Below are 57,671 nucleotides of genomic sequence, written 5' to 3' on the forward strand. Positions count from 1 at the left end.
CCGACACTTCATATTCGGGGCAATACAAATGCTTGCATGACTTGGGGCCTGTGTGGAGATCCAGCACTATGTCGGCCCTGTGTGCCATAGACTGCAGATTCACCGCCAGCCTATGGCCCGTGGTGATGCCCCAGGCATTGCTCAGCCTTTGCTGGCAACTCTCTACCAGGGCGCTGCGATAGGCCTGAATGATCCCGACATCGTCCAGTCGCGCATGTTCGGCATACCAATGCGGTAGCTCGATAGCAGAGTCCAGATACTCACGGTTCCAGTTGTTGCCCGTGATGGGATCGAAACGCCCGAGGGTAAACTCACCGCTCTTCTGGTTGATCCCCAAGGGATTGGCCAGCGGCACCAGAGTGATCTCACCCAAGAGGCGGTAGTTTTCCAACAGCTTCATCAGCTGGAAGATCACCGCATTGCCCTGCACCTCGGCGCCATGCACGTTGGCCTGGATATAGACGCTGGGACCTGTGTTTGCTTCTGGTTGCAACCGATATACGGGTATGTCGAGCGCCTGGCCCGCGGCCAGTTCCCCCACCTGCAGCGACGACTTGCTCATCCTCATGCTAGGCGCCCTCGAACAGGTTCTGATGCAGCGCCGCCACCACCTGGGCTGCCTCGGATTCGGCCACCAGCACACAGAGATTATGCGGGCTGGCGCCCTGACATATCATGCGCACGTTGTGGGGCTCGAGCACTTCAAATACCCGCCGGCATACGCCCGGCGTAGTGGCAATTCTGTTGCCTATGATGGCCACCAAGGCCAGCTTGTCCTCCACCCTGACCCGGCAATGCTGCGACAACTCCTGCAGCAGGGCTTCGCTGAGCAGGCCATGACCGCTGGAATCCGACCCCGTCTTGTCCAGGGTCAGCGCCACGTTGACCTCTGAGGTGGTGATGAGATCCACGCTGATCTTATGCCGCGCCAGGGTGGCGAAGGTTTCGGCCAGGAAGCCCTGGGCATGCAGCATCTGCAGGCTATGCAGGTTGAGCAGGGTCTGATCCCGGCGCAGGGCGACGGCGCGATAGACGGGGGCATCCTCCACCTGGTGCCGTATCCAGGTACCGCCTTTTTGTGGTTCTTTACTCGAGCCGACAAATACCTGAATTTGCTGGCGCACCGCCGGCAGAATAGTCGCCGGATGCAGCACCTTGGCGCCGAAGGTGGCCATCTCGGCCGCTTCGTTGAAGCTGATCTCAGCTATGGGTCTGGCGTTGGGCGCCAGGCGCGGATCTGTGGTGTAAATCCCGGCCACATCCGTCCAGATCTCCACCGCGCTGGCCTTCAGGGCTTCGGCCAACAGGGCGGCGGAATAATCGCTGCCGCCGCGGCCAAGGGTGGTCGTCCTGCCTTCATCGTCGGCCCCTATGAATCCCTGGGTGACGATAATCTGATCTTGCAAGAAGGGCAGCAGATGCTCATGGGTCAGGCAGGCGATGGCTTCTATCTGCGGCTCGGCCCGGCCGAAATGACTGTCGGTGCGCAGCACCCGGCGCACATCGAAGGCGCTGGCGATGGCCCCCTTCTCCCGCAGCACGGCGGCAAACAGCGCCGAAGAGCATTGCTCCCCCAGTGACAGGAGTTCATCCATGACAGCCTTGCTGCGATTGAGCACCAGCATTTCACTCAATACTGCCATGCGGCTCAACAGCTTATCCAGCACGGCTATGATTTCCTGCGGACGCCCCAGCTCATCGACTATCTGATATTGGATCTGGGCTATCTGCTTGAGCAACTGCAGCCGACGCTCGTCGTTGATGGTCGCCTGAGTCAATTCGACCAAGAGGTTGGTGACGCCACTTGAGGCACTCACGACTACTATGCGGGTAGCGGCATTGGCCAGCACTATATCTGCGCTGCGCCCCATGGCGTCATAATCGGCAACCGAGGTACCACCAAATTTAGCAACGACCAGGGACATTAGCGCACCTCCGCAGACAGCGAAGAGACGGGGAACACACGCGAAACGACTTGAGAAACTAACATGATCACACTCCGAACCTATGAGTTCGAAGAGCCTGGTGCAAAGATAACGCACCCCAAAGAAGGGAAACAGCAATCGTCACCAGAAGCTCTCCACCAAAAATCAGGTGACAATCGCCAGGATTCAACCTGAACGACCGATACCTCAGCGCACGACTCACTGAAATACCTCGGCGTTAATCTCCCTCATAAGCCGTCGCCGGAGTGTGTGCTCCTCAGACTTACTACCTAGTTAACGCTCCTCTTCTGTGCCTTCCCGGAGGAAGGGACGAAAAAAGTAGCAATAAACCCCTTGCCGAGTCAATGGCGTCAGCAAAATAATCCATTGAAAGTCGGCCGGCGGCGGTCCCGTCGACCCAAACGGCCTAGCAGTTCAGCTCCGGCAATTCTGTCACTAACTTGACGCGCTCGGTAAAACTGCCCAGCTTAAGTTCATCCCTGGCGGCGATGCAGGGCAACAGACTGAGTCGCCCCTGCTCCACATAGTAGATAGCATTTTGGTTGAAGCGCCGCCCCAGTTCGACGGCAAGCTCCCTATCGATGAACACGGCCCAGCTCTTTTCCATGTGGGTCAAGTCGGCGGCCGCGCCCACCAAGGCCCTGTAAGGCCGGTGCAGTTTTTCGATTTCGGATTGCAATTGCCTGTCGAGCAGGCGGTTCTGGCAGGGAGTCAACAGGGTTCCCAGGGGGTTGTGGGCACTTATGATGGCGAAGGAAAACTGGCAGGATAGGGATTGAGTCAATAAAAACCGCGTTTCGCTGTAATGGTGCCACAGGCTATCTATTGAGTTATTCATAGTCTCACTTTCGTAAATGAACCCGATCCAGTGTAGCAGAGAGAATCCGAATGCCAAAGGGTGTGAGCCGGTTCACAGTTTGATACGGATTTTTTCTGTTTAAAATCATATGTTAATCTAAGAGTTGTGCTTAAGCCGGCCAGGAGGCGGAAATTTGTTAACATTTCATTTGTTAACAAATGCCTAAAACGAGTACAATGCCGGCGGTTAGCAATCACTTTTTCCCCTGTTATTGAAACACAATTTGTTACATTTAACGGGAGCCATGGAAGTGGCTAGCAATACATACGTCTATAATGTGATCTACATTTGATTTAACAAGTAAACTTCAAAACAAAACAAGGGCTAAGGAACTAACTTAGTTACTGTTTATCGAAGTCGGTAGAGGTCGCGTTTTCCCTTTCTGCGAAAGGAATGCATACTCGACTAATCATGCAGTGTGTTGCCGTCCAGACTAGTCTTTTGAGAAACACTCATGTGGCTCAGTGAATTGCCAGCGTTTTATAGATATGAGGGCGCACAGCAGGCGGCTCTTATGGTTAGAATTGAATTGATTAATATTTAGGTAAATAGCATGCAAAACCCGCACATTCTGATCGTTGAAGATGAAGCCGTTACCCGTAACACGCTGAGAAGTATTTTCGAGGCAGAAGGGTATCTGGTCACTGAAGCTAATGATGGCGCAGAGATGCATAAAGCCATGCAGGAAAATAAGATCAACCTGGTGGTAATGGACATCAACCTGCCAGGCAAAAATGGTTTGCTCTTGGCACGTGAGCTGCGAGAAATCAACAACATAGGCCTGATCTTCCTGACAGGCCGTGATAACGAAGTCGACAAGATCCTTGGACTCGAAATTGGTGCGGACGATTATATTACCAAACCGTTCAATCCACGTGAGTTGACTATTCGTGCCCGTAACCTTCTGACTCGCGTCAACAGCGCAGGCGCCGAAGTCGAAGAGAAAACCTCGGTGGAATACTACAAGTTCAACGGTTGGAGCCTGGAAATCAACAGCCGCTCTCTGGTGAGCCCACAGGGTGAAGCCTATAAGCTGCCACGCAGCGAGTTCAGAGCCATGCTGCACTTCGTCGAGAACCCAGGCAAGATCTTGACCCGTGCCGATCTGCTGATGAAGATGACAGGCCGCGAACTCAAGCCACACGACCGCACAGTCGATGTCACTATCCGTCGTATTCGCAAGCACTTCGAAAGCTTGCCCGATACCCCGGAAATCATCGCCACCATCCACGGTGAAGGCTATCGCTTCTGCGGCAACCTGGAAGATTAATCTTCATTTAGTCGCATAATAAAAATCCGAGTCCATGACTCGGATTTTTTTATGCCTATTTTTTATGCTTGATGACGTAGGGGGTTAACGCCCCGCCATCCCGAGACCGGCGGCCTCGACGGGCCGGCTCCGGCAGAAGCCGCCTTACTTCAGCTTCCTGTCTAAGAAGTCGCTCAGGGTCCGGTACAGATGGTTACGCACCGCCTCGCCGCGCATCGAATGCTTGGAGCCGGGATAATTCACCATCTCGAATAACTTGCCCTCATCCTGCAGGGCCTTGTAGACCCGGGTGCTGTTTTCGAACAGGACGTTATCGTCCGCCATGCCGTGGTACATGAGCAGGCCGGCGCGATAATCCTTCACATAGGGCAACACGCTGCTGGCCTCATAGCCTTTGGCATTGTGCGCCGGGTTGGCCAGGTAACGCTCGGTATAATGGCTGTCATACAAACGCCAGTCGGTCACGGGCGCGCCGGAAATCGCCGCCTTGAAATAATCGGGGGCCTTGAACAGGCTCATCAGCGCCATGTAGCCGCCGTAACTATGACCATAGATGGCGATATTGTCGGCGTCGACAAACGCCAGGCTGCGCAGATGGTCCACCCCGGCCTTCTGATCTTCGACTTCCGCCGCTCCCAACTGCTTATAGATCACCTGCTCGAAGCGGGTGCCTCTATGGGCCGAGCCGCGATTATCCAACTGGAACACCAGGTAGCCCTGCTGCAGCAAATACTGGCTGAAATAGTCATGCTCACTCCAGCTGTTGGTCACCAGCTGGGCATGGGGCCCGCCGTATACCCGTACCACCACAGGGTATTTTTTCTTTGCATCGAAGGGCACCGGCTTGAACAGGCGGTAATTCAGGCTTTGGCCGTCTTCGGCCTTCAGCTCGCCGAACTCCGGCAGCTGCCACAGGCCGAAGTATGGATACAAGGGATGCCGCTCATCGAGCCTATTCTGCTCGACCCAGGCCAGTTGCCGGCCCAAGGCATCGTGCAGACTTATCTGCGGCGGCTGCGACAGGCTGCTGAAATAATCCAGATACACTGGCTTATTCTCGGCGAACACGGCATCGTGCATGCCCGAACCTTGACTGACATTCTCTATCTCGCCGCCCGCCAACGGCACCCGGTAGAGCTGCTTCTCGATCACCGTATCCTTGCGGCCGGAAAAATAGACCCAGCCAGAAGCTTCATCGACATACTCAAGCGCATCGACGGCCCAGTCGCCGCGCGTCAGCCGCTGCTTGAGCTTACCCTCGAGATCGAACAGGTACAGATGCTTGAAGCCGTCGCGCTCCGAGGCCCAGATGAAGGCCGGCTGTTTTTTCAGGAAGTGCAGATCCTGGTTCAAATTCACCCAGGCGTCGCTGCGCTCCTGCACCAGAGTCCTGGGGTTGCCCAACCCGCTCAGGGCCACCAAGCGCAGATCCAGCGCCTGCTGATCCCGGCTCTGCCATTGGAATGACAGGTGCCGACTGTCCGGCAACCAATCCACCCGCGGCAAATAGATGTCCTTGTCCGCACCCAGGTCGACCCAGTCGATGCGCTTATCCGCCAGGGTCACGACCCCGAGGGCGATCTCGACATTGTTCTTGCCGGCGTAGGGATAGCGCTGCTCGGTCAGTTTGATGCCATCGGCATAGATCTCGTTACGGGTGACAGACTCGACCCCAGACTCGTCGATGCGGGTGAAGGCGATCGCCGATTCATCCGGCGCCCACCAGTAGCCCGTCATCCTGTCCATCTCCTCCTGGGCGACGAACTCGGCCATGGCGTTCTTGATCAGGCCGCCACCGTCAGTGGTCAATGCCGTTAACTTGTTGTCGGCCAAATTCAGCACATAGAGATTTTGCTCACGCACGAAGGACACATAATGCCCCTTGGGTGACAGGCGGGCATCTGTGGCGAAGCCCTCGCCCGTGGCCAGCGGCTCGACCTTGCCAGTGACGAGGGAGACATAATACAGCTTGCCCGCGGCGGGGATCAGCAGCGCCCGGCTATCGTCGGCCCAGAAGTATTCCATTATGCCTTCGCCATAGATGCGCTGGCGCTCGCGACGGGCCTTCTCTTCATCCGACAGCTCGCCGCCCGCCAGCTTATCGGCATCGACCAGTATGCTGCGCTCGCCGCTGGCGACATCCATCTGCCACAGATCATAGCGGTACTGGTTATCGGCGCGGCTCGCCAGGTAGGTGACATGTTTGCCGTCGGGGGAGAGCTTCAGCTCCCTCGGGCTGCTGCCGGCCAGCGCCGGCGAGGCGTACAGACGTTCTATGGTCAGTGGAGTCTTGTTGCCCTCCAGGGCATTGGCCTGTTTCATACATACCTGACTGGTTAGGAGGAGTGGGATGGCTGTGAGGGCCGAGGTGATCCAATTTTTCGTCATTATTATTCCTGGAAGTACCACGCCGGAGGAAACCACCGGCGGTTGAGAGGCTGCCTCATTGTGCCTCAAGTGCGCAGAAAACCAAAGTCCACCGCCGGACGTCGAACCCGGGTCCCGGCAAGCACCGGACGGAGGCGCAGCCGTTGCAGAGAAAATCCGCTCCGTGCGCTGAAATTGTCACCGAACTCAGGTATCATTCGGCGCAAATAATACCAATACTGTATTCGGCCCTATCGGCTCGACCTCATACCCGCATTAGTAAAGGAAACAGCATGCAGACTCTGGCCCAAAACCTGACCTCACAGGCAGTAGATGCCTCACTGAGCCAACTTATCTTAACCCTGGCAGACACCTCCAAGGCCATCAGCCAGGCCGTGCGCCATGGCGCCCTGGCCGGCGTGCTGGGGGCGACAGAGCAGGAAAACGTTCAGGGCGAGACCCAGAAGAAACTCGACATCATCACCAACGAGATGCTCAAGGATGCCCTCAAGGCCGACGGCACAGTGCGCGGCCTGGCCTCGGAAGAGGAAGATCATGTGGTCGAAGTCAGCGCCAACGGCCAATACCTGGTGTGCTTCGACCCGCTCGATGGCTCCTCCAACATAGACATCAACTCCCTGGTGGGCACCATATTCTCTGTGCTGCCGGCGCCAACCGGAGAGCTGAGCGAAGCCAGCTTCCTGCAGCAGGGCCGCGCCCAACTGGCGGCGGGTTATGTGCTCTATGGCCCCTCGACCATGCTGGCATTGACCACGGGCCGCGGGGTACAGATGTTTACCCTCAATCCCGAGACCAACGAATATCTGCTGACCCAAGATGCGGTGAGCATCAGCCCGGACACCGCCGAGTTTGCCATCAACATGTCCAACCAGAGATTCTGGGAAGCACCTATGCAGACCTATATCGCCGACCTGTTGCTCGGCAAGATAGGCCCGCGTGAGAAGTCGTTCAACATGCGCTGGATTGCCGCCATGGTGGGCGACGTGCACAGGGTGCTGTCCCGTGGCGGTCTCTTTACCTACCCGGCCGACAACAAAGATCCCAACAAGCCCTTTAAGCTGCGCCTGATGTACGAGGCCAACCCCATGGCATTTTTGGTCGAGCAGGCCGGCGGCAAGGCCAGTACTGGCTATGAAACTATCCTCGATATTCAGCCGGAGCAGATCCACCAGAGGGTGGCGGTGATTTTGGGCAGTGCCAACGAGGTCGATGCTTGCCTGAGCTATCACGGCCTGGATTACAGCCAGGAGCCGGATCCCGAGCTTGGCTGATCACAAGCAGGCCTGAACCCGGCGCCGTCTCCAGGCGCCGGCTCACGGGGATCGCCTATACTGAGAGCCAAGAGCAGCATTTGCTGCCTATGCATCAGAGGAGATTTCCATGAGCCTGAACGCCGTGCCTGCGGGCAAGTCCCTGCCGGATGATATCTATGTCATCATAGAAATCCCCCAGAATCATGATCCCATAAAGTACGAGGTGGACAAGGACAGCGGCGCCCTGTTCGTCGACCGCATCATGACGGCCCCCATGTTCTACCCCTGCAACTATGGCTATGTGAACCAGACCCTGAGCCTGGACGGCGATCCCGTCGATGTGCTGGTGCCGACCCCCTACCCGCTGCAGCCCGGCAGCGTGATCCGTTGCCGCCCTGTGGGGGTGCTGAAGATGACGGACGAGTCCGGCGAAGATGCCAAGATAGTGGCAGTGCCACACGAGAAAATATCCAAAGAATATGGCCATATACAGGACGTTGACGACCTGCCACCACTACTGAAGGCACAGATAAAACAGTTCTTCGAGCACTACAAAGATCTCGACAGCGGCAAGTGGGTCAGGGTCGATGGCTGGGAAGACGCCGCCGCCGCCCGAGAAGAGATACTCAGCAGCGCTGCGCGTTACACCAAGTCCTAAGCGATAGAGGATGGGGGGAGCTCCTTCTCATGCCCGGCACAGCCTGCCCCAGTGACACGCCGTAGATCCATCCGTGGAGGCTCTGCTAAAACATCCCTGTTTTAGAAGGTCACTGGTGCAACAGTGCCAGTTCAGGTGTTACTTATCCTTCGCCGCTTTCGAAAGAGGATGTCTGTATTGGGAGACCGCACTTAGAATAAGGTCGCGACTGCGCGTGGCCTATACTGTTGTATTACGCATCTTTTACACCACACACTTGATTTAGCAATTCTCCCAAATCAACCAATTTGTTCTTGATGATCAAACTAGATTCAAGTGCATCGATTGCCCACTTTTGACCAAATGATTGATCTTTAAATTTGAAATTTTTAACCCTTACCCCTGATTTCAATTCTGTAAAATCCAAAGTGCGGGTAAATTGTAATAAATTCCGGTGCTTAATCACATTAATAAATGCGCTAACATACTTATATTCATGACTATTTAAAATATCACGCAATGCTGTTTTCACTGGAGAATCAATGAGTAAATCACATACATCGTGTACGTAGCAATGATGAACAGGGCGTTTTCCGGACAGTAGTAATAGATTTATTAACTGTGCAAAAATATCAAACATTGCTCTAGCGCTATACAAAGATGCCTGCATATGTGCCTGTATTATAATGACTTTATATTCAAAATCATTGTTTTCATCTGAATTCGATAAAACAAAATTAATTGCATCTTCGTGATCTTTTGGTTCTATGTCCATCAAAGCAGAATATGCTTCTGACTTGTGATATTCATAGATTGTTATTGTTCTAGAAATTGACCATAAATAATCTGAATGAAGATCACTTGGTTCATCTAACGAATCAAGATGAGTTTTTAATTTCGATATATCCCACATCGCAGCCCCTTAATCATAACGCTTCAAGCAGAGGCGCCGGCTTCGCTGGCGTCCTGCTCGCTTGACTTGTTAGCTGTTTGCTTAGATCTGAATGAAAAACTCGATGGTTCTAACTTAAATAGGGCATCAGACACTTTAAGATCAAACATATCGTGCTGTTTGTGTCCGAGGCTTGAGCGCATTAGCTGAGTAAGGTTTTTGTACGCCAGAATTTCTTGCTCCCTTTCTAGGCTACCACCCATATTCCAAAAATGTATCAGAGCCTCAACTACTTCTACATTCCCGCAAGTAATAATCCGGCTCTTAGCATCATTCAACGCAACTAGATCTACGTTTTCGTCAGTAATGCTGCCAATCCGCCTTGAAACAGCAACCCTTGATGCGGCAGCTAAGAAGTCTGAATACGATTGGATTTGAAACTTCAAAAGCTCGCTTTTCTTACTTCTCGTTGTTGCTAAAAAGTGTGCCAAGAAAGCCGCAATAATTGAGCTTATAAATGATATGAGTATTGTCACGATCTATCCTATACAGCTAACAATTTAATAGTGCGACCTCACAAGCTAGGCCCAGCTTGCAAGCTTGGGCAGAGCACTTCGCACTATTAATCCTCTTTACCCGCAAGTTAACACAGCATCCAGCCATCGTCTGTAGGATATTCGCTATTTTTACAGCGAGTTAGGATTGCCCGCAAGCGTTAAAGAAGAACTCTGGGCACCCACAAAGTAAATAATGCCTTTCACCATACCTGCGCTATCCATACAAAGAGAGGATGAATCGGGTGCAGGCGCGGCTGTGACCTTCCAAAGCAGGGATGCTTTGGCTGTTCTCACAAGAAAATGCACACAAGGATGCTTGCTGCGTGTCACAGCAGTGCCTGCACTTAGCGCTCCGCAGGTGATAGCTCATGCCTTCACCCAAGTGCAGGCAAGAAAAATCCGGCCTGAGCCGGATTTTTTATTGCCTGTTTACCCGAGAGAAGGAACTAGTCCTCATCCGTCTCAGTGATCTGATGGGCCTTTTCAGTCTGATCTACTATGGTCAACACGGCCGTGTCGCCCACCACGTTGCATGAGGTGAGGATAGTGTCTATCAGGCGGTCCAGCGCCGCGACTATGGCGAAGGCCTCTATCGGCAGGCCCATCTGATGAATGAGCACCCCTATCATCACCATGCCGCCGCCGGGTACGCCGCCGGCGCCGACGGACAGGAGGAAGACGCTGAACAGGACCACGGGGATCTGCTCAGTGGTGATGGGCATGCCATAGGCATTGGCGATGAAGAAGGTGGCTATGGTGATGTAGATGGACACACCGCCCATGTTCATGGTCGCGCCGAGGGGCACGCCGAAGCCGGCTACCGCATGGTTGACCCCGAGTTTCTGGGTCAGGGTACGCAGGGTCACGGGAATGGTGGCGTTGGAGCTGGCGGTCGAGAGCGCAAACAGCACCTGCTCACGCGTCTGATGGCGGAACTGTTTGGCCGTTATCGGGGTGAACAAGCTGACGGCAAAGGGATAAACCACAAAGATCCACAGCGCCAGCATGCCAATGATGAGCCCAAGGTACTGCAACATGCTGAGGAATACCTTGGCCTCAAGCGTCGCCCCCAACTTGAACATCAGGGCGAATACCCCTAAAGGTGCCAGATTCATGACCATGCCGATCAGCTTCATCATGATGTTATCCGCCGTCTGGAAGGCCTGCACCGCTCCCTTGGCCGTGTCTCCCAGGGCCTTGATGGCGCCACCGAGCATGAGGGCCATGAAGATCACCTGCAGCATGTTACCCGACATGAAAGCGGCGATGGGATTGCGCGGTACTATGTCCACCAGCAGGGCCAACAGGCTGGGCAGCTCGGTAGCGGTAATGGTTGCGCTGCCGGAGACGCTCATCTCGACGCCCTTGCCCGGGTCGACCAGCATCACCAGGGCGAAGGCCGCAGTAACGGCCACCAGGGTGTTGATGATGTAGAAGCCGAAGGTCTTGCCGCCGAGGCGACCGAAGCTCTGCATGTCCTTGAGCTCGCAGACGCCACTGACGATGCTGACAAACACCAGTGGCACCACCAACATCATGATCATGTTGACGAACATGGTGCCGGCGGCACTGGCCAGTTCCACCAGGGTGCCGGAGAAGAAACCGACATCGGCGAGAAAATATTGAACGATTGAGCCCAGGAGCAGACCCGTGAATAGACCCATGAAGATCTTGGTAGACAGTGATTTGATCATGCAGTTAACTTCCCCGATTTCTTATTATATTACGGCACCTTTATCGTCGCGGCGCCTGTATATCTTACTCACATTGTTAAATGCTGGCCGAGGATAGTGAAACATGCCGGCGACGAATTCAATGAAAAAAACCAAGTTTTTAGTACTTGTTGCTGACAAAACAGGAATAACGGCCGACTCACAGCACATTCACCCTGGGTCACTTTGGCTGTCCAGAGCCGGCGCCGGCGCGCACTGGGAAGTGCTTGGGAGCTGCTTGGGAAAGGCAATTGAGAAGGAAATACGGAAGGCTGGCAATAGGGAAAACTTGAAGGCGCTTGCCACAGATGGCAAGCCGTACAGGCCTTGCCATCTGTGGCTCGGGTAACACCAGAATCGAACGCCTAGGCCAACCAGAGTTCGACGTCGCGGATGATGAAGTTGCCGCTGTAGACGGGATGGGGTTCACCCAGCGGCTCGAGCTCGAAATAGGCCTTATGCTCGTCCGGCAGTCCCTCGTAGCCGCCTATCACCTGGTACAGCCAGCTCTCGCTGTCCCATGGCAATTGCTGCTCGGCCAGATAGGCCAACGCCGATTGGCTCTTGCCCGACTCTATCACGGCGCAGAAATACTCATCCACCGCCAGCTTGAGCGGATTATCCGGAATGTCGAAGTCTTCGCTGACGCTCAGGGACACAGACACATCATGCTCGCGCCGCTTGGGCGGCATCTGGCTATGGCTTATGGTCTTGATCCTGGCAACCATCTCCATCAGCTCGCGCTCCTGCTGGCTGTTATGCACGTCCACCGCGGCCGGTGCCAGCAGGGCCTCGGCGCGGTTGAACAGGCTAGGCACCTGCTTGTGGGACACATGATCCCCGGGCCTGTAGTCCGGGTGCAGGTCAGTGTACAGCAGCCAGCCCTTGAGCAGCCGGGTACGGCCGCGAATTTGGCGGAAACGTCCCAACAGCTCCAACAACCTGCCCTGTACCAGGCTCAGCTCCTCGGCGTTGCGGCTCAGGCTCTCCTGCAGGGTCGTCACCAGCAACTTGCGCAGCTCGCGCACATCGCCGGCGATTTCACCCAGCTCGCTGAACTGGAACAGCTCCAGGCCGCTGCGCAACTCACTCACCTGACTCTGGGCCAACTCGTTCTCGCGGATCTTGGCGTTGATGGTGCCCACATAACCGAACTCGTTGTTGATCCGCCCCCAGAGCACCCGGGTCGAATAGGCCAGGCTCTCGGTGAAGCTGTAGACATGTTCGCTGAGATCGGCCAAATAGGCCTCGGCGGCGCCATGGTCGACGTTGCTCCTGGCCTCCTTGTAGTGACTCGCCAGTGTCTTGATGGTGGCGAGCGCCGAGCCGACGTTGGCATCTATCTGACGATTGCGTTCATCGCTGAGCGCCTCCTCCAGCATGGCACGCACAGTGCGGGTCAGGCGCAGGTCCTGATCCGCCTCGGGCCGCCACAAGATCCCCGCCTTCTTCAGCTTGTCCACCGCGCTCGGCTCACAGGCCCCCTCGTTGACCGAACCCGCCTGGTAGGCGTCCATGATGAGCTCGGCGTGGCGCCCCAGCTGCCTGAGCAGCCTGACCCCGGCCTGATGCAAATTACTGCTCATGAAACCCTCCGCGCTTGACCACTCAGATGCCGATGCAAGTTACTGCTCATGGCGCCCTCCTCTGTTAAGCTTCCTCATTGCGGCCATCCTATAGCAAGTCACGCTGGGTGGCGGTTTCGGCCTGGGCTTCCAGGCTGAGTCCTTCGGTCTCATCGATGAAGCGGATCACTTCGTAGAGATAGTCCAGCTTGCCTGTGGCTATGTAGATCTGCTTCTCCAGATTGGGGCGTGTCAGGTAACCCAGCTCCAGCAGACGCTTGAACACCAGCTTTATCTGGGCATCGACATTGCTGCTGGTCGAGCCGAATAAGCGATACTGGCTGAGTTTCGCCAGCTGCTCACGAAACGCCGGGGTGTCTTCGATGCGGGTCTGCAGCTCGGTCAGGCGCACCGCGGCGCCTTCGGTCAGGGGGGCATCCTGGCCACTGGCCTCCTGCACCAACACCAGCCACTCCACCAGGGGGATCAGCGCCTGGCAGATGTCCTTGAACTGACTGGAGATCACCTTGCGCTCGGCCTCCCCCAACTGCAGATAACCACAGAAGAACACATCGCCCTCGGCGGCCGAAGCCACTGTGCGGTTGATCTGATTCAGGTAAGTCTCGACCCGCTCGCGGCTGGCGGCATTCTTCAGTGCCCGCCAGCCGTCTTCGTTGGTGGTGCGGCAGATGAACTCGCCCTTCAATAACTGCTCAATCAGCACGCCCGCACCCACCAGGGCGCTCTCGCCCGGGTTGTTATTCATGACTTCGGACATCAGACTGCCTCCCTCGCCAGACGCTGACTCAACTTGTCGGCTATGGGGTTGCTCTTGGGCTTAACCAGCTGCAGCTTCTTGGTTTGTTTGTTGATTATGTAACGGTTGGCAAACAAGTTCAGCACCTCAGACTCAGGATTCGGGAAGGCTCCGAGCACGGAAATATTGTTGTTCTCACAGGCATCGAAGATCTTCTTCACATTGGTGTGATGCAGTGTGCCCAGCTCGTCTATCGGCCAGTGGATGGTGACATCGGCACGGCCCCGCAGCAGACGGGTGAAGGCCAGCAGGAACTTACACAAGATAAGATAAGCCATGCCGTGACTGGAGGATTCGTTCAACTGCCTGTCGGTGCGTATGATGAGATCGCTGTTGCCTTCCTTGAGGCGCAGCTCTATCTCCAGCAGTTTGGCGATGCCACCGGTCAGGGCGGCGCGGCCGATTATGTCCAGGGCACGGCGCATACTGTTGGTGTAATGCTCATCCGGCAGGCCGTCGAAGCCGTCGCTCTTCCAGCGCTTGAAGGCCTTGACGAAGACCTCAAGCTCGGGCCAGAACTCCAGCTCGCTGATCCGCGAGCGGATGCGCACCGCAGACTCGGACACCCCATCGAGGAACAGCTCCTCGCCCACCTCGCGGGTGATGCGGGCGCTCTGGCTGGCGATGCGGCGGTCGATATCCGCCAACACCTCGTAGAAGGCGGTGAGATCGACGCCGAAGATGCGGCCCTGCTCCCGCAGCGCCGTGATGGACTGGGGCACCATGACGTTGAGCAGCTGCTCCAACTGAGGCACCAGCTTGCGGTAATCCAGCAGGCGTATGCCCTTGTCGTTGATGAAGCTGGACTCCTCGCGGGCCCGCTCCCAGGTCTCCGCCAGGCCTGAGCCGGACTTGCTGGCGATCACTGAGTCGAAGTGCTCGACGTATTGTTTCACGGATCCCAGCAGGTAGTCGCGCTTGAGCAGCAGGTCTTCGCCCTGACGCAGGCGTTCGCCCAAGCTGCCCTGGGCCTCCTCGTTGTTGGCCGGCAACTTGAGATCGGCGAGCTTGCGCATCAGGGCGCGCAGCTTGGTGAGGTTCTCCGAGGCTTCCACCTGGGCGGCATCGGAGGCCTTGCGTTCAGTGTCCAATGCCTGACGGCGGGTCTTGACCTCGGCCGCCTTGGCCTTGAGCTGCTGCTCCAGCTCGCTGACGGCGCGTTTGACATCGCCAAGCTGGGTCTGCAGCTTGGGCTTGCGGGCGAGCCAGGTGTGTTGATACCAGTCGTCGAAGCGCAACACCTCGCTGCGGCGCTGCTCGGCCCTGGCTAGCAGTTCTTCCAGCGCGCGTATGTCGCGCTTGAGGGCGACTATCTTGTCTTCGTCGACGCCGCGGGACTTGAGCTCGTTCTTGTACCAGGTCTCGCAGGCCTTCTGCTCCGTCTTGGCGTTGGCCTTGCGGGCCTCTATGTTGGCCCTGGTCTGGGCCAGCTGGTTATCCAGCACCCCGACCACTTCCTGCCAGTAGGCGTTCTTCTCCATCCGCGCCTCGAGCGCCTGCTCCTTCTGCTCCTCGAGCCAGAGGTTATGGGTATGTCTCAGCTGTTTCAGCTCGCCGTCGAGCTGGGTCAGGCGCTGCTGCGACTGGGCCTTGCGCTCGGCAAGCGCCTTGTTGATCTTCTCCTGCTCGGCGCGCTTCTCGTCGAACAGGCGACGCAGATCGTCACGGCTATTCTTGTAGGCGGTGCGGGCGAAGGTGAGTTCGCGGCTCAGGCTGTCGAGCTCGGCGTTGGCGGCCACCAGGGCATCCTCGGCCTCGGCCTGCTGCTCCTTAGCCGCCGCCAGGGCTTCTTCGGCCTTGGCATGGCGTGCCCGCAGATCCTGCTCCGAAGCGGCATACTCTGGCACCTCGAGCGCCTTGAGATCCAGCCCTATGCCGTAGAGACTCCCGGCGCCTGACTCGGATTGCTGCAGGGGCTGCAGATGCGGATGCAGGTCGGTTCTATGCAGCAGCTCGGGGGCTATCACCTTGCCGAAACTCTGTTCCCAGCCCTGGGCTTCCTTGCGCAAAAATTCCAGCAGGGTATGGGACTGGGGGAACAGCATGTGCTGCAGCTCATCCAGCGCAGTCTGGCGCTCGTTGACCCTGAGGCCGGCGATACGCAGGGCTTCGGTTGCCTGATCCCGCTTGGCGCGCAGCTTACGCTCGTCGCTGCTCAATCTGTCGACCTTGAGGTTACAACTCTCCTGTTCCTCGTCGGCGCGGCTGATGCGCTCGTCGAAAATGGCCAGACTCAGCTTCTCTTCTTCTGTGTAGGTCACACCGTCGAGCCGCAACTTGAGTTCGGCGGCACTCAGCTTGAGGCCGTATTCCTGCTCGCTGAAGCCGGCCTTGCCGGCCTCCAGCCGCTCGCGCCATTGCCCGGCCAGCGCCTCCAGCTCGTTGCTTGCCAGCTCACGCTGCTTGTCGCGGGCCTCGCGCTGCCTGTCCTGCTCCAGATGCAAGCCGTCGAGTTCACGGCCGAGCTGCTCGCCTATCTTGCTGCGCCTGGCGTTGTAGGCCGCCTCTATGTCCTGGTGTTTCTCCGTCTGCAGCTTGTGGCGTTCACTGAGGTTTTCAAGATCGCTGCGCCAGCTCGGCAGGCTGTCGAGATCGGCCTTCGCCTGTTCTATGTCCGCATCCAGGAAGGCGCCATGCTGGTTCTCTATGGCATCGAGTTCATACTCGAACTTGGCGACATCTCCCTTGGCGGCGGACAAGTCCAGATTGAGTTCGTCGCGCTGCTCCTTCCATTCCTCGTCCAGCATCTTCAGCTGCAGATTCAGCTCCCTGGACAGGAGCTGATTGCTGTCCTGGCGCTGGGCCTCCAGGGTCTCGTCGTGGCGATAACCCTTGGACAAGCTGGCGAGCCGCAGTTCGCTGCTCAGCAGCTGGTTGAACTCTTGCTCCAGCTTGTCGTACTCGGGGCGGATCACCTCGAAACCCTGGATCAGCTGACTCTCGCGGATCCAGGCCTCGACCCGTTGGGGATTGAGGCGTGAACTCGGCGGATTAACCCCGTCTTCCTCCAGGATGGCGGCGATCATCGATTTCACCGTCTCCATCTTGCCTTCCTTGGAGTGCACCGCCTTGGCGAGCTTCTCCATGTGGCGCAGTGAGTATTCGGGATCGCAGAGGGAGAACTGGTTGGCATAGGCCCGCAGCTCGCTGCGGTTGCTGCCTGTGCTCAGCAAGGAGCGATCGTTCTGGATGATCGCCCTGAACTCACGGGTGTTGAGCAGATTGGTCACCGCCACCCCGTTACGTTTCATCTCCCGCCCGAGTTCGGCCATGGTGTGACACAGCACGGTATCGCCGTTGCGCTGCTTGACATAGTCGTCCAGCTCGAAGCCCTTGGCGATGAATCTATAGTTGACCCCCTTGCCGTCACCGGCCGAGGCCAGCACGGCCTGATACAGCAGGCCGTCGGTCTTGCGGTATTCATAGATGATGTAGCTGGAATCGTGGGGCAGATACCAGCGCTCGAAGCTGTCGCGGGTCGAAGGCACCACGCGGCTGGGGTATTCGCCATAGAATACCGGCACCAGCCGCTGCAGGGTCGTCTTGCCCGAGGCGTTGGTACCACATATGTTGGTGTGGCCGTCGAGGGCGAGTTCCACCACCCCGGGGAGATGGGTGTCGATGAGCACAATTCGAATCAAGCTTGGCATTTCTTTCCTTATTTAAACAAGGTCTAGAGTCGACCAAAAATCGGGCCTTGCTGACTAGGCTCCAAAGGCATTCTGTTCAGCGTCTTGTTATCCGGCGAATGGAGCAAACTGGCTGCGCCACTCGGGGCCGAGGCTCTCTGGGCTTTGCATGATTCACAGGCAAAGGATCAGCAGGCAAAAATGAGTTCTACGGGGGCAAAACTGGCCGCCAAACGCGGCGCCCCCAAAATCGAGCCCCTAAAATAAGCCAAAGCAAGGGTATTGGCAATCGAGTGCCGTCCCCCGGGGTTGCCGGGCCCTTGGATGGGTCTTGTCCCCATCCGCAACGGGACGGCAATGATACGCCAAATTGGCGCCTCGTGGCTAAAACCAGAGGTGAATAGTTAAGCGATTGGCATAGAAGAAAGACGCGAAACCAAGCTGTTGAATAGGCAAAAGTTGTAAATGCCATGAATTGAAATCCGGCACTATCACTCCAATGACACGCAGCAAGTCCATCCATGGATGCTCTACGGCGAAAAAATGCTTCCATGCACACCAGCCAGTTCGCCTTCCATGGCTCTCGTTCGACGCTTATCGCTACGCGATGCTCACCCTTTCGCCGAAGGTCATTGGCGCAACAGTGCTAGCTCAGAATCGGTTATTGACCTAATAAAGTGACCCAGGTTTGTCCAAATATGAGGATATGCTCGCGACTGAGCGCGGCATATCCTTATTTGTTGGGCCACATGCTGGTCATGCACCATGTGACTTTAGGCCATTGAAAAAGGCGCTCCGAACAGCCCATCGCACAGCGTCGTCGGTTCTGACACTCTTCCAGTGATCAGGATGACGCATCACATCACGTACTTCGTATCGGTCTTCCAGTGGGTAACGCACTTCCAAAAAGCCAATTCGATATAAAAATCGCGCGAGCGCAATGTCTAACTCGCCGTACGAGACGCCCTTTTGAAGCTTGACTTGGCCATTCCCAATCAGACCTCGTAGATGCTTGTACAGATCCGAAGCGATCCACTCAAGAGATTTTCCAGTGAAGGATTGCAGGCAAATATCCAGGCCAATACAAAGCCCACCAAACTCTGTTTTCAAGAACTCAAGCTGGTCAGTTGAGTAACTCAATTCTGCATCTTGGATCACTAATTCGGAAACGGGAAGCCGATCTGCACCATCAAGCGAAAACTTAATAAAGGCCCTCAAACTACGCGGCGTATACATTGATCTGCGGACAATGTAGCTAAAAGAATCACTCTTGGATTTGTTTTTTAACGTCACCTCCGGCGTGAAGAACACCTGCCACATTTCATCAAACGGCACGCGAATCGTCTTTGGATCAATATCCAAAGCCATTCCAATCGCAAGCCGAAGTCTCTGTCCTGTCCATTTTTTTAAATCACTGACATCCCAATTAAGGTGCACGACACCACTTACCTTATCTGAGTAATGCCAGCCAGGATTAATGTTGAGCCACAAATCTTGCCGCATGAATAGATGAACTTCAGCGTTCTTATTGTGGTGGGTAATCCTGTCAGCTGCCTCGATAGCATCACGAATCAACCGAATATTGGTCGCACCGCCTTCCTCTTGTAGATTATCGAAGTCATCGACATACAGCGCGAATCGGGTGGCTTGTGCAACACGGACTATCCTTTCATCACTATCCTTCTTCTGCCCTTCGTTCTCGGCAGCGACGTCCTTGGCCCAAGGTACGAGTGTCTTCAGAACATCGGCTATACGTTCACCAAAATCTCGTTCCGTAATTCCTTCAGTTTTAGCCCAGGCACGTACGGCGATCTCATCGTCGTTGGTGAGTAAACGTCCACTCATTTCACGAGCTAGCCTTCGACAGATCATGTCCGCGTAAATCTGCATCCAATCGGCAACTGCTCCGTATCCACGCTCAGACGCTTTTGCCAAGCGTTCCGCGTGTAGCGAGGCAAGTTCGTCCGCTGAAGCTTCCACTACTATCGTTTTAGAATCTGGCTTACGACGCTCAATGCTTGTCAACCGCACCGCCGATTTGCCGGCGCCTTTGCGAGCCACTGCAACTGTTACTGTTGTGGCTATAGCATTCGAAAACCAATCTGGTTTTACGAGAAGATTGTCGAACCAACTATCCTGGACTGTATCACGCTCCGCATCTGGAAATCCGATAAAGGAGGAGTCGTTTTGCCAACGCTTGCGTATGGCTTGTACTTGTGTAGGCGTCAACGACACCATTTTCTCAGATTTCATTTGCTTCCTCATCAGTCGCAAAGTGGTATGGATTTGTGGCCTAACCTTTCTGCAGTGCGCATGCCCGGCAATTATTGAACATGCTCAAGGCTACAACCTATTATCTGCATAGACTTATGTTTATCTATCTGACTTTACTGTTGATTTTGAAATGTAACAAGAATAATGCGCAATTTTTTTCCAAATTTTCTTGAGCATTTTGCAGAAAACTAATAGTGAGACAGAGGGCATAACCGACTCTCTGCCACTAATGCGGGGACAGGCGCAACTCTCCCAGCTCTAAAGCTGCACCAATTGCTTGGGGATGCACCCATCCCCTTTGGAGTTGCCGCGGGACGAGCAGACAAATTGCGTGAGTGAGGCATGGATGCCGAGCTAGCCTCAGGTGAGCCAGGGATGGCGAATATGAGGCGCTAGCGAATTTGTCTGTGAGAACAAGGAGATTTCAACTCCGTTGGGGCGCCGGGGGAGATCCAAGAGGGGAACAGGCGTTTTTCCCCTCTTGGTCGGGTGTGGGTTGAAGACCCACGACTTTCGCCAAACGCAGTTTGGCCGCTTTATGCTAACGCAAACCACAATTTATAGAGCTCCCTCTTGGTCGCCTCTCTATGACAAAATTGGGGGTTGAAGACCCACGACTTTTGCTACCGGCAATTCAAAGAAAAACAGCACATTCACTCCTTGAAAAATCCTCTTTACTGACAACAGCATATTACTTACTGTGTCCATCAGGTTTGAAGGTGCGCGCTTTTTTAAGGACATTTTCCATGGATGAGTTGGCATTCACCATTGCCACAAAGGTGGCCGAGCATTACGGCAAGATGCTGACTAAGTTCAGGCCGGCCAGGCCGGGCAGTGAATATCTGGAGCAAAACCTGATCACCCTGTTTGGCCACCAGTATTTGCTGGCAAGACCCGAGGGCGCATTTTTCTCCGAAGTGCCTTTCATGGGCAAAAATTCTGAGCGCGGCTGGCCGAACAGGCTCGATGCCTTCGCCTTCTGTGGCGACACGGGCTATCTCATCGAGGCCAAGGGCATAGGCGAGAATCCAGCCAATATAGCCAAAGTCGTTGCCGATTTGGAGCGCCTGAACTCCCCTCAATTACAAGACAGTCTCGATATCATGTTCGAGGAGCGAGGCCATGCCCGGCCGAGCCAAATCAAAAAGCTGGTGTTGGCCGATTGCTGGAAAAAAGAGATCGCCGACAGCTGGCAAGATCCCAGTGGCAAACTGATTGAAGACGCCGCCAAAGTGGAGATAGCACTCAGTGCCAAATCGATTCATATCGGCACCTTTAACAAGTACCATTATTATCTGCTCATAGCGCAAGTCATAGAGTCAGCACAGACGTGCCACGCTGAATAACTCTCAAGTATATACATGGCCAGAGACGATATTTTGAGTATTGAGATCATGATTGACGAGGTTTTTGATGAAGCTGCTGCATGTGTCTGACTTGCACTTTCACCGGGCACAATTTGATTGGATAATGGCTGCGTGCGAACAGGCAGATCTGCTTTGCATCACCGGCGATTTTCTCGATGACAGACTCGAGCAGTCTGTGACTATCCAGGAGCAGATCGCCTGGATTGGGCAATGGGCGGAAAAATTGCCTGTGCCGCTGCTCGTATGCTCGGGCAACCATGACCTGGTTGGCGAGCCTGGCTCGGTTAGCTGGTTACAGGCACTTCCCGGGGTATATGCCGACAATGCTATAGCCACCTTTGCCGGCATCAGCTTAGGTTGCGTACCCTACGGCACATCAAACTTCGAAGTCTATGCCCGGTGCGATGTGTTATTGCACCATGAACCCCCGGCGGGATTGAACGTCGCTATCCAAGCCGGCCAGGACTTTGGTTCGCCAGACTTAAAGCTGGCGTTGAAGCATGGCGCGTTAGCGGCCCGCTGGATCTTATGCGGTCATGTGCATAGGCCGGTGAAGAAATTGTCCAAATATAGACAGCATTTCATTTCAAACCCGGGCGCTAACCGTCGACACCCTATGCCAGACCATCACTGGATCACGATTTGAAACACAAAATGCATGGACAGATCCCTGCTTCAGGCAAGATGCTCTAGCCTTTAACGCCAAGCGCCGACATACTCTTACTCTTTATCCGGCACTCTTGACCCGGCACTCTTTATTCAAAAAAGTTTTAGCCACTTTCCCAGCCATTATCAGCCGTTTACGCTGGATTCAAACATGGAGCTTGTCCAGGAGGAACTATGAAAAAAATCTACTTTATGGCCCTAATGACTGTTTACGCTGCCATCTCCATTGCTCAGGAGTCCAGTGCCCAAGAGCCCAGTGCTCAGGTGCTACCATTGGAAGAGCAGATGAAGTCGTTGGATACCTGGGTGTTCGATGCGTTCAATCACTGTGCGGCGCAGGAGAGTCTGGATAAACATGCCAGCTATTTTGCGGCTGATGTCGAGTTTTACCATGATAATGGCGGCGTCACCTGGGACCGTGACGCCATGATAGCCAACACTCAAAAGTATGCCTGTGGCCATTATACCCGCGAACTCATCCCAGGCACTTTCAAGGCTCACCCGATAAAAGACTTTGGTGCCATTACCGAGGGGGTACACAGATTTTGTCAGAGCGATACCAAGTCATGTGATGGCAAGGCCGAGTTTGTGATGGTCTGGCGCCACGCCCATGATAAGTGGGAAATCACCCGGGTATTGAGCTACGGCCACGGTGCCAACACCCCGGAGCCGCAGGACAAGTAAGCAGATCATGCCTGTCACTGCTCTGGCTGCATGCGGCCAGTTTGCAGGAATCGGTCATCAGCATAGTGGCAGCCAACTTAGTCGCATCCTGGGGTCAAAGGCGCGTCAATCCCAGGGTGTCGCCAGACATATTTCGCGAATTTCCCCCTTGCCCCTCATGGCTATTTCCCGTTCTGCAAGATCTTTGATAAAATCGCGGCAATTTTAGAGGAGAGCCCCGAATGCCAATGTATGTTGTAGGTCACAAGATCCCCGATTCAGATTCCATCTGTGGTGCCATCGCCCTGGCCTACCTGAAAAACCAAATCGGCGAAGAAGCCATTGCCGCCCGTCTGGGCGAACTGTCGCCGGAAACCGCCTTCATCCTGGACAAATTCGGCTTCGAGGCCCCTGAGTACAAGACCTGCTACGCGGGTGAGCAGGTTTATATTGTCGATCACTCTGAGCTGACCCAGGCGCCGGATGACATAGCCGAAGCGACTATCGTCGGCATAGTAGATCACCACAAGCTGGGGGATCTGACCACCTCGACGCCGCTGGAGTGCTGGATCCGTCCCGTAGGTTGCAGCAACACAGTCATCAAGATGATGTATGACTTCTACCAGGTGGCCATCCCGGCCAATATCGCCGGCATCATGCTGTGCGCCATCCTGAGCGATACAGTGATCTTCAAGTCGCCCACCTGCACCACAGCCGATATCCGCTGCGTCGAGGCCCTGGCCGAGATCGCCGGTGTCGAAGACTTCAAGGCCTTGGGCATGGAGATGTTCAAGGTGAAATCCGCCGTCGAAGGCACCCCGGCGCGGGATCTGGTGATGCGCGACTTCAAAGACTTCAACATGAACGGCAAGCTGGTGGGCATAGGCCAACTGGAAGTCATAGACCTGTCGGTGTTCGATGACATCAAGGCCGAGCTCGAAGCCGACATAGCCGCCCTCAAGGTTGAAGGTCAGCGCCACAGCGTGCTGCTGCTGCTGACCGACATAATGAAGGAAGGCTCCGAGATGCTGGTGGTGTCCGACGACAACGAACTGACCAGCCGTGCCTACGGCAAGGCCACAGTCGACGGCCGCGTCTGGCTCGACGGTGTGCTGAGCCGCAAGAAGCAGGTAGTGCCCCAGCTGCAGGAAGCTTTCGCTTAAGTTGCCCCCGCCACAGCTATAAGCAAAGAGGCCGAACCTATGTTCGGCCTTTTTTGTTATTGGCAGCGAGGAGGGCGAGCCTGAGATGACGAATAGGAGGCTGTAGCCAATTTCCCCATTATGTCCTATTTAACTCAAGTGAGCAGCTTTACCCGACTCGGTTTTTCTTGTACTTTCCCATAACCGTCCAGATAAGTGCGGTCATGACAGCCAAATGGAATATTTTAAAAAGGAATTTAAATGTCGGCTACAGAGACAGATCTTGCTATTACCCCTCAAGAAAGAGCCTACCAAATATCTGGAAACCTAGAAGCATTTTGGAAGAGCCGATTAGATAAAAAAGACCCGGTTGCCCGCATAGGCTATGCATTATGGGTCACTGATGTAGAAAAATTAAGACAAGAAATCAGCAAGGGAGATCCAAAGTTCTGGAACTACAAGGGGTTTTCATACTGGGAATTTATGGCAAGATCGACAGTGGTCAATTTAGCCACTGGTCTGAATAAAGGCGGATTTAGAGGAAACTTTAAGGAAACCAGAGAGAAAATCAAACAGGTCGGCATACGGGTAGCGCGTTGGCACATACGTTTTGTACAAGATGATTATAAAAACAAAACCGGCAATATAGCCGGAAAGTTAAGTTTAAAACAAATGGCAGATTACCATCATCTGGCGTTCAGTGAGTTTAATATACCCTCAAACTTTTATGGCGGGACCTGGCTTGAAGCCATTCCGGATGCCGCAGAATTTGCCTTGTATGGCGATTTATATTGTCATGATTGTGATTCCGATGAGGGCTACCTGGGGACGAGCCAATGAAGCCATTTTTACTGTTATTCCCTTTGATTTCACTCTCTGGCTGCGATCAGCAAGAAGTTGCATGGCAGCACTGGTGTTTTCCTGCCGAGTATCTTTCACCCGCCAGCTCTATTGCATCGAATGCCGGGGACACAGCCTTCGATAGCCAGTTATCTGCGGCCCCCATACTCTTCTTCCCTGCGGAGTATGTGGCTAAGCATGTTACGGGCTTTCAAACCACAATATCCATGCCTGACGCAGGTCAGTTGGTGCAAAACTTGCCCGTCAACTTCCAGCCCGTGAATATCAGCGCCGAACTGCCATCCGACTCAACATTGGAAAGCCTCTTGCCAGACACAGATCTGCTGGTATTGAAAGCGCACGACCTTTACCAATGGTCCGTTTACAACAAAAAAGAAGAAAAACTGCAGCTATGGGGCAGTTGCGATCTGAGCTCGAAGGAAGATTACGAGTGTTTCAGGACCATTCAGCATGATGGAGTTAATTTGCGCTACAGCCTCCACAGAAACAACATAAAAAATTATCATGAGATTGACGAGCTGATAATTAAAAACCTTGAATACTGGCGTTGTGAATCATGACGTAGGAGTTAAGGCCTGGTCTCATGCTCTCGCTAATAGGCGCTCACTAATGTGGCAGGCTGGCAAGTGTTCAGGCCCTCAGGGTCGCGATCAAACGCTTGGGATGCTGGAGCAGTTCCAGAGCGTCGACAATATTGCCGGAGACCAGATCTGCGCTTGCGAGGGTGGCGGCAGCTACCCCTTCCTTCTGCAGCAGCGCGACCCCTACGGCGGCACGGCCCAGCATAAGGCGATCGTTGGCACCGTTGCCGACGGCGAAGACGCTGTCGGCGCCGAGACGCTCGATCACGGCTAACTTGGCCTCGGCCTGGCGCTCGAGTGGAATGATCTCCAGGGTCACCGGCAGCCCGGCCAGCTGGCTCTGGGCCAGGCCGAAGGTGTCTGCGGTGATGACGTGAATTTGAATCTCGGGCGCCAGCTTTTCAAATAATTCCGCCACGCCGGGAAGCAACTTGCCATCCGCCGCCAGGGTGCCATTGTAGTCCGAGACCAAGTGCTGCAGCGTCAGCGATGTAAAGCCGGGAATAGTGATTTCTATCATGTAAATACCGGATGATTGGCTATGGTTTCAGGCGAGTGCTATTGCCCGCACATTGCCCGTCCTGGTTTCGAGTTGCGGACTCTACTTGAAATTCATGGCAAAATTATTGTATCAGCATGACATTTCCATGAATCGCCACCAGAGAGGCAACCGACTGAAGCTCACGCCTGCAACCGGGTCCCTGCTCGTCCAGCCGCTCTTGGCGAGGCCGAAGAAAATCCGCCTGAGATCTGCGCTAACACTTTAAATCGCGCCAATATTCAATCAGGTAGCGCGAGATGGAGTCATGGCGGGTCAGCTTGAGTCCAGGGCCTTCATCGCCCCACTCGCCAAACTCCGCCAGCTCAGCCCTTGAGAACCAGCGCGCCTCGTCCAGTTCCTCTTTATCTATCATTATGTTTTCCGTGCTGGCGTCGGCGATGAACCCCAGCATGATGGAGGCCGGAAATGGCCATGGCTGGGAGGCGATGTAGCGTACATGGGTCACGCTTATGCCCGCCTCCTCCAGTACCTCGCGGCCTACCGCCTGCTCCAGTGTTTCTCCCGGATCGACGAAGCCCGCCAGGGTCGAAAACACCCCCTCGGGCCACATGGCCTGACGGCCGAGCAGGCAGCGCTCCACGCCATCGGCGAAGCGCCGTTGCACCAGCATGATCACCGCGGGATCCGTGCGCGGAAAGGTCAGATGGCCACAGTCGCCGTTGGGGCAGGCGCGCGCATGTCCCGCCTCTATGGCGATATTCTCCGTGCCGCAGCGGCCACAGAATCTATGGCTTCTATGCCAGAAACACAGTCCCCGCGCCAGCGCCAACATGGAAGCCAGGGGGTTATCCAGTACCAAGGCGGCTTTGCGCAGATCGATAAACTCGCCAGCGGCCAGCGCGCCGGACAAGGCAGAGCTGTCGAGGTGGGTCACATCCAGGGCGAAATAGGCGCACTCCTCCTTGGCCTCATCCAGGCCCAGGAAGATCCCCTGGCTCAGGTCCAGATGCGCCACATCGTCATGACTGAGAAGCAAGGGCAGCTGACTGGTCTTGCAGAAGAAGTTGCCATCTGAATGAGTCAGTAACCAGCGACTGGCGTGGTTTATCCTGGCCGCCAGCCACTTGGGATCTTTACGATCAGCGGATGCGCGGTTGAGCATCATGGCACTGTATTTAAGCATGGCTATCATCCTCCTTCAGCCTTTGTATGTTGTCGGCCCATTGGCGGGCCCAGGGCGCCATGGGTTTGATCAATAACGCCAGCGCCTTGCCATGGGGCGTCAGGCCATAGCCCTGGGGGGTCTTCTGTACCAAGTCCAGCTGGAAGAGCTCCTTTAGCCTGGTATTGAGCAAGGTCGGCGAAATATCTTCGCAGCGCGCCTGCAACTGGCGGAAGGTGGCATTGTCCAGGCTCAATTGCCAAATGATGCCCAGACACCAGGTACGGCCCAGAAGATCGAACAGGGCCATGATAGGTTTACCGGTTTTCGAGCCTCGTACCTGGGTTCCAGGGATAGGGAGTGACATATTTTTCTCTTCATCGGCGCCATTTTTTGCAGCATACAATAACCAAATATCAATTGCTACAGAAAATGTAGCAAACAATTTAACCATTGATTTATAAGTTAAACTCTCTATATGACATTAAAAATCAGCCACCCTGGAGTGAGTGGCTGTTGCTCAGGGGTCGCGCTTGCGTTGGAGCAGTAACGGGGAGGAGGTCAGAAAATGCAGTCAAGGCGGCATAGCGCCAAACCGGGTGTCACTCGGGTAAATCCATAAAACCAAACAGGCGTTTATTCCAATCTTCTACCAGGCCCGATTGCAAACGTTGCCGTACTTTACTTTGCCAGCTCTCTGAAAGCACCTCGCACTCGGAGAGCCGGCTCAGGAAGGCTTTATTCAAGGGATCGTTAAAGAATCGCCATGCCACTTCCCTGACGGTTAGCTCGGGCCACTGCCGAGCCAGCAATGACATCCTCGCCTCTGGGTGCACATGACCTGGCGTTAGCACCCGAAACAAATACCCTCCATGACCATTGATTTGCACCGTCAAGGCCATGTCGGATCGCATGAAACTGTGATTCAATTTAAAGCAAGGTGAACGCGGCTGACTGACTTGGATCACGGCTTCATCCAATTGAAAGATATCCCCTATGCATACGGTGTTTTCGGCAAAGCCTGAAGCGGAAAGGTTTTCACCGAATGCCCCGGGACTGAAGCCTGAACTTTCAGGGTAGCGTTGCTGCCAGTAGTGATAATGCTCTAACGGATAGAGATGCAAAGCCCGCTCCGAGCCACCATGGTGCTTCTTATCCGCTTGCTGATCGCCGCTCAACCCTTCCGGACCCAGCCAAATCTTCCCCTCTATGGGGCGCTTATCTATTGCGCTCGGCAAGCCGGTCTCAAGGGGGGCCACCCGCCCGGATAAGACAGTTACATTAGGTGCTTGCATCGATTTGAAGTCCAAGTTTTCATAGTAAATCCAAGCCGCAGCGCAACTAAGCAGGGCAGCCTTCAAGCTTGTAAATGGCGTATCCGTTGCGTGCCACTTCATCGGCAAATTGGGGCGCATCTGCTACCGTATGACAAAAAGTACAGCCTCTGGGTTTGATGGTCGCCCCCTGCTCGCCTATGCTGTCGAGCCACTCGATCGCCCGTTGATGTGCCTTAACCTCGTTTCTTTCCGACAGCAACACATCGAAATGCAATATCTTCCCTGTTTTGCTATAGGCAAAAGTGTCAAACACATGAAGTTTCATAAAAATTCCCTTTAACTGTCGAATCGCCAAGCATGCATCGCAGCGGATAGGCTGCAGCGAGTTTTGGCAGACCGAATGCCTGAGTGTCGTATGACTGAACCTGTCCGTTTAAGTATCAAGTTCGATAACTCAAAGTTTCGCATCGAAACTTTATTCATTTTATTCAGGATGCTACACTTGTCAACCTTGTTTCGAATGAAAACTTAACTGAGTAAACGGGTAGTTATGAAGAACAATGATGATATTTGCGACTTGCTGGAAAGGTTAAGCACCTTATTCCGTAACGAGGTCCGGCAGGCAGGCCTGGTTCATGGTTTGCACCCGGTTCACCTGGAAGTGTTATTTTATTTGAATAAATGCAACAAATTCAGCGATACACCTGCGGCAGTAAAAGATTTTCTGGGGGCGACCAAAGGCACCACGTCAAAATCAATCTCCTTGCTGGAAACCAAAGGATATGTTGTCAAAAAACAAGACACTAAAGACAAGAGAGTCTATCACTTGAGTCTTACCGAAGCGGGTCGACAGATAGCTGCAGACAACATGCCGCCGATGAGCTTGCGGGCCGCTCTCACACGTTGTTCCGGCAATGAAACCTCCCTTAAACAACAGTTAGAGTCCTTGTTGGTGGATATACAGACGGCGACCAGCAACCTGAGCTTTGGCCTATGCAAAACATGCAGGTTTCATTTAGCGAAAAATAACACGGCGTTTTTCTGCGAATTAACAGGGGAAGACCTACCCAGCCAATATGGTGAATTAATTTGTCGCGAACACACGCTCAGGAGCCTCTGCGAATAGCAGCTAACAGCACAGAAAACGCTCCACCAGCCGCACTAATAAGCATGAGACAATCACACTTATTAGTGCCGACTTCACGAAAAATCACATTCAAGCGGCAATATTTCGCATATTGGACTCATCAATACCAAGACTGTTCAATAATTTAGAAATACCTTGAATATCGACATTGATCGCGTTCCTGTTGCGGGCTCGGCAATCCTCAATGATGACTTTGTATTTAGGAAAGTCGATAGCCTCCAATACTCTTTCCCAAACATCCAGCTCATCATCACCGAAAGCCTGCACGGCTTTTGGCAACACACCCAAATAGAGGGATTTTTGCTGTTCGGATAGCTTTGAAAATATTTCGGCCATAGTGTAAGAAAATACACTCGAATGACTCCACTCATCGGCAGCATGTGCTTCCACTGTTTTGTAGCATAGCGGCTGAAGCATATCGTCCTTGGACAAAGAGCCCAGGTAATCTGTGATCAATGTTTCCGAGGCACATGCCACCGCCAGACGCACCAATTTCTTATCGTCATTAGTCTGGCAATCTCCCAGCATCTTATCTAAACGATGAATTAATTCAAACTTGGGCAGCTTGACTCTTTTCAGGCCACGTTCGCGATAAACAATATTGACACTCTTCACAGCCATCAGGGTATGAAATGCCTCATCGACCAGCGCTTGGCTAATGGCATGTTGAATAACGTCATTTTGAGTACCTGGCAGTTCGGCATCTATGATCAGGTCACAAACTGGAGTAATTAGTTTAGATTCAATCTGAATCGTTTTTTCATTATATATAATCCAGCCATAGGACAAGACTTTACGGCGTAATTCGACATCGGCAGCCAACCAATCCGGATGTGTATGGAAGGGTAATAAATTATCTTTGAAGTCTTCTTTATTCATGTCGAAAGCAATATCCAGACTGGGGTCCCCATCATGGATCATTGCCCTATTATTCCACAATCCTGTTAAACCATTGATTATATTTACTATTTGATTATCTTCAGCGTTATGCGTCGAGTGATTCATGATTATCATCCATTGATTAATTAAGAATTTTTTACCGTAAACCATCTTGCTGACAAAAGGTTAAACAACGCTTTTTATATCTAGCCAAGATATTAGGCCAGCCATGGTATCGGTTCGAAACTTTAATGCAATGCATTTTATTTTACAAGATTATTAAATTTTTACGACTCCAAAACCCTATCTCAGCACTCCAGCTCGAGTTATAAAAAAAGCTTGAAATGCATGAGGCTATACTTTAAGGTTTCGAACCGAAACGAGCAATCCAAGGGTAATAGAATGGAAAACCAAGCTATTTGCAAGGAAGTAAAGCAAGACGTTGCCGGAGTAAAAACCTTTGTTTTCGAAACAGAAACCATATTCACATTTTTACCTGGTCAGTTTATTACTCTGACCTTGCCAACTCAGCAAGGTCCGTTATTACGCAGTTATACACTGTCTTCATCACCGAAAAATGACAACTTTTTTTCCATCACGGTAAGGGCCGTACCGAATGGCAAGGGTTCCAACTGGTTACACCAATATTTAGAACCAGGAATGAGCCTGACTTACACTGGTGCTTATGGTCGTTTCATTCCTGCAGAGTATGAAACGCAAAAATTGTTATTATTAGCGGCAGGCAGTGGGATAACACCGCATTTGTCCACCTTGAGAACATGGCGAGACAAGGCTGTAAGTGTCGATGCCCACTTAATATTCAGCGTCAGAAGCCCGGACCAAATAATTGAATATTATGAGCTATTATCCTTAGCCAATAGTATCAAAGGATTAACTCTCACTATACTGCCGGAAATATTGGATAACCAAAGCTGGCACGGCATTAGTGGCCGGTTGGACGCACTCTGGCTTACGGCACTCTGCCGCGACATAGCCGAAAGGCAAATATTTACCTGCGGGCCAACACCTTATATGCAGGCAATAAAGAAATATTTAACCGACCAAGATATAGGCTTGAGCCGCTACCATGAGGAAGCTTTTGTTTCTCCAGACTTTGAGGTGAGCGTCCCTGCAACAGTCAATACCGAGACCAACAGCTTCTCGGTGCATTTTGCCAAATCTGATATCAAGGTTAGCACTCAAGGACAGGAAAGCTTATTGGATCTTGCTGAAAAAGCAGGAATAAAGGTTAAAAATGCTTGTCGGGCAGGAATTTGTGGCGCGTGCCGAACCTTCAAAAAGTCGGGCAATGTCAACATGAAAGATTTGGGCGGCATACTCCCAAATGAAGTAAACCAAGGCATGGTTTTAATGTGCTGTAGCAAACCCACCAGCGATCTCGTGCTGGATATTTAATCAACACTTTATTTTTAAGGATAAAAAATGAAACCCTCTATACTTCTCGCCGCACTGCTCGCAACTGGAAGCCTGACAGCCAACGCCATGGCAAAGTCCGAAGAAACATTGGCGCCTGCGGTCAACCTTGCCCCAGAACTAGTTGAGTCGACGAGCTATAAGCCTATTTCTCAAAGCGCCAAGCTTAAAAATGTGATGGTCGCTCTGGATATGATGGAGTCAGAGGTCATTTTAATCAATATTGAGACAGATGCCATAATCCAACAGCGATTGGATGATCTGGTCGGCTGGCCAGGTGGCAGGCCCCAGCACGTATTAGTCTCACCCGATGCGAAGTGGATCTATGTCACCACCGACGCCTCGGCAGACGTGGGAGCCAGCATAGTAGTGCTAAGGGTATACAATTATGCATGGAAGTGGGGATTTGCAGAACTGGAGATCACCAAAGTATTGCAGGCCGAACCTGCAGGTACCCAGTCAAGGTTCGATACTCCCACCCAAGTATCCCCCACACAACCTATCGCCAGCTGGACTCAACCAGCCATGACTCAGATACATGGGCCTACAATTTTACCTTATTCTGACTATGTCTATTTCACACAATGGACCGACAATAAAATTAGGGTCATAGATACCGAATTACAAGAATTTGCCAATGTCGATCCCATAGTCATAAATGGGGTCACGGAAAATACCCATGGGGTATTTTTCAACAAGTCAGGCACCCTGGGGATTTCTACCGGTTACTATTATGACAATGGTGATGTTGACTTGTTTTCGGTAGACAAGAAAACCGGTGCCTTGACACTACAGAAGAAAATTCGTTTGGGCGATGAGCAAGCCTATGCCGCTTTCACCCACTTCAATACCTGGATAGATGAACGTTATGCAGTGACGGCATCTATGCAATTTGGTCCTACATCTCATACACCTGCGGGCGTGAACATACTGCCCCCGAGCGTTTGGATGATAGATACCTGGGAAGGCAAGGCCTGGCCAATTCTAGGCACAGCCAGTAACGATAATGAGGCCGGGGTACTGCGTTCCGCTTCCGATGTGACTGTCGCGGCAGGAAAACTCTATGTCGCTGAAGAAGACTCTATCGATGGCAGTTATGGCGATGACGGTTTCATCGCTATCTATGATTTAACCGACAAGAGTAACCCTCAGTTTATTAAACGTTTAAAACCTGGACAGGGTTTACCCACGGACTTTGCCGTCGCCCATGGTTTGGGCGTGAGTGCTGACCAACGCTTCATTTACATTTCAAGCTATGCGTCTAAGTACATCTTAAAACTGGATACCTTGACCGACACCATAGTGAAAACCTATGGCCCAGAGGACGGTTTGACCATGCCCCATGGTGGTTTCGTGTCGGGCGCAATTCGTTAACCCATAGTTGATCGAGCGGGGTGCCAGCCGGCGTCCCGCTCATCCTGTACCCATTGGAAATAAAATATGAAAAAAGTAAATGTAATAAGGCATTTGGCCTTCGAAGATTTAGGCAATATCCAACCCGTCCTCGCTAAATTCAACGCCCAGATCAATTACATAGAAGCGGGTAAGGACGCCATCACCCCGGCATTGAATCAGTGCGATCTCTTGGTCGTCCTTGGCGGTCCAATCGGGGTGTACGATGACAAGGAATATCCCTTCATTCAAGATGAAATTGAGCTGATCCAACAAAGAGTCGCGGCAAAAAAACCGATACTGGGTATTTGTCTTGGGGCACAATTAATGGCTCGCGCCCTGGGTGCAAGAGTCTACCCAGGACATACCAAAGAGATAGGCTGGGGTAGCTTGACCCTGAATTCAAATGTGGCGAATCCATTGGCCGCATTGGGCGAACAAGCGATACTGCATTGGCATGGCGATACCTTCGACTTACCGCCAGGCGCCACCTTATTGGCCAGCAATGAAAATTATCCCAACCAAGCATTCGCCATTGAAGATTTTGGCTTGGCGGTGCAATTCCACCCCGAGGTGACAGTCGCAGGTTTGGAGCAATGGTTGATTGGCCATACGGCCGAAATCGCAAGCACGGGCACGGCAAACGTGAATTCCTTGCGCCTGGATAATGCTGAAATAGGCACAGGATTACAGCCCATAGCCCAACAGATCTGGGCCGACTGGCTGCGTTGCCAGGGCTGGACTCAGCAGGATGAAACCGGCTGCACGTCATTAAGCTTTAAAGGCAATCCCATAAAGGTTCTGGGGCAATTCCCCGAGGTGGGTCAAACTGCGCCGGACTTCAGCCTGATCGACAGCAAATTGGCCCCGCTGACCCTGGCCAATTTGCAGGGTAAAAAAGTCGTATTGAATATATTTCCCAGCATAGATACCCCTGTGTGTGCGCTGCAATTGAAAACCTTCAACCAACACCTAGCGAACCGGGACGATGTCACCCTGGTATTTGCCTCGTTGGATCTGCCTTTTGCCTATAGCAGATTCTGTGCGGTAGAAGGGATAGAGAACGCGATAACCGCATCCGACTATCAATCCCAGTCATTGGCGGCAAATTATGGCGTGAAAATGCAGGGAGGACCGCTATCGGGTCTTTACGCCAGAGCGGTATTGGTGCTGGACGAAAACCAGACCATAGTGCATGCCGAACTGGTCGATGAAGTCACGAATGAGCCGGATTACCAGGCCGCGCTGCAAGCATTGTCCTAGACATGAGTCGCAGAAGGCCTGCCGGGATGGCAGGCCTTCTGCACACCCCCGCCCACTTAAGTGCAAACTGCCCTGACTGACAGCAATCCTCAACCTCCATAGAAACATCAGGCCTACACTTTCAGCGCGCCACATTGCGAGCGGCCTATATGGCGAGCGGCATAGTTTTAGAGCAGCATAGTTTTAAAGCCGCGCCGGCGTCTGGCATGCGCTATCTGGAATAAGCAACCTGGAATAAGCTACCTGGATTAAGCAACCTGAATAAGTTATTTGGATTAAGTCAGACGAAGGAAGAGCGAGGCATTGAGACAGGTGATTGACGCTGTATGTCTTATATCTTGGAGCCGGAGCATAAGTCTTGAAGCGAGAGCATAAAGGTGGCGACGAGCCACCTTTATCATTGTGCATTTACGCTTTCAAATCGGCCAGCGCTGCACCAAAGTTGATGTGGAAAACACCACCATCAAGCAATACCGCAGGTACAGATTTAATACCAGCCGCTTCCGCTTCGGCCAAACGTCCTGGCTGCTCACCCAAGTGAACGATTTCAGCGTTAAGGGCTTTGGCAACAGCTTGTTCAGCTTCAACACAGACAGTACAACCGGCATGGTAAAAAATAGGTTTGCTCATGATTTTATTCCTTTAAGTGTAAACCGCATTTAAGTTTCGTATCGAAACAAACCCAGTTTACCCGCTCAAATCCGGCTGTCAAATAGTTTCGATTAAAAACCTTTTTTAAATGTAAACCCGGAATGAATTAACCGGCCTGGCTATGCCGGACCAGAGGCTGAGCCGCATGACTTGCACACAGGCAAGCCATAGATGCCGCGCCAGGGGCAATGTTGCTGCCAACGACCCGGTCGGGCGCAGTTCAGACAAACAAGTCATTGACCGCGGCGAAGCTTAACTCCTTAGCCTCTGCCTGCACCTCGCGGCCGCTCCCCAGGAAATGAGACGACGCGTGCAACAGTGCCGCATAGGCACCCAGGAAAGGGGCCGGGCCCTGGCTGAATCTCGATATCCCGGCCTCAAACAGCCCGGCTATCCGGCTGCCGCCATCCAGCAGCATGAAGTTCAGCGGCATATCGAGACCCTCGGCCAAACGCGCTGCAACCTGCTGCGAGTCTATGCCGGGAATGAAACCGCAATCGGCGCCGGCGGCCCGATAGGCAGACAGGCGAGCCCGGGTCATGGCTATGGCCTCTCGCCTGCGGCCAAGTCACGCAAGTAGACATCCGTCCTGGCATTGATGAACACCTCACGGCTCGACGCCGAGGCGCGAATGGCGCCGATTTTATCGACCAGCAACGCCGGTGGCCTGCACCCGTCTTCCAGATTGATTCCGACAACCCCGAGGGCAAGCAGATCCGCGACCAAGGCGGCGACGGCCCGAGGCTCATGGCTGTAGCCATCTTCTATATCGACACTCACGGGCACCTTGCTGACCCGCATTATGCCTTCGACGGCATGCAGCAGCGCCGCTCGCGGCAAGGCGCCACCATCGGCATAGCCCAATGACCAGGCCAGAGCCGCACTGCTGGTTGCTATGGCCGGGGCGCCCGCCATTTGCAACAGGGCGGCACTCGCCGCATCCCAGGCATTGGGTAACAGCAGCGGCACTCTATGTGAGTGTAATAGGGTGAAGGTCTGTAAAAGTGATGCCGACCTGGCTGAGGCTGTCATAGTGTATTTCTCTGTTAGGAATGATGCTTTACTCTAGCCAGACCTGGACCGAAATCATCGCGGGAAACGGCACTCAATCGCAAACAGAACGGCGGGAGGCATTCAAGCCTAAACGCTGGCGAGTCAGGGCCCGGCTTTCGCCGGGCCCTGTGCATCAAGACTAGAGTTGCTTCATCAACCTGGCGAGCATCAGATCTGCGGTTTGCAGCGCCCCTTCGACCCAACCCTGGCCATCCGAATAGGCCTCGCCACAGATGAATAACCTGGCATTGTCCAGCGGCTGCACTATCTTGTGCTTCACCAGATTGCTTTGCACTCCTATGTTCCAGCTATTCCAACCGCCGCCATAGGGATCGTCACCCCAGTCACGAAATGCCGCCTGGGTCGGTTGGCTGTTGACTTCCTCACTCGGCGATACGTCGTGCATCAGGTTCAGCTGACGGGTCACCTCGGTCACCATGGCGGCGGGGGCCTGGTGGGCGCGCCACTGAGGGTCGATATCCTGCTGGCTGCACTTGACCGCGCTGAAGGCCTGGGCATCGCTCAGCGGCAGGGTCTCCAGCTGTTGCCGCCACGCCAGGCCACGTTTCTGCCGGTAGCCATCCCAGAAACCGACATTCACCCCGTCGTCGTAGCTGGCCATCAGAATGGCGGGGCCGCTCAGAGCCGGCTTGCCCTCTGAGGTTGGCCAGTAGTAGGTTTGCCGTACCGGCAAGTCTGTGACACTGCGTCCGGCTTCGATACCCGACTGCTCGACCCACCAGGGTTGTTGATAAGCGGTAAAGAGCTTGAACAAGGGTCTGGGGGTCACACTGGAGGTGAGCTGTTTCACCTCGGGCAGCTGTAACAGCGGACAGGTATTTTCCAGCAAGTCCAGCGACCGCCGCGGCATCGCCAGCACCAGGTGAGTGGCGCTGCATTGACGCTCGGTCCCGCCGCAGCTGAAGTTCAGCTCGAACCGGCCATCCTCCTGGTTGAAGCCCATCAGTTTATGGCCCATATGCAGCTCACCATTCAGGGCACTGAACTCCTTGGCCAGCGCCAACGGCACCTGCTGAAAACCCAGCTTGAAGCCGTGATAACTCACGTCATCACCGAAATCGGTCAGAAACCAGGGGATGGCATCGGCGGCATTCCAGTTCGACATGGTCGAGTCATAGCCGCCGGCATCGAGGCAATAGTGGTAGTCTTCATTGGTCAGCACCTGTTGCAGCACATTCCAGAAGCCTTGCTCATACAACATCTTGCCCTGGAATTCGGCCCGCTGCGCCATCTCCCGCCGCTCCCTTTCGCTCAGATGCGGCGCCGTGATGCCCGGCACTATCTCCTCGATGGCATCTATCATCACGGTTCCCGGGGTCTGGGCGAAGGCGGCAAAACTGTAGTTGTAGGGCAAGGCATAGGGATTGTTTTGATAATCCTGCAGCCGCAGGCGCACCTCGCGCAGATAGGCCAGGTTGACCGGGGTATCCACGGGGAAAGGATAGAGTTCTATGGGTTGAGTCAAGGAGGCGAACTCGTTGATCTGTTTCAGTAAGGCATTGATCAGCGGCTGGCGCTGCGCATCCAGGATGCGCATCCCGCCGAGCTCGGCCACCATGTTGTCCACCCCAGGGGCCCTGACCGACAGGAGCCGGCCACCGATGCGCTCACTGCCTTCGAACAGGGCGATGGAACTGCCCGGAAATTGCTTTTTAAGTTGCCAGGCGCTGTAAACGCCCGACATGCCGCCACCCACTATCGCTATATCGAAATGATTGTTCTGCATGGTTTTCATCCTTGATTATCTCTATGGGTTGTTACGCCAGATAGCTGCCGGCATCCGGCGATATCTCATCCAGTAAGGTTTTATGGAAGTAATTCGATGAAGGCAGCCTGCACCCGCCATTGGCGAGCGCATTGCCACCGACGGCCTGGGGATCGCGCTGGGTACGGATATCCAGTACATAGGGCTTGTTCTGGCCGAGGACATAATCCACGGCCAAGGTCAGGGCCGGCTCCAATTCCTCTACTCTTGCGACCACACGCCCCTGAATCCCCGCCCCCATGGCCGTGGCGATCTGGCAGAAATCCAACCGGGGGTGCTGCAACGACAGATAGTCCACTTCGTAATTGCGGTAGTCGGCACCGTCATCCGTGTCCAAGGCCAACGGCTTACGCTTCGGCTGCCAGCCATAGGAGTCGATCACCTCCTCCAGGCCATTCTGCAGGGTGTGGTATTCCCTGTTGTTGGTGATGATATAGAGGACTGCCAATTGGCTCTTGGCGGCGGTCCACCAGACCTGTGGGTAGAAGAGCGAAGAACCGTCACCCACGGCATTGATCACCAACTTGGGGGTCACCCCCTGCACGGCCCTGGGTTGCAGCTTGATCCCCAGTGACGCAGGCATGGACCACCCCAGGGAGCCGCCGGAGACGCAGTAATAACTTATCGGCCGGCTCATTTCCTGAGTCAGCGGCATCAGATACTGAAAGCTGGCGCTGTCGGAGACGGCCTCGTGCACATAGACAAACTCCTTGGCCAAGTTACGGGCGACTATGGTCTGCGCCAGGTAATGGGGGATCAAGGCCGGATTGATACAGTCCTGCAACCTGGCCTGGGACAGATAAGCCTGCCAGTCCCGGCGGCGCTGCAGACTGAGCCGGCTCAAATGTTGATTGCGCTCATCCCGCTCCAGCAGCTGTTGTTTCGTCAGTGTCTGCTGAGCCACAGTCTGATTGATTTTTTCCAGGCTGGCCTTAACGCCGCCGAGTACCGCATGGCTGCCGTAATAATTCTTGCCTATGTCCCAGGTGTTGTTGGCCAGATAGAGAATGTCGACACTGTCGGGGATCAGCGGGCCATCGGCATAGTTGAACACTGTCACCTGCGCCTGGTTGCTGTATCCCACGAGGAAGGCCACGTCGTGCTCACCGAACAGGGCCTGCAGCATGGCCTGATTGCCGGGCAGTTCCCCCTGCCAGTGGTAGTCGTCATTGGGAAAGTTGGCCAGGCTGCTGAAGGTCTGCAACACCACGGGGGCGCCCACGGCTTCGGCCAGGCGTTGCAACTCCGCCGTCGCATCGGCATAACCTACCCCATCGCCGGCGACGATCAGTGGTTTTCTTGCCTGGGCGAAACGGGCGGCCAGGCGGGCGATTTCATCGGCATCGCCGGCGAAATTGTCCGGGATCCTGGTGATGCCGGGGAGTCTCTCAGGCAACCCAGGAAGGGGCTTTGCCATCATGAATTCCCAGGGGATGGAGATGAAAACAGGGCCGCAGGCGGGTGCCTTGGCTTCTTTGAAGGCGCGCTGCAGCACCAGGGGGAATTCGTAGGCGGTGCGCAACTCATGGGACCATTTACAGTATTGCTTGGCCAGCTCGGCAATGTTGGACGACAACAAAGGTTCCTGGGTGACCAACTCATTCTGCTGCTGACAACACAAGATCACCAGGGGCACCTGGGAGCGGCTGGCATTGAACAGGTTGCCTATGCCATGGGCGATCCCAGGGGTGATATGCACCAGCAGCACCCCGGGTTCCCCCGTCATACGTGCCGCCCCCATGGCCGCCCCCATGGCGATGTTCTCGTGCAGGCATTCTATGTACTCGACCTTATTTTCCGGATAGGAAGTCCCATCTATTATGGGGATCTCGTTGGTGCCGGGAACACCGAAAATTTGCTTGATATTTAATTGATTGAGGGCATCGAACAGGTAGTCGCGCATTACGCGGGGCGGTAACGATTGCATAACTTTCATCCTTAAAAGCGAGCCAAATGTGGGTAGTGACCACTCGGCAGCGAATGCGATGCCGAGTGTTCAAAGGTAGTTCAGGGATCTCCTTTGTTCAAACGCCATAGCAAAATTAAGGAATGTCAGAATAGCCAAATACTTAGGCTCATACTGGGATGGCTGTCGGGGGATGCAGTCAAGCGACCACAGGGGCGGCAATGCAGGCTTCGGCGCCGACGCTTATGCCATGGCGGCAACAGGGGATGGGGAGGAGCACAGGGCATAGTCGCCTATGCCCAGGGAGCTGATCTCAAGCGGTGGTCAATGCGCCGGCTTAGAAGGCGTCACGGTAGGATTCGTACTGGGCACACATATGTTGTGCCTTGTCTTCCTCATAGGGACGCAGACCGCTCATCACCAGGGTCTTCACCCCTGTACCGACCAAGGTATCACCGCTGTGGAGTTCGAATGTCAGGGTCACGTCGCCGCGCTTGCCGTCGATTTTCAGTTCTTGACCCACCAGGGACAGGCTGACGTCGACAAAATCCAGGGTGGTGAGATCGAATGACATGCTCTCGTAGATCACCAGGGGACGATCCGGATTGATCATCACCTGGTGTTGTTTCATCATGGGCACCAGAATGTGGATGAAGTTCAGTCCCGAGAAGGCCACATAACTGCGGATGAAGGCCTCGGTCTGGGCATCGCAGCGGCTGATGTCGCCGTGACGCTCGACATGCAAATAGGTCTTGTCGCGCCTGTCACAAATAGAGAAACTGTCGGCGACCGTCTCGGGGAAGATCAGCTCGACGCCGTCACCCACCATGCCGGCAAAACTGAAACGCATCTTCTGACTCAGGCCGTATTGGGTCAAGACCAGGGAAAACAACAAGTCACCTGGCACACAGAAACGTTTGGCGCCGACATCGTGAATAGGATTAAAGTCCTGGGCAATTTTCTTGGCGAAATCGCTGGCTTGCTGTGCTGAAACCGCGAGTGTCTGATCTTGTTTGGAAAAATAAGGCGCTAAAAACATATTTACTCTATCTATGGTGACTCTGCATGGGAGCTGATGACAAAATGAGCCCGCAGTTTACCCTAATTTCAACCAAATACTCATCCTATGACTCGATTCGGAAGCAGAAAGCGGCTCGGCCACTCTCGCTCATCCAGGTTGTCACAAGATGCCAATCGCCCGCTCGGCTGCGACGCCGACAGGCCACGGCACTTCAAAGTGCTGGTGTTAACTGCCCCGGCACCTGTGATTGACTGCTTTCATTTAACATTCATTCAGTATTCATTCGGCATTTAACTTGCCATTCAGAACCTTAGCTCCGGCTCCCTTCGGGTTCTGTCCTCCATGGCCGGCGGCGGCGAATTCAGCATCTTTGATATAAATCAAAAATAAATGCGAATTATTTGCATTACTCGAAGCAGTTGATAGAATCCTGCACAAATTTACACAAGACTTACAAAAATAATCGGGGATATATGATGAAGAAGACACTGCTAGCTACCGCACTGCTTGGTTTGTTTGCCAGCCACCAGGCCATGGCTTCCGAGGAAACTCAGGAACTGCGCAAGATCATAGCGCAGCAACAGCAGGTACTGAAAGACTTAGAAAAGCGTCTGGAAGCCACAGAACAGCGCGTCGAACAGACTGCCGATGTGGTCGAGGCAAGCGCATCGACCAAGAGCGCCACTACCATAGGCGGTTACGGTGAACTGCACTACAACAACATACATAACAATCTCAATGACACAGACAAGAAAGAGATGGATTTCCACCGTTTCGTGCTGTTCTTCGGCCACGAGTTCAACGACAAGACACGTTTCTTCTCCGAACTGGAAGTCGAACACGTTATCGCCTCTCACGAGGAAGAAGACGCAGGTGAAGTCGAGTTGGAACAGGCCTATATAGAACATGATTTCAGCGACAGCCTGACGGGTAAAGCCGGTCTCTTCCTGATGCCTGTGGGTATCATGAACGAAACCCACGAGCCACCGGCCTTCTACGGTGTCGAGCGTAACCCGGTCGAGAAAAACATCCTGCCCGTCACTTGGTGGGAAGGCGGTCTGGCGCTGAACGTCAAGGCGGCTCCAGGTCTGGCATTCGATGCAGCCGTAACCTCGGGTCTGAAAGTAGAAGAAGACTTCAAGGTACGTGGCGGTCGCCAAAAGGTATCTGAAGCCGCCGCCGAAGATCTGGCCTACACAGGCAGGGTGAAATACACTGCTGTCCCTGGCCTGGAACTGGCTGCCACGCTGCAGTATCAGTCTGATATTGCCCAGAGCAGCTTGGCTGACTCTGCCTCTGCCACCCTGTTCAGCGCCCACGCCATCTACAGCATTCAGAACTTCACGGTTAAAGCCCTGTATGCCCAATGGGATATAGACAATGCCGCCGCCGAAGCCCTGGGCCGTGACAAACAGAAAGGTTTCTACATAGAGCCAGCCTATCGCTTCAACGAAAAAGTCGGCATCTTCGCCCGCTACAACGAGTGGGATAACGAAGCGGGCAACGGCAACGACACGGAAGTGACCCAGACCAATTTCGGTGTAAACTACTGGTTGCATGAGAACGTGGTCTTCAAGGCCGACTACGAAATCGTGGGTGGCGCTAAAGACGCCGACGGCTTTAACCTGGGAGTGGGTTACCAATTCTAATTAGCCGGCGGTTTAGCCACTTGTCCTGACAGGGACACTCAAGTTAACCGGGGGCCAGATTGGCGCCCGGTTATTCCATCGGCTAAGTGAGGACCTAGATGACATCAGCCTTTATCCGTACCCTCTTGCTAGTCTCGGGCCTGAGTGCCACCTTTCTCTGTTTGCCCGTTCGGGCCGATGTCTATCAAAGCAACGAAGACTTCATAGCTCACGCCTTTAATGAAGCCCCTAATCCCCCGGCTGCCGGCGAGCCAGGGTTAACCCAGCGCATTCCCAAGCCCAAGCTGCTCTGGTTAACGGATGACAACAAAGCCGTCATAGCCTCGATCTTGGCCCACGACTATAACAAGCTGCGCTTGCGCTATTGGCAGCGAGGGCAAGATACTGTGTGGATCTTGGAAGAAATCGGCAAGGAATCCCCCATCACGGTCGGCATCCACATTCGCGACCGGCAGATAGTTCAGACCAAGGTGCTCATCTATCGTGAGAGCCGCGGCGACGAAGTGCGCCATGACTTCTTTACTGATCAGTTTAAATCCGCCAGACTAACCCAGGAATTACAACTCGATAGGCATATAGACGGTATCACCGGCGCCACCTTGTCCGTCAGAGCCTTAACCAAGCTCTCGCGCATCGCCCTTTACCTGAATAGCCAGATCCCCCAAACATAAAAGTAATCTATGATCCGAAAACACCTGGACGCAACCCATAGAGCCTCGAGGCAGAAAAGCTTACGCATCAGAATCTTGCGTCAACTGCGGCCCTGGCATAGGCGTCTTGGCATAGTCAGTGTGCTGTTCGTGCTGCTGTTGACCCTCACGGGAGTCGCCATCAACCATAGCCAGGATTTCAATCTCGCCCAAAAACAAGTCCATCAAGGCTGGCTGCTGGATTATTACGGCATCCAGGTTCCGAACCATGTGGCGCAATTTGGCACAGGCGCGGCGCCCCTGCTCATCACAGACAAGCGCCTCTGGCGCGGCAAAACCTTGTTACTGGAAGCCCAGACCCGGCTCATAAGTGCCGCCCGCTTTGGCGAGCTCATACTGGCGATAGATGCCAACCAACTGTATCTGTTCGACAACCAGGGACGGCTGCTGGAAACCCAGAACGCCAGCACAGGCTTACCCCAGGAGCTCCAGGCTCTCGCCGTGATAGGCGAGCAACAAGTCTGGCTCAGGACCCCCAAAGGCTACTATCAGAGCGATGATCAGCTCATCGACTGGGTGCAAGCCATGCCCCTGGCCCCCATAGCCTGGGCGACGCCGTTGACGGCGGCCTCCCCTGAGCTCATCCAGAATGCCCGAGGTGCCAATCTCAATTGGGAACGTGTGTTGCTGGATCTCCACAGCGGTCGCCTCTTGGGCGCCACCAGCGTCTGGATCTGGGATCTCTTCGCCCTGGCCCTGTTGCTGGTCAGCCTCAGCGGCTTCTGGATCTGGTACAAACAAAAACCCGCCAAACACTGACACAGGCTGACGACATGCGGCCATCGTGCCGCTTCAGGGTGACAGCTTCGACTTCAGCGACAATCCCGCCGCCTCAGCCAAGCCCGTATAGGGCTAAAATGGCTTGGGCCAGCTCAAGCCATGATTCAAACCATGAGCCAAACCACGGCCCCGATGATTGAGATAAAAAAAAAAGCGGCCCTGAGGCCGCTAAAGAAGATGCACATGCTTAATCAGAAGCTTGCGGTCACAGCTTTGGAGCATAGGCTCGTCGTTACTTCACAGATTTTATACTCGACGGCGGCGGCTGCATCGGTAAAGCGATCCCGGTAACGGCTATCGTTGGCCGTGGTCGCTACCATTTCACCATCACGGTAAATCGCCACCGACTCGCCAGAGGCACCATCCCAGATCAAATCGACCAGGGCGCTGCCACGGCGAGACAGCTTGGCCTGGGCCACGGCGACACTTATGCTGTGTTCAAAGACCTCGAGTTGCGAGCTGACGGCATCGGTATTGCCTTCGGCATCCGTGACCGTCAGGGTCACCTTATAGCTGCCCGCCATGGCATAAGCATGGGTTGGGTTCATCTCAGATGACACAGAGTCGTCGCCGAAGTCCCAGCTGTAACCGACTATGTCGTCATCCCTGTCTGTGCTGCTGTTGGTGAACGCCACATCCAAGCCATCCAGACGATAGTCGAAACTCGCTACCGGCACCGAAGGCGCAGCATCACCCAATCCAGAGATCACCATGCCCCAGCTATTCAATGTTCCCGTATCCGCGCCCACATGATCGCTGACGGAAAGGGTCCAGGTGCCTTTGGCCATTTCACCGTTAAAAACGCTCAAATCCCAGGCTTGCACTAAGTCATCGGCATTGCCGCCGGCACGGTCGTGCAGCACAGCCTCGATTCCTGTCGGAGATCTGAGTCTGACCACGAGATCGCCAATCCAGCTATGACTGATGTTCACGTCGGCATTAACACCGAAGATCTGCACGTCATCGGCGACCTCTATCTCACTCACGATGCCAGTGGCATCATTATCCGGAATCGCGACGGCATCGTCGTTGCCATAAGTGAAGTCTGTAATGCCTTGAGGTAAGACACTGAGCGAAACTGCTTGTTGTTTCTGGAGACTGCCATCGTCCCCCGAAACGGTAATGCGGTAATCTCCCCAGGGGGTAGTCGCTGCCGTAGTGACGTCGACTGTGAAGCTGTCCCCCGCAACCACCGAGTCTGTGGATAGGGAGACGCCCTCGAGGGCGGGTGACACTGCCACACTCAGGGCGACTGACGCATTCCAGCCGGCGATGCTGCCGACACTGAAGCTGTAGCTTGTGTTAGCGCCGGCTTCGATCGTTTGTGACATGGGAGTCACGCTGAAACGATAACCTGGAGCGGGATCGGCCAGCTCCAACGCCTTGGCCAGGTTCAAGCGCGTGCCGGCAACGGTTTTTCCCGTCAGCGCCGCGTTGGCATCGCCCGAGTCCATCAACAGTTGCTTCATCTCCAGCGGGGAAAGATCCGGATTGATGGACCAAACCAAGGCGGCGGCGCCCGTCATATGTGGGGTCGCCATCGAAGTACCAGAATAGGTCGAGTAAGTATTGCCCGGCGTCGTCGAGAGGATAGCCGTGCCCGGTGCGCCCATGTCGACACTGGTCAAACCCCATTGGGAGAAGCTGGACATGTTGTCATTACGATCGGTACTGGCAATGGACATGACGGCGTCTGAGTCATAGCTGGATGGATAATGCGGGTTGGCATCATTGTCTACCGCATCATTGCCTGCCGCCGCGAAGAAGAGGATCCCCGCATCACCGGCGGATTCGATCGCATCCTTCAATGCCTGGCTGAAGCCACCGCCACCCCAGGAGTTATTGGTCGCCTTGATGTCGACGCCATGATTCAGCTTGAGATCTGTCATGTAATCGATACAGGCAATGGCATCCGCAGTCGAGCCCGAACCACCGGCATCGAGGAATTGGCAGGCGACAATAGACACGTCCCAGTTGACCCCCACCACACCGACACCATTGTTGCCCCTGGCACCTATGGTGCCAGACACATGGGTACCATGGCCGTTGCCATCCATGGGATCACCATTATTGTTGACTGCGCTGTAGCCATGAACATCGTCTATGACTCCGTTACCGTCATCATCTATGCCATTTCCCGGAATTTCGTTGGGGTTGGTCCAGATATTGGCCGCAAGATCCGGATGATTGTAATCCACTCCGGTATCTATCACCCCTACCACGACTGAGGCATCACCCGTGGTGATATCCCAGGCCTCAACCGCATCTATATCGGCACCGGCCGTCCCGCCATTTTGCCCCGTGTTATGCATCCCCCACAGCGACACAAAGTCGGGATCATCTGGTGTCCCTATGGCGCGGATCAGATAGTCAGGCTCGGCATATTTCACCGCAGGATGCTGACTGATCATTTTAATGGCTTGCTCAACATTCGAGCCGGAACGCAGCGACAGGCGGGCCAGCTTGCCATTCAATAAACGGGAGAATTTATCATCGACACCGTCAGCATTCGCATCCCTCATGGTGCCCCTGACCAAACGCCGCGCCGACATACGCTCTGACTCGGTGGCATTATCTTTAAAAACAACGATCATGGAGTCTTTTATGTATTCGTGGCCGTTAGCCACCTTCGCCTGTACTGGCGCGGTCGAAACAACCAAGATGCCTGCTATGGCAAGCGCCAAGGGTGACAATTTATTCAACATATTCTCACTTCCTATTCAATCCCTGATATCACGGTCCCGGAACCACTTCCCTGTGCAGCTGGCATTGCATACTCAGCATAACGGCCACAGAGTGAAAATCCGACGTTTCTGCACGACAGAGATTGTTGCCACACGCCCGGCAAAATTAAAAGGTTGTTAACATTTTTTACAACCTTACTACTAAGTCGATGGCGCTAGAAATACGGCAAACAAACGCCGGCGAATGAGCAAATAAAAGATAAAAACCATATAAAACAACAACAAATATCGTCACCCATTTCTATGGCCTGGGTCTGGTACCCATTCGGCATAAATAGACTTTCTTCCGATTGTGACAATTTAATATGCCTGTAACTTGAGTTGTTAGCTTGACCCGGGACGGGTGCTTCCCGGCAGAAGGATTCACAGGCCAAGGCAGGTTAACAATGAATGACCTTAGCGATTCAAACCAAGATAAGGAGTGTCGAGTGCGAGCATTAACATCCACTGCACTTATTGTTTTCATGCTGCTCGGCGCGGCCAAGGCGCCGGCCGCCGACATAGAAGATGATAGGTCAACTCAAGAATTACCCGTCACCTTGCAAACTCTTCTCGAAAGTTCCGGGCGGGACAATCTCATCGACCTGGTCCAACTCGGTTCATTCAATCACGCCACTCTCATGCAGTCGGGAAATGATAACAGTACCTCAGTGCTGCAAACGGGCTCCAATAACCAAGCAGATGTCGCCCAATATGGTGGGAATAACCGAGTAGCGCTACATCAGGCAGGCATACGCAACCAAGCGGCCATTACCCAGATAGGTAATGACAATCTGGTGCAATTAAACCAACTCGGCAGTGCAAGCTTCTCAATAGAACAGATTGCAGATGGCGCCGAAATTACAATAACTCAATATTAACAGGGAATGTTTCATGAAATTAACTATGACGAAATCTATGATTGCATTGGCCATCACGGCTGGATTGGGCATGAGCTCGGCGGCATTCGCAGGCACGGCCAACAGCGCCAGCATAAGTCAAACGACCAACAGCTCAGAGGCGGTTGCCGGCCAGGATGCCTATGTTAAACAAACAGGCATTCTCAATGCCGCCGTTATCAATCAAGAAGGCGATTTTCAGTCTGCCACTGTCAAACAAGATGGGGTATGGATGGAAGCCTACACAGACTCCAAAGGCACGGCTAACAGGATAGAAGTGGCGCAGACAGATGACTGGCACATCAGCAAGATCAATGTCGACGGCGACACCAATACCACACTGGTAGCCCAAGCCGACTATTTCAATGAGTCCGGCATAGAAGTAACAGGGGATAATAACAGCGCAGAAGTCATCCAGGCCGGTCAGCGCAATGAAAGCGTCGTCGAACTGAATGGCGACGACAATACCGCACTCATCAACCAGGAAGGCGCGAGCAACTTCGGCGTTTTCCGGGTTGAGGGCCAAGGCAACGATGGCAGCATCACCCAAATTGGCGATAACAACGTCGCGGGTATGATTTCGGCCGATATTACCCCCAACATAGGCAACAACAACGATATTGAAGTCTATCAGCAAGGCAGCGGCAACCTGGGCGCTGTGAAGGGTGCCGCCGGTGACGACAATCATTTCGATATTTCTCAAACCGGCGACAACAACACAGGCTTCGTCTATGCCATGACGGGCTCGGATAGCGAGATTGAAATCAATCAACGCGGCGCGGACAATACCGCCTTTCTGGCCGAGATGACAGGGAATGACAACGATGTAGAAATCACTCAGGCCGGCACGGGCAACATCATAGGCGATACCAAAATCGCCGAGATCCAGGGCAACGATACCCGCCTGGACATAGAGCAGGAAGGGAATAACAATGCGGCCGAATTCCAAATCTGGGGCAATGAAAACAATATTTCACTCGACCAGGAAGGGAATAACGCCTTCACCACGTTCGGAGTGTACGGCGAGGACAATAGTTTCAACCTGAGCTCCGACGGCGACAACAATAACATCACGGCGTTCGCCGAAGGTGAGGATAACGATGTTGAAATCGCCCTCGAAGGCAATGACAACTTCAGCTATGCCGACGTTCAGGGCAGCGACAACGAAGTGGATATCGAACAGGATGGCAAGGGTAACGAGGCGCTCATCACTGTCATAGGCACAGACAACACGGATATCGAAGCGACACAAACGGGTGAGCTCAACCTGATAGATCTTATCCTGGGCGGCGATGAAAACACCGCCATGATCACCCAAACGGGTAATGGCAACTGGGTGGGCGGCGAAGCCGATTCGGCCTTTGTCGTGCAGGGCGATGGCAACAGCTTAGTGATAGCCCAAGCGGGTAACGATAACCTGGTGGCGGGATCCCAAACGGGCAGCAATAACAGCATAAGTGTGACCCAGTCCGGTGATTTCAACACTGCGACCGTGATCCAGAACTAAGACGGGATTCAGGCAATAATAATAGGGAGCCAGGCTCCCTATTATTATGTCTGTCCATGTCGAAACCAATACAATTGAAGAGCCTGTTGAATTCAGGAGCAGAGCCTGAAATGACTCTGATATGTTTGTGCCCACCTTAACAACTCGACCCTATTCCGCGACTGGGTTTTTCTGAATATTGACGAAATATGCGCCTTAACCGTGTGCTCACTGATGCAGAGGCTATGGGCTATTTCCTTGTTTCTGGCCCCGCTCGACACGAGATTGATGACGGTTCGCTCCCGACTGGTGAGCATCTGCAGCATCACAGCCGTATCCTGCACGCTCTCCTTGTCACCATCGAAACGCTTGATCAGCTGGCTGAATACCCTGCTTATCAGGCTGCTGTCATACCAGAGCTCACCGGCAAGCATCTTCTTTAGCCCCGTCAGTAGTGAGTCCATGCCTTGGTCGGCAAATAACAGCCCCTTGATCCCGAGCAATAATGCGGCCTCGGCCTCCAATCTATCTTGGTCAACCTGGTAAAGCGCGACGGGAAATTGGGCGATTAGCCGCGAAGCGATCAAAGGGATCCCCTTGTTATCCAAGGCCATGCCGCGTTGTGGCACGAGACAGAAACTAGGCTTATCTTTGTCCACGGACAGCTCTGAAACCTGGCTGACAATACGTGTTTTCAAACCTACAGATTCGGCCAATATCGCTAAATGGCATGGAGCCGAAATCTGATGGATAAACACAAGCTCATCGATTTTAATCATGTACCTCTTCTCCCTGACAATAGTAGCGCCCCTCCTTTTAGGATGACCCCTACTCTTCCTAATCCATTAGAATGGCAAAACGAGCCCAAGCAGCTCCCTTATTCCGTCAACACCAGCAACAACGGTGTAAAAGACCAACAAATTGGCATGGTAAGATAAATTAACCCGATAATTCAACAGCCAACAGAATTAATCACCTGGATTTGGGCCGGAGCTGAATCAGGATGCAGTAACCCGCTGCGCCGTCTCAGCCAATAGCCTAGGCTGCGTCATGATGACGTCATAGTCATGTTGGCGGCCTTGACCTCTGCCGAATTCCAATATCCCAGCCTGACGCCCCTGGCCACTATTTCCGCCACTGCGAGTTCTATGGCCTGTTGCACACAGAATTGCACCGGCTCGTTAGTGGTGAAACCCACTTCCGCTTCGGCCAGTCGATTCAAACTGGTAAAGCGCATTAAGCCGGCACGCATCTCCTGTGAGAAGACGCGCTTGGTCGCCGACACAGACATCATCACCTTCCCGCTATGTACGTCGACGGCTCTCAGATAGATGGTCACTTGATCTTCCCGGTACAGCTCCGAAGCGCCGATACCATAGTATTCGACCCCGGCACCACCCGAGCTGATATTGGTTTCATAGCTGATTATGCCCCCTTCCAACAACAGCCTGGCATTGGTGAGCGAGGGGATATCCGGGTCAGCGGCATTCCCCGACTGCTTCTTGCTGATCTTCCTCTCCGTCAGTAGATCTTGTAACCCCTCCCGCTCGACGGGAATGAACCATTTAGAGTCCAACAGGGTCTGGATCAAGATGGAGGTCGCGCCCTGAGTCACTGCCGTCGAAAAAGAACTGACATTTTGCTGTGGCTTATATTGCCCGGTTTGATCCCTGAACGAATAAATCGCCACAGGAATAGGATGGCTGGGCCCAGGCTTGGCTTGCAGCGCCAACATGGTCTCGCTCACTGGGTTCAATTGGGCTTCGGTGATATTCAGTTCCGGCTTGGGGATCAAGCTGCAGGCCGACAGGAGCAGGACGCCCAGACAAGGTATGATGCTTCTCATCCCCTAGCCTCCAAAGGTCGGCATTTCAATGACTGTCACTTCACCCGTCAGCAGATTAGTGATGGTCAGCATCACGCCGCCACCGACCGAAGCCACTTCGATGCGAAAGTCCCCTGTGTCATAGGTGCCATCGATGATCTCACCATTGGCTACGCCACGGGTTATGGTATTCATGATATTTCGCTCGAGTGATTCCTTGAAACGTGTCACGAAGTCCTTTTCCGTATCCTCGGCCTGGTTGTCGTTCTGGGCATTGGCCTTATTCAGCAGATAAGCGCCATTGAGTGGCGAGCCGCCAAAGCTGGGGTTGTTCGGGGTATAGACCAGTTCCGTGCCTTGGGCATAACTGGCTGCTACGGCCGATGCCGTCATGATTAACATCCTGTAATTCACTGCTGTCATCCTAATAATCGTCTGATACATCGGCCATCTCACCTGTAATGGCGTTGGCTCTAACCTTGGCGATATAGTCAATAGTCAACAATATCGCCTGTTCGGCCCTCTCCTTGACCGGGCTGGCACGGCGGCCAAAGTAGGTCATATAGATTTGGCTGCCGTTGACGGCTAGCCTGAGTTGCGTGCCCGCCTGGGGGAAAACAGTTTCATTCAGCGTGACATTGAAGCCTTGGGTGAAGGGCAGATCCCTCCAGTAGCCTGAATAATAAAAACTGAAATCTTTACCGAAGCGAGTCAGTGTCCTGTCGATCACCAAGCCACTGATTTCAATTTCTGCCTCTTCGGCCATCACAGGCCCCATCAGACCGAATATCAGTGGCATCAATATGAGCCTGTTTAGCATATGCCGGCGTTATCCTATGATGTATTGGCAATATTGAACCGCGCCAATGACAGTGCAAAGCAGCTGTATACTTATGCCATTGTTCCCGTTAAAAAAAGCCTGTTCACAATAACAGCAATCTGAATGGCGGGTTATCCACCTAGAGCAGGAAGATGACAAATTGGCAAGTTAACCCCGTAAAACGGAAGAAAGGATTAGTACTTTTGGCTGATGCGGTTAGCGTATGCATGACTGCTGCCTTGACCAAGTTCGACTGTTACAGTCCGAGTCTCAATGCCAACTGCTAGGCCGCATTTCTGTCTAAGAATTTGAACCTATGGTAATTTTTGCAACTTGAGCCAGTAAGTACTCTCCAGAACCGACATAACATGGGGAAATCCGGGCATAGCATCAGCAATCGACCTGGATATAGCAAAGCCTGGGTCAACCCAGGTTCGCTACCTTCTCGACAGAGGAACGCGCCATGAAGCCTTGCCACTGCACCGAACATCATGATGGCCGAAGACAGGAGACTGGGTATGTCCGTTCGTCAGGCGGTTAACTGATAGCCGAAAACAGGCTGGGGGGGGGCTTGCCGGGGAATGCTTTGCTCAACGGGCCTCTTTGCTATGCCGCTCAATGTTGTTGCAGCCAATCACGGCAACAGTGTTAATTGGATAGCGAGTACTTTTTGGGGGAGACCGGATCCCGATCAATAGAGACTCCCGATAGCGTCAGGAGCTGTGGGTGTCTTGGTTATTTTTGTCTACCGTCCTGCAAACAACAAAAAGGAGAGGCTATCGCCTCTCCAAACGTCATATCGCCTACCGCTTACTTACCGGTTTCATATTCCATGGTCGCGGTGTTGGTCTGTTCCCAGGTACCATCCTGATACAGGATAGTGGCGCTGGCTTGGTTGACTGAATAGGCACGCACTGTGACACCACAGGAAGTTCCGCCGGAACACTTGGCATTACCACTCCAGATTACCGACTTGACCATCTTGTTGATGTTGGCGATATTGTATGAGCCCGAGGTGCTGCTGCCGAAACTGAAATCTAAACCGCTGCAGTGAGCCGTACCATTGCCATAGACATTACCGCCGCTCTTGACGTTAAGGTGACAGACCAGATCGGCCGCAAGTGCAGACTGGGCGAAACAGAGAACCGAAACGGCCCCCAAAGCTTTCAACATTTTATTCATAATAAATCCTTGTTTCTTCCATGCTTATTGGAATATTTCCACCGCTCGTTCTTGAGCAGAAAATAAACTAAAACGAAATTTACATTTATGCAACAGTTTTAAGATAGAAGAGCGACAACCCTGGAAGCAGAACATCACAGAAGCAGGGCAGACACAGGGCTTTTAAAAACTAAGTGCCGAGGTCAACCCGGCTGCCGATGGAGTTCTCTCTCCATCAAAGTTGCCGCAGGGCAAATGGAAATCGGTAATTTTCGCGCTTATGAGCGAGAGGTTGGGATGCCTAACTGGCTTGTTGACATGGACGTACTTGGATAGGACGAATGCCCTTCCTTGCTCGACGCTCGCTTCAAGCTATGGGGCTTAAAGCTCAGGGGCTGAAAGCCGACGACTGTTCGGCCATAGGGCCCCATAAGGCTGTCCCTCTCCCCTCAAAAAAAAACACTCGGATCCCAGCCAACAAAAAGCCCCGCGGATTAACAGCGGGGCTCATGATGTTCACTCTCGGCTCAAGTCAGACTCAAGCTTCGGCGCTCATGTAAGCGCGAGATGCCTAGAATGGGATATCATCATCCCAGCCATCATCCAGGTCCGGAGTGAAGTTTTGCTGTGGCTGCTGTGGCTGTGGCGCAGGACGCTGGGCCGGGGCAGGCTGCTGGTAGGCAGGAGCCGCCTGGGGCTTAGGCGCATAGCCTTGCTGTGCCGGCTGCTGCGGTGCCGCTGGCTGGGCATAAGTCTGTTGCTGCGGTGCATTGTATTGCTGTGCAGGCTGCTGAGCCGGAGCCGCCTTGGGGGCGTACTGCTGCTGTGGCGCATTGCCATAGCCCTGGTTGCCTTGAGGAGCACCGCCCATGGGCGCGCCCTGGCCACCCTGTTGGTTGCGCGAACCCAGCATCTGCATGCTGCCGCTCTGATCTACCACTATCTCGGTAGTATACTTGTCCTGACCTTGCTGATCTTTCCACTTACGGGTCTGCAGCTTGCCTTCCAGATACACCTGTGAACCCTTGCGCAGGTATTCACCGGCAATTTCCGCCAGCTTGCCGAACATCACCACACGATGCCATTCGGTACGTTCTTGCTGTTGACCCTGTTGATCTTTCCAGGACTCACTGGTTGCCACTGTGATATTTGCAACTGCATTGCCATTGGGCATATAACGAACTTCAGGATCTTGCCCCAAATTGCCAACCAGAATTACTTTGTTCACACCACGACTGGCCATCAAAAATCTCCTGCGATCTTCACTAAAATACGATTAATTGGGAGAGCCTAACACAGCTCTGGCTTGTCTTAAATCGAAATACTCATCTACCTTTAAATATGCCACTTTCTCCTCCAAGACCACAATAGCCTCGGCCACACCCGGGAGTTGTGACAGGCGTGTCGCCATCGTCTGAGCCTGGCTCTTGTCCGCGACCTGCGCCGCCAGAGTATAACTTTTTAACATCACAGGGTTAGCCATACCCAGGGTCAGTAACAGCCATAACAGCATGAGTCCGAGCGCCAACTCGAATACCCCTTGGGCACCCAATAATTGGTAGGCCCCGCCGCCGAGCATGCCGCCGCAGAAGGCCCCCAGGAACTGACTGGTGGAATAGACCCCCATGGCCGACCCTTTCTCCCCGACCGGACAGAATTTGGCTATGAGACTGGGCAGTGAGGCCTCCAGGTAATTGAAGCCGGTGAAGAACAAGAGTATGGCTATGCTCAGGGCCGTCAGACTATGGCTGAACAGCGCCATCCCTGCCAGCGCCAGCATCATGATCACCAGGGCTATCTGGAAGGTGGCCTTGGTGTTCTTCTTTTTCACCCCTATGATGATCAGCGGCACCATGAGGAAGAAGGCGCCGATGAAGGCCGGGAAATACAGCATCCAGTGCTTCTCTTTCACCAGGCCGGCATCCACCAGATCCAGCGGCAGGGCAACGAACACGGCCGTCAACACCAGATGCAGTATGAAAATACCCGCGTCGAGGCGGAACAACTGGGGATCGGCCAGCATGCGCTTGAGCCGCGCCGGCGCCGCGACCGTATCTCCTTTAGGGGCCTGAGAAATAGGATTCGGCACCAAAACCTGCACTATGACCATGCCGAGCACCGCCAGCGCCGCAGTCAACAGAAAGAGCCCGGACAGGCCAAGATGCTGGGCCACTATGGGGCCGACCAGCAGAGCCAGGGCGAAGGAGAAGCCTATACATATGCCTATGATGGCCATCACCTTGGTGCGCTGCTCGTCCCGGGTGAGATCCGCCGCCAATGCCAGCACGGCGGCGGCGATGGCGCCCATGCCCTGCACCGCCCGGCCAAACACCACCCCATAGATGCTGTCGGCATTGGCGGCGATCAGGCTGCCGATGGCGAACAACACCAGGCCGCCGAGGATCACCGGCTTGCGGCCTATCTTGTCGGATAAGATCCCCATGGGGATCTGCAACAGCGCCTGCGTCAGGCCGTAGGCGCCTATGGCTATGCCTATCCACAAGGGCGAGAAGCCACTCAGATGCTGACCGTAGAGCGCGAAGACGGGCATGATCATGAACAGCCCCATCATCCGCAAACCGAATACACTGGCCAAAGAAAACGCGACTTTCTTCTCTGTGCCAGAGAGTCCGCTAGCTGCCATGATTTTGTCCCGAGGTGAAAAATTGCGAGGGGCGCATGTTACCACAGGCGACTAATTTAGCTCAAAAGGAATCCATCCAAAGCAAACCCTGGGGAGCCGGGGGCTGCGAGAGCAAAACACACAATCCGCTAAACTCGGCGGCGGAACTGTGCGATACTTGGGCTCTTTTTCTTCAGCATGTGAACCTAGAGCGATAGATGGATAAGATTGAAATACGCGGTGCCCGCACGCACAATCTCAAAAATATCAACCTGACTATCCCCAGGGATAAACTCATTGTTATTACAGGACTATCCGGTTCGGGCAAGTCCTCCCTCGCCTTCGATACCTTGTATGCGGAAGGCCAGCGACGCTATGTCGAATCTTTGTCCGCCTATGCGCGCCAGTTCCTGAGCCTGATGGAAAAACCCGATGTAGATCATATAGAGGGCCTGAGCCCGGCGATTTCCATAGAACAGAAATCCACTTCCCATAATCCGCGCTCCACAGTCGGGACCATCACGGAAATTTACGACTATCTGCGCCTCTTGTTCGCCCGGGTTGGCGAGCCTCGCTGTCCGACCCACGGCCAGCCGCTGGCGGCCCAGACTGTGAGCCAGATGGTGGACAAGGTATTGGAGATGCCGGCCGACAGCCGGCAGATGTTGCTGGCCCCCGTGGTCAAGGGCCGTAAGGGCGAGCATGTCAAGTTACTCGAGGGCTTATCGGCCCAAGGCTATATCCGCGCCCGTATCGACGGCGAAGTCTGTGATCTGACAGATCCGCCGACCCTGGACCTGCACGTCAAACACACAATAGAAGTCGTGGTAGATCGCTTCAAGGTGCGTGACGACATACAGCAGCGCCTGGCGGAATCCTTCGAGACGGCGTTGGAGTTATCCGGTGGCATCGCCATCATCGCCGGCATGGATGAAGGGGCCAAGGAAGAACTTGTGTTCTCGGCCAACTTCGCTTGCTCCCAATGCGGTTATTCGATGGCGGAATTGGAGCCGAGGATCTTCTCCTTCAACAACCCAGCCGGCGCCTGCCCTACCTGTGACGGCCTGGGGGTGCAGCAGTTCTTCGATCCCGAGCGGGTGCTCACCAATAGCGAGCTGTCACTGGCCGGCGGGGCGATCCGCGGCTGGGACAGACGCAACTTCTATTATTTCCAGATGCTCGGCTCGCTGGCCGAGCACTATAAGTTCGACATAGAACAACCCTTCGAACAGCTGAGCGACAAGGTGCGCAAGCTGGTGCTCTACGGCTCGGGCAAGGAAGAGATCGCCTTCAAGTACATCAACGATCGCGGCGATGTGGTGGTACGCACCCACCCCTTCGAAGGCATACTGAACAACATGGACAGGCGCTACCGTGAAACCGAGAGCAACTCGGTACGCGAGGAACTGGCCAAGTTCATCAACACCCAGGCCTGCCAGGGCTGTGGCGGCTCACGCTTAAGGGAAGAGGCCCGCAACGTCTTCATAGATGAGCTGAATCTGCCGCAACTGACCACCTGGTCGATTGGCGAGGCGATGGACTATTTCACCGCCCTGGAGTTCAGCGGCCAGAAGGCGCAGATCGCCGAGAAGATCCTCAAGGAAGTGCGGGATCGCCTCGGCTTCCTGGTCAATGTCGGCCTCAACTACCTGAGTCTGTCACGCTCGGCCGAGACCCTCTCCGGCGGCGAGGCCCAGCGCATCCGCCTGGCGAGCCAGATAGGCGCCGGCCTGGTGGGCGTCATGTATGTGCTCGACGAACCCTCCATAGGCCTGCATCAGCGTGACAACGAACGCCTGTTGCAGACACTGATCCACCTGCGGGATCTGGGCAACACTGTCATAGTGGTCGAGCATGATGAAGATGCCATCCGCATGGCGGATCATGTGATAGACATAGGCCCGGGTGCCGGTGTCCACGGCGGCGAAGTCATATGTGACGGCTCCATAGAAGATATCATCGCCTGCGAAGCCTCGGTCACGGGCCAGTACATCTCGGGCAAGCGCAACATCCACATCAAGGAAGCGCGCACCGCCTTCGACAAGGACAAGGTGATAGAGCTGTTCGGCGCCCGCGGCAACAACCTGCGCAACGTCGACCTGACTGTGCCCGTCGGCCTGTTCACCTGCGTCACTGGCGTGTCAGGCTCAGGCAAGTCGACGCTGATCAACGACACTTTCTTCAAGATAGCCCATCGCATGCTCAACGGCGCCACGGTCGATGAACCCTCGCCCTTCGATCGCATCGAAGGCATGGATCACTGCGACAAGGTGGTCGATATAGATCAGAGCCCCATAGGCCGCACCCCGAGATCCAACCCGGCCACCTACACAGGCATCTTCACCCCGATACGGGAGATCTTCGCCGCCACCCAGGAATCCCGCCAGCGCGGCTACCAGGTCGGCCGCTTCTCCTTCAACGTCAAGGGCGGCCGCTGCGAGGC

50 protein-coding genes and 1 riboswitch (2 of these 51 running past the window's edge) are annotated in these 57,671 nt (G+C 54.0%); of the genes, 19 read left to right on the forward strand and 31 right to left on the reverse strand.

Annotated features, from left to right (window positions below; translation table 11 throughout):
* From LZP73_RS05610 to LZP73_RS05620, 3 genes are all read right to left on the reverse strand, one after another.
* Nucleotides 1–568 carry the 5' portion of a succinylglutamate desuccinylase/aspartoacylase family protein gene (locus LZP73_RS05610; RefSeq protein ID WP_234233484.1) on the reverse strand. The gene continues 545 nt to the left of window position 1, outside the view, so 568 of the gene's 1,113 nt are visible here — the first part of the coding sequence; it begins with the start codon at nucleotides 566–568; the stop codon falls past the left edge of the window.
* A gap of 1 nt (nucleotide 569) precedes the next feature.
* Nucleotides 570–1,925 (reverse strand): lysine-sensitive aspartokinase 3, encoded by a 1,356-nt coding sequence (gene lysC, locus LZP73_RS05615; RefSeq protein ID WP_234233485.1) that lies wholly within the window; start codon nucleotides 1,923–1,925, stop codon nucleotides 570–572.
* 140 nt (nucleotides 1,926–2,065) lie between these two features.
* A riboswitch (Lysine riboswitch) is annotated at nucleotides 2,066–2,241 on the reverse strand.
* 111 nt (nucleotides 2,242–2,352) lie between these two features.
* On the reverse strand, nucleotides 2,353–2,784 hold the full coding sequence (locus tag LZP73_RS05620; protein ID WP_234233486.1) for a DUF3293 domain-containing protein: 432 nt from the start codon (nucleotides 2,782–2,784) through the stop codon (nucleotides 2,353–2,355).
* A gap of 574 nt (nucleotides 2,785–3,358) precedes the next feature.
* Between LZP73_RS05620 and arcA the strand changes: the two genes are divergently transcribed.
* A complete protein-coding gene (arcA, locus tag LZP73_RS05625; protein WP_169564674.1) occupies nucleotides 3,359–4,075 on the forward strand; it encodes a two-component system response regulator ArcA in 717 nt (238 codons plus the stop codon).
* Between the two features lie 144 nt (nucleotides 4,076–4,219).
* Here arcA and LZP73_RS05630 read toward each other — a convergent pair whose 3' ends face one another.
* Nucleotides 4,220–6,463: a S9 family peptidase gene (locus tag LZP73_RS05630; protein ID WP_234233488.1), complete on the reverse strand. Its 2,244-nt coding sequence runs from the start codon at nucleotides 6,461–6,463 to the stop codon at nucleotides 4,220–4,222.
* Between the two features lie 272 nt (nucleotides 6,464–6,735).
* On the opposite strand from LZP73_RS05630, the gene LZP73_RS05635 reads away from it, so the two are divergent.
* Together LZP73_RS05635 and ppa are read left to right on the forward strand one after the other, a co-directional pair.
* A complete protein-coding gene (locus LZP73_RS05635; RefSeq protein WP_234233489.1) occupies nucleotides 6,736–7,734 on the forward strand; it encodes a class 1 fructose-bisphosphatase in 999 nt (332 codons plus the stop codon).
* 109 nt (nucleotides 7,735–7,843) lie between these two features.
* Nucleotides 7,844–8,374 (forward strand): inorganic diphosphatase, encoded by a 531-nt coding sequence (ppa, locus tag LZP73_RS05640; RefSeq protein ID WP_234233491.1) that lies wholly within the window; start codon nucleotides 7,844–7,846, stop codon nucleotides 8,372–8,374.
* A 232-nt stretch (nucleotides 8,375–8,606) separates the two neighbouring features.
* Here the strand turns inward: ppa and LZP73_RS05645 are convergent, their stop codons facing one another.
* The 7 genes from LZP73_RS05645 to LZP73_RS05675 all read right to left on the reverse strand — a co-directional run bounded on the left by LZP73_RS05645 (nucleotide 8,607) and on the right by LZP73_RS05675 (nucleotide 19,778).
* Entirely contained in the window at nucleotides 8,607–9,266 is a 660-nt protein-coding gene (locus LZP73_RS05645; protein ID WP_234233495.1) for a hypothetical protein, read from the reverse strand.
* 23 nt (nucleotides 9,267–9,289) lie between these two features.
* Complete coding sequence (locus tag LZP73_RS05650) at nucleotides 9,290–9,781, reverse strand: hypothetical protein (RefSeq protein WP_234233496.1); 492 nt, start codon at nucleotides 9,779–9,781, stop codon at nucleotides 9,290–9,292.
* A gap of 467 nt (nucleotides 9,782–10,248) precedes the next feature.
* Nucleotides 10,249–11,496, reverse strand: coding sequence for a dicarboxylate/amino acid:cation symporter (locus LZP73_RS05655; RefSeq protein ID WP_234233497.1), 1,248 nt, complete (start codon nucleotides 11,494–11,496; stop codon nucleotides 10,249–10,251).
* Between the two features lie 383 nt (nucleotides 11,497–11,879).
* Complete coding sequence (locus tag LZP73_RS05660; RefSeq protein WP_234233498.1) at nucleotides 11,880–13,100, reverse strand: phosphoenolpyruvate carboxylase; 1,221 nt, start codon at nucleotides 13,098–13,100, stop codon at nucleotides 11,880–11,882.
* 88 nt (nucleotides 13,101–13,188) lie between these two features.
* Nucleotides 13,189–13,857, reverse strand: a complete 669-nt coding sequence (locus tag LZP73_RS05665; protein ID WP_234233499.1) for a hypothetical protein — start codon at nucleotides 13,855–13,857, stop codon at nucleotides 13,189–13,191.
* Nucleotides 13,857–17,546, reverse strand: coding sequence for an ATP-binding protein (locus LZP73_RS05670; RefSeq protein WP_234233500.1), 3,690 nt, complete (start codon nucleotides 17,544–17,546; stop codon nucleotides 13,857–13,859). The genes LZP73_RS05665 and LZP73_RS05670 overlap by 1 nt, the downstream gene beginning before the upstream one ends.
* A 735-nt stretch (nucleotides 17,547–18,281) precedes the next feature.
* Entirely contained in the window at nucleotides 18,282–19,778 is a 1,497-nt protein-coding gene (locus LZP73_RS05675) for a P-loop ATPase, Sll1717 family (protein ID WP_234233501.1), read from the reverse strand.
* Between the two features lie 767 nt (nucleotides 19,779–20,545).
* Between LZP73_RS05675 and LZP73_RS05680 the strand changes: the two genes are divergently transcribed.
* The 6 genes from LZP73_RS05680 to LZP73_RS05705 all read left to right on the forward strand — a co-directional run bounded on the left by LZP73_RS05680 (nucleotide 20,546) and on the right by LZP73_RS05705 (nucleotide 25,058).
* Nucleotides 20,546–21,145 (forward strand): hypothetical protein, encoded by a 600-nt coding sequence (locus LZP73_RS05680; RefSeq protein ID WP_234233502.1) that lies wholly within the window; start codon nucleotides 20,546–20,548, stop codon nucleotides 21,143–21,145.
* Nucleotides 21,146–21,212: 67 nt separating this feature from the next.
* On the forward strand, nucleotides 21,213–21,812 hold the full coding sequence (locus LZP73_RS05685) for a metallophosphoesterase family protein (RefSeq protein WP_267960089.1): 600 nt from the start codon (nucleotides 21,213–21,215) through the stop codon (nucleotides 21,810–21,812).
* Nucleotides 21,813–22,006: 194 nt separating this feature from the next.
* Nucleotides 22,007–22,516 (forward strand): nuclear transport factor 2 family protein, encoded by a 510-nt coding sequence (locus LZP73_RS05690; protein WP_234233504.1) that lies wholly within the window; start codon nucleotides 22,007–22,009, stop codon nucleotides 22,514–22,516.
* A gap of 221 nt (nucleotides 22,517–22,737) precedes the next feature.
* Nucleotides 22,738–23,658 (forward strand): manganese-dependent inorganic pyrophosphatase, encoded by a 921-nt coding sequence (locus tag LZP73_RS05695; RefSeq protein WP_234233506.1) that lies wholly within the window; start codon nucleotides 22,738–22,740, stop codon nucleotides 23,656–23,658.
* Between the two features lie 240 nt (nucleotides 23,659–23,898).
* Nucleotides 23,899–24,477, forward strand: a complete 579-nt coding sequence (locus LZP73_RS05700; protein ID WP_234233507.1) for a hypothetical protein — start codon at nucleotides 23,899–23,901, stop codon at nucleotides 24,475–24,477.
* Complete coding sequence (locus LZP73_RS05705; protein WP_234233508.1) at nucleotides 24,474–25,058, forward strand: hypothetical protein; 585 nt, start codon at nucleotides 24,474–24,476, stop codon at nucleotides 25,056–25,058. The genes LZP73_RS05700 and LZP73_RS05705 overlap by 4 nt, the downstream gene beginning before the upstream one ends.
* Before the next feature lie 70 nt (nucleotides 25,059–25,128).
* Here the strand turns inward: LZP73_RS05705 and LZP73_RS05710 are convergent, their stop codons facing one another.
* From LZP73_RS05710 to LZP73_RS05730, 5 genes are all read right to left on the reverse strand, one after another.
* A complete protein-coding gene (locus tag LZP73_RS05710) occupies nucleotides 25,129–25,599 on the reverse strand; it encodes an HAD family hydrolase (RefSeq protein ID WP_234233509.1) in 471 nt (156 codons plus the stop codon).
* Between the two features lie 235 nt (nucleotides 25,600–25,834).
* A complete protein-coding gene (gene nudC / locus LZP73_RS05715) occupies nucleotides 25,835–26,764 on the reverse strand; it encodes an NAD(+) diphosphatase (RefSeq protein ID WP_234233510.1) in 930 nt (309 codons plus the stop codon).
* The gene (locus tag LZP73_RS05720) at nucleotides 26,757–27,110 is read right to left on the reverse strand and encodes a winged helix-turn-helix transcriptional regulator (protein WP_234233511.1); all 354 of its coding nucleotides are present in this window, start codon (nucleotides 27,108–27,110) and stop codon (nucleotides 26,757–26,759) included. The genes nudC and LZP73_RS05720 overlap by 8 nt, the downstream gene beginning before the upstream one ends.
* A gap of 235 nt (nucleotides 27,111–27,345) precedes the next feature.
* Nucleotides 27,346–28,053 (reverse strand): MOSC domain-containing protein, encoded by a 708-nt coding sequence (locus LZP73_RS05725; RefSeq protein WP_234233512.1) that lies wholly within the window; start codon nucleotides 28,051–28,053, stop codon nucleotides 27,346–27,348.
* A 31-nt stretch (nucleotides 28,054–28,084) separates the two neighbouring features.
* Entirely contained in the window at nucleotides 28,085–28,345 is a 261-nt protein-coding gene (locus LZP73_RS05730) for a DUF2024 family protein (protein WP_169564654.1), read from the reverse strand.
* A 225-nt stretch (nucleotides 28,346–28,570) separates the two neighbouring features.
* Here LZP73_RS05730 and LZP73_RS05735 point away from each other — a divergent pair, with 225 nt between their 5' ends.
* Nucleotides 28,571–29,146, forward strand: coding sequence for a MarR family winged helix-turn-helix transcriptional regulator (locus tag LZP73_RS05735; protein WP_234233513.1), 576 nt, complete (start codon nucleotides 28,571–28,573; stop codon nucleotides 29,144–29,146).
* A 90-nt stretch (nucleotides 29,147–29,236) separates the two neighbouring features.
* Here LZP73_RS05735 and LZP73_RS05740 read toward each other — a convergent pair whose 3' ends face one another.
* Nucleotides 29,237–30,172 carry a diiron oxygenase gene (locus LZP73_RS05740; protein WP_234233514.1) on the reverse strand — a complete coding sequence of 312 codons (936 nt, stop codon included), beginning with the start codon at nucleotides 30,170–30,172 and terminating at the stop codon, nucleotides 29,237–29,239.
* A 276-nt stretch (nucleotides 30,173–30,448) separates the two neighbouring features.
* Between LZP73_RS05740 and LZP73_RS05745 the strand changes: the two genes are divergently transcribed.
* The 3 genes from LZP73_RS05745 to LZP73_RS05755 all read left to right on the forward strand — a co-directional run bounded on the left by LZP73_RS05745 (nucleotide 30,449) and on the right by LZP73_RS05755 (nucleotide 34,135).
* Nucleotides 30,449–31,462 carry a flavin reductase family protein gene (locus tag LZP73_RS05745; RefSeq protein ID WP_234233515.1) on the forward strand — a complete coding sequence of 338 codons (1,014 nt, stop codon included), beginning with the start codon at nucleotides 30,449–30,451 and terminating at the stop codon, nucleotides 31,460–31,462.
* 27 nt (nucleotides 31,463–31,489) lie between these two features.
* Nucleotides 31,490–32,854, forward strand: a complete 1,365-nt coding sequence (locus LZP73_RS05750; RefSeq protein WP_234233516.1) for a hypothetical protein — start codon at nucleotides 31,490–31,492, stop codon at nucleotides 32,852–32,854.
* Between the two features lie 66 nt (nucleotides 32,855–32,920).
* A complete protein-coding gene (locus tag LZP73_RS05755) occupies nucleotides 32,921–34,135 on the forward strand; it encodes a glutamine amidotransferase (RefSeq protein ID WP_234233518.1) in 1,215 nt (404 codons plus the stop codon).
* Nucleotides 34,136–34,543: 408 nt separating this feature from the next.
* Here the strand turns inward: LZP73_RS05755 and LZP73_RS05760 are convergent, their stop codons facing one another.
* From LZP73_RS05760 to LZP73_RS05780, 6 genes are all read right to left on the reverse strand, one after another.
* A complete protein-coding gene (locus LZP73_RS05760) occupies nucleotides 34,544–34,765 on the reverse strand; it encodes a hypothetical protein (RefSeq protein WP_211164393.1) in 222 nt (73 codons plus the stop codon).
* Between the two features lie 241 nt (nucleotides 34,766–35,006).
* Nucleotides 35,007–35,327 (reverse strand): isocitrate lyase/phosphoenolpyruvate mutase family protein, encoded by a 321-nt coding sequence (locus LZP73_RS21320; RefSeq protein WP_267960090.1) that lies wholly within the window; start codon nucleotides 35,325–35,327, stop codon nucleotides 35,007–35,009.
* A 2-nt stretch (nucleotides 35,328–35,329) separates the two neighbouring features.
* A complete protein-coding gene (locus LZP73_RS21325) occupies nucleotides 35,330–35,818 on the reverse strand; it encodes an isocitrate lyase/phosphoenolpyruvate mutase family protein (protein ID WP_267960091.1) in 489 nt (162 codons plus the stop codon).
* A gap of 160 nt (nucleotides 35,819–35,978) precedes the next feature.
* On the reverse strand, nucleotides 35,979–37,586 hold the full coding sequence (locus tag LZP73_RS05770) for a flavin monoamine oxidase family protein (protein ID WP_234233525.1): 1,608 nt from the start codon (nucleotides 37,584–37,586) through the stop codon (nucleotides 35,979–35,981).
* Nucleotides 37,587–37,617: 31 nt separating this feature from the next.
* Complete coding sequence (locus LZP73_RS05775) at nucleotides 37,618–39,552, reverse strand: thiamine pyrophosphate-binding protein (RefSeq protein WP_234233526.1); 1,935 nt, start codon at nucleotides 39,550–39,552, stop codon at nucleotides 37,618–37,620.
* A 316-nt stretch (nucleotides 39,553–39,868) separates the two neighbouring features.
* Complete coding sequence (locus tag LZP73_RS05780) at nucleotides 39,869–40,570, reverse strand: DUF3581 domain-containing protein (protein WP_234233527.1); 702 nt, start codon at nucleotides 40,568–40,570, stop codon at nucleotides 39,869–39,871.
* A 458-nt stretch (nucleotides 40,571–41,028) separates the two neighbouring features.
* On the opposite strand from LZP73_RS05780, the gene LZP73_RS05785 reads away from it, so the two are divergent.
* The 3 genes from LZP73_RS05785 (at nucleotide 41,029) to LZP73_RS05795 (ending at nucleotide 43,670) form a co-directional block, all read left to right on the forward strand.
* Nucleotides 41,029–42,201 carry a porin gene (locus LZP73_RS05785; protein WP_234234220.1) on the forward strand — a complete coding sequence of 391 codons (1,173 nt, stop codon included), beginning with the start codon at nucleotides 41,029–41,031 and terminating at the stop codon, nucleotides 42,199–42,201.
* A 98-nt stretch (nucleotides 42,202–42,299) separates the two neighbouring features.
* Entirely contained in the window at nucleotides 42,300–42,872 is a 573-nt protein-coding gene (locus LZP73_RS05790) for an FMN-binding protein (RefSeq protein WP_234233528.1), read from the forward strand.
* Nucleotides 42,873–42,881: 9 nt separating this feature from the next.
* Nucleotides 42,882–43,670 carry a PepSY-associated TM helix domain-containing protein gene (locus tag LZP73_RS05795; RefSeq protein WP_234233529.1) on the forward strand — a complete coding sequence of 263 codons (789 nt, stop codon included), beginning with the start codon at nucleotides 42,882–42,884 and terminating at the stop codon, nucleotides 43,668–43,670.
* A gap of 212 nt (nucleotides 43,671–43,882) precedes the next feature.
* Here the strand turns inward: LZP73_RS05795 and LZP73_RS05800 are convergent, their stop codons facing one another.
* Entirely contained in the window at nucleotides 43,883–46,396 is a 2,514-nt protein-coding gene (locus tag LZP73_RS05800; RefSeq protein ID WP_234233530.1) for a S8 family serine peptidase, read from the reverse strand.
* 503 nt (nucleotides 46,397–46,899) lie between these two features.
* Between LZP73_RS05800 and LZP73_RS05805 the strand changes: the two genes are divergently transcribed.
* Both LZP73_RS05805 and LZP73_RS05810 read left to right on the forward strand, forming a co-directional pair.
* Nucleotides 46,900–47,295, forward strand: a complete 396-nt coding sequence (locus LZP73_RS05805) for a curlin (protein ID WP_234234222.1) — start codon at nucleotides 46,900–46,902, stop codon at nucleotides 47,293–47,295.
* Nucleotides 47,296–47,308: 13 nt separating this feature from the next.
* Nucleotides 47,309–48,820, forward strand: coding sequence for a curlin (locus LZP73_RS05810; protein ID WP_234233531.1), 1,512 nt, complete (start codon nucleotides 47,309–47,311; stop codon nucleotides 48,818–48,820).
* 92 nt (nucleotides 48,821–48,912) lie between these two features.
* On the opposite strand, the gene LZP73_RS05815 is transcribed toward LZP73_RS05810, so the two are convergent.
* The 7 genes from LZP73_RS05815 to LZP73_RS05845 form a co-directional block, all read right to left on the reverse strand.
* Nucleotides 48,913–49,578, reverse strand: a complete 666-nt coding sequence (locus LZP73_RS05815; protein ID WP_234233532.1) for a response regulator transcription factor — start codon at nucleotides 49,576–49,578, stop codon at nucleotides 48,913–48,915.
* 269 nt (nucleotides 49,579–49,847) lie between these two features.
* On the reverse strand, nucleotides 49,848–50,645 hold the full coding sequence (locus LZP73_RS05820; RefSeq protein ID WP_234233534.1) for a CsgG/HfaB family protein: 798 nt from the start codon (nucleotides 50,643–50,645) through the stop codon (nucleotides 49,848–49,850).
* Nucleotides 50,646–50,648: 3 nt separating this feature from the next.
* Nucleotides 50,649–51,026 carry a curli assembly protein CsgF gene (locus LZP73_RS05825; protein WP_234234224.1) on the reverse strand — a complete coding sequence of 126 codons (378 nt, stop codon included), beginning with the start codon at nucleotides 51,024–51,026 and terminating at the stop codon, nucleotides 50,649–50,651.
* Nucleotides 51,027–51,048: 22 nt separating this feature from the next.
* The gene (locus tag LZP73_RS05830) at nucleotides 51,049–51,423 is read right to left on the reverse strand and encodes a curli production assembly/transport protein CsgE (RefSeq protein WP_234233535.1); all 375 of its coding nucleotides are present in this window, start codon (nucleotides 51,421–51,423) and stop codon (nucleotides 51,049–51,051) included.
* A gap of 831 nt (nucleotides 51,424–52,254) precedes the next feature.
* Nucleotides 52,255–52,626: a hypothetical protein gene (locus LZP73_RS05835; RefSeq protein ID WP_234233536.1), complete on the reverse strand. Its 372-nt coding sequence runs from the start codon at nucleotides 52,624–52,626 to the stop codon at nucleotides 52,255–52,257.
* Nucleotides 52,627–53,176: 550 nt separating this feature from the next.
* Nucleotides 53,177–53,848 carry a single-stranded DNA-binding protein gene (gene ssb / locus LZP73_RS05840; protein WP_169564637.1) on the reverse strand — a complete coding sequence of 224 codons (672 nt, stop codon included), beginning with the start codon at nucleotides 53,846–53,848 and terminating at the stop codon, nucleotides 53,177–53,179.
* Between the two features lie 33 nt (nucleotides 53,849–53,881).
* Nucleotides 53,882–55,249 (reverse strand): MFS transporter, encoded by a 1,368-nt coding sequence (locus LZP73_RS05845; RefSeq protein WP_234233537.1) that lies wholly within the window; start codon nucleotides 55,247–55,249, stop codon nucleotides 53,882–53,884.
* Nucleotides 55,250–55,446: 197 nt separating this feature from the next.
* On the opposite strand from LZP73_RS05845, the gene uvrA reads away from it, so the two are divergent.
* A protein-coding gene (gene uvrA / locus LZP73_RS05850; RefSeq protein ID WP_234233538.1) for an excinuclease ABC subunit UvrA crosses the window boundary here: on the forward strand, nucleotides 55,447–57,671 show its 5' portion. 613 nt of this gene lie beyond the right edge of the window; the window shows 2,225 of its 2,838 coding nt (coding positions 1–2,225); the start codon lies at nucleotides 55,447–55,449; the stop codon falls past the right edge of the window.

The organism is Shewanella sp. AS16 (assembly GCF_021412365.1).
Classification (GTDB): domain Bacteria; phylum Pseudomonadota; class Gammaproteobacteria; order Enterobacterales; family Shewanellaceae; genus Shewanella; species Shewanella salipaludis.

What these genes read in the sequence shown, in the direction of transcription:
- lysC (WP_234233485.1), bottom strand. Translation starts at nt 1,925, where the DNA reads ATGTCCCTGGTCGTTGCTAAATTTGGTGGTACCTCGGTTGCCGATTAT.
- LZP73_RS05620 (WP_234233486.1), bottom strand. Translation starts at nt 2,784, where the DNA reads ATGAATAACTCAATAGATAGCCTGTGGCACCATTACAGCGAAACGCGG.
- arcA (WP_169564674.1), top strand. Translation starts at nt 3,359, where the DNA reads ATGCAAAACCCGCACATTCTGATCGTTGAAGATGAAGCCGTTACCCGT.
- LZP73_RS05630 (WP_234233488.1), bottom strand. Translation starts at nt 6,463, where the DNA reads ATGACGAAAAATTGGATCACCTCGGCCCTCACAGCCATCCCACTCCTC.
- LZP73_RS05635 (WP_234233489.1), top strand. Translation starts at nt 6,736, where the DNA reads ATGCAGACTCTGGCCCAAAACCTGACCTCACAGGCAGTAGATGCCTCA.
- ppa (WP_234233491.1), top strand. Translation starts at nt 7,844, where the DNA reads ATGAGCCTGAACGCCGTGCCTGCGGGCAAGTCCCTGCCGGATGATATC.
- LZP73_RS05645 (WP_234233495.1), bottom strand. Translation starts at nt 9,266, where the DNA reads ATGTGGGATATATCGAAATTAAAAACTCATCTTGATTCGTTAGATGAA.
- LZP73_RS05655 (WP_234233497.1), bottom strand. Translation starts at nt 11,496, where the DNA reads ATGATCAAATCACTGTCTACCAAGATCTTCATGGGTCTATTCACGGGT.
- LZP73_RS05660 (WP_234233498.1), bottom strand. Translation starts at nt 13,100, where the DNA reads ATGAGCAGTAATTTGCATCAGGCCGGGGTCAGGCTGCTCAGGCAGCTG.
- LZP73_RS05665 (WP_234233499.1), bottom strand. Translation starts at nt 13,857, where the DNA reads ATGTCCGAAGTCATGAATAACAACCCGGGCGAGAGCGCCCTGGTGGGT.
- LZP73_RS05670 (WP_234233500.1), bottom strand. Translation starts at nt 17,546, where the DNA reads ATGCCAAGCTTGATTCGAATTGTGCTCATCGACACCCATCTCCCCGGG.
- LZP73_RS05675 (WP_234233501.1), bottom strand. Translation starts at nt 19,778, where the DNA reads ATGAAATCTGAGAAAATGGTGTCGTTGACGCCTACACAAGTACAAGCC.
- LZP73_RS05680 (WP_234233502.1), top strand. Translation starts at nt 20,546, where the DNA reads ATGGATGAGTTGGCATTCACCATTGCCACAAAGGTGGCCGAGCATTAC.
- LZP73_RS05685 (WP_267960089.1), top strand. Translation starts at nt 21,213, where the DNA reads ATGAAGCTGCTGCATGTGTCTGACTTGCACTTTCACCGGGCACAATTT.
- LZP73_RS05690 (WP_234233504.1), top strand. Translation starts at nt 22,007, where the DNA reads ATGAAAAAAATCTACTTTATGGCCCTAATGACTGTTTACGCTGCCATC.
- LZP73_RS05695 (WP_234233506.1), top strand. Translation starts at nt 22,738, where the DNA reads ATGCCAATGTATGTTGTAGGTCACAAGATCCCCGATTCAGATTCCATC.
- LZP73_RS05700 (WP_234233507.1), top strand. Translation starts at nt 23,899, where the DNA reads ATGTCGGCTACAGAGACAGATCTTGCTATTACCCCTCAAGAAAGAGCC.
- LZP73_RS05705 (WP_234233508.1), top strand. Translation starts at nt 24,474, where the DNA reads ATGAAGCCATTTTTACTGTTATTCCCTTTGATTTCACTCTCTGGCTGC.
- LZP73_RS05710 (WP_234233509.1), bottom strand. Translation starts at nt 25,599, where the DNA reads ATGATAGAAATCACTATTCCCGGCTTTACATCGCTGACGCTGCAGCAC.
- nudC (WP_234233510.1), bottom strand. Translation starts at nt 26,764, where the DNA reads ATGCTTAAATACAGTGCCATGATGCTCAACCGCGCATCCGCTGATCGT.
- LZP73_RS05720 (WP_234233511.1), bottom strand. Translation starts at nt 27,110, where the DNA reads ATGTCACTCCCTATCCCTGGAACCCAGGTACGAGGCTCGAAAACCGGT.
- LZP73_RS05730 (WP_169564654.1), bottom strand. Translation starts at nt 28,345, where the DNA reads ATGAAACTTCATGTGTTTGACACTTTTGCCTATAGCAAAACAGGGAAG.
- LZP73_RS05735 (WP_234233513.1), top strand. Translation starts at nt 28,571, where the DNA reads ATGAAGAACAATGATGATATTTGCGACTTGCTGGAAAGGTTAAGCACC.
- LZP73_RS05740 (WP_234233514.1), bottom strand. Translation starts at nt 30,172, where the DNA reads ATGAATCACTCGACGCATAACGCTGAAGATAATCAAATAGTAAATATA.
- LZP73_RS05745 (WP_234233515.1), top strand. Translation starts at nt 30,449, where the DNA reads ATGGAAAACCAAGCTATTTGCAAGGAAGTAAAGCAAGACGTTGCCGGA.
- LZP73_RS05750 (WP_234233516.1), top strand. Translation starts at nt 31,490, where the DNA reads ATGAAACCCTCTATACTTCTCGCCGCACTGCTCGCAACTGGAAGCCTG.
- LZP73_RS05755 (WP_234233518.1), top strand. Translation starts at nt 32,921, where the DNA reads ATGAAAAAAGTAAATGTAATAAGGCATTTGGCCTTCGAAGATTTAGGC.
- LZP73_RS05760 (WP_211164393.1), bottom strand. Translation starts at nt 34,765, where the DNA reads ATGAGCAAACCTATTTTTTACCATGCCGGTTGTACTGTCTGTGTTGAA.
- LZP73_RS21320 (WP_267960090.1), bottom strand. Translation starts at nt 35,327, where the DNA reads ATGACCCGGGCTCGCCTGTCTGCCTATCGGGCCGCCGGCGCCGATTGC.
- LZP73_RS21325 (WP_267960091.1), bottom strand. Translation starts at nt 35,818, where the DNA reads ATGACAGCCTCAGCCAGGTCGGCATCACTTTTACAGACCTTCACCCTA.
- LZP73_RS05770 (WP_234233525.1), bottom strand. Translation starts at nt 37,586, where the DNA reads ATGCAGAACAATCATTTCGATATAGCGATAGTGGGTGGCGGCATGTCG.
- LZP73_RS05775 (WP_234233526.1), bottom strand. Translation starts at nt 39,552, where the DNA reads ATGCAATCGTTACCGCCCCGCGTAATGCGCGACTACCTGTTCGATGCC.
- LZP73_RS05780 (WP_234233527.1), bottom strand. Translation starts at nt 40,570, where the DNA reads ATGTTTTTAGCGCCTTATTTTTCCAAACAAGATCAGACACTCGCGGTT.
- LZP73_RS05785 (WP_234234220.1), top strand. Translation starts at nt 41,029, where the DNA reads ATGAAGAAGACACTGCTAGCTACCGCACTGCTTGGTTTGTTTGCCAGC.
- LZP73_RS05790 (WP_234233528.1), top strand. Translation starts at nt 42,300, where the DNA reads ATGACATCAGCCTTTATCCGTACCCTCTTGCTAGTCTCGGGCCTGAGT.
- LZP73_RS05795 (WP_234233529.1), top strand. Translation starts at nt 42,882, where the DNA reads ATGATCCGAAAACACCTGGACGCAACCCATAGAGCCTCGAGGCAGAAA.
- LZP73_RS05800 (WP_234233530.1), bottom strand. Translation starts at nt 46,396, where the DNA reads ATGTTGAATAAATTGTCACCCTTGGCGCTTGCCATAGCAGGCATCTTG.
- LZP73_RS05805 (WP_234234222.1), top strand. Translation starts at nt 46,900, where the DNA reads ATGCTGCTCGGCGCGGCCAAGGCGCCGGCCGCCGACATAGAAGATGAT.
- LZP73_RS05810 (WP_234233531.1), top strand. Translation starts at nt 47,309, where the DNA reads ATGAAATTAACTATGACGAAATCTATGATTGCATTGGCCATCACGGCT.
- LZP73_RS05815 (WP_234233532.1), bottom strand. Translation starts at nt 49,578, where the DNA reads ATGATTAAAATCGATGAGCTTGTGTTTATCCATCAGATTTCGGCTCCA.
- LZP73_RS05820 (WP_234233534.1), bottom strand. Translation starts at nt 50,645, where the DNA reads ATGAGAAGCATCATACCTTGTCTGGGCGTCCTGCTCCTGTCGGCCTGC.
- LZP73_RS05825 (WP_234234224.1), bottom strand. Translation starts at nt 51,026, where the DNA reads ATGTTAATCATGACGGCATCGGCCGTAGCAGCCAGTTATGCCCAAGGC.
- LZP73_RS05830 (WP_234233535.1), bottom strand. Translation starts at nt 51,423, where the DNA reads ATGCCACTGATATTCGGTCTGATGGGGCCTGTGATGGCCGAAGAGGCA.
- LZP73_RS05835 (WP_234233536.1), bottom strand. Translation starts at nt 52,626, where the DNA reads ATGAATAAAATGTTGAAAGCTTTGGGGGCCGTTTCGGTTCTCTGTTTC.
- ssb (WP_169564637.1), bottom strand. Translation starts at nt 53,848, where the DNA reads ATGGCCAGTCGTGGTGTGAACAAAGTAATTCTGGTTGGCAATTTGGGG.
- LZP73_RS05845 (WP_234233537.1), bottom strand. Translation starts at nt 55,249, where the DNA reads ATGGCAGCTAGCGGACTCTCTGGCACAGAGAAGAAAGTCGCGTTTTCT.